This is a genomic window from Pseudomonas sp. FG47, from assembly GCF_057809115.1.
The window spans coordinates 1-56067 of record NZ_JBMDJI010000018.1; the positions used below are offsets into that span (position 1 = coordinate 1).

Consider the following 56067-nt stretch of genomic DNA (forward strand, 5'->3'; position numbering starts at 1 on the left):
GAGCGCTGGATTGTGATTCCAGTTGTCGTGGGTTCGATTCCCATCGTCCACCCCATATTTTCGAAGGCGCCCGCATCGCGAGATCGGGCGCCTTTGTCGTTTCCGGGGTTTGCCGCTACTGGTGGCCTTGCCCAGAAAGCTGATAAATTTCAGCCGGTTGAATGCCCGCGCAGGAGTGGCGCAGATGATTGCAAAAGAAGCGCGCCAGGCCCTGGCGCTGCAACGGTTCGCCGAGCAGAACCCGCAACTGCTCGAGGAAATTCGCGAGCTCGATGAGCGCGAGCAGGCCCAGCAGATTGCGTGGGCGTTCGAGGACGCCGCCGATGAGTTGGGTATGCAGCCTTGGGAATATGCGCTGCAGTTGATTGCCGAATCGCCGGAGCAGCTGCAGGCCATGCGTCTGGAGACCCATCGCGAGGTGGCCGAGGCGCTGGGGTTGGAGTGGGAGGAGTATTGCCAGTTCAATGATATAGAGCTGGAGTGAGGTTGGGGGCGCTTGTGGGGGTGGGCGATAGTTTTGTGGCGCCTGCGCGTGCCGTCTTTTATCTCGCTCCCCCTTGAAATTCCAAACAAAATTCCCATATCCCGGCCAATCGCTGTTTGTTTGACAAGGTTTTACAACCGCGCGGCGTTCAAAGCGCCGCGCGGGCCTGACTGAAACTGGCTCGACGCCCCGGAGCGCGGGCCTTTCAAGGAAATCGACCGGCATGCTCGGCCGGCAATCTGGGTGGGGTGACTTCTGTGGCTTGAGTCACTAGAATGCTTGCCCTTGATTCTGGAGTCGGGCTATCGCCGGCTAACGTCTGTGCAACGAGGAATATCCATGCAAGTTTCTGTTGAAAACACTTCCGCTCTCGAGCGCCGCATGACCATCGCCGTTCCGGCCGAGCGCGTCGAGAACGAAGTCAACAAGCGTCTGCAGCAGACTGCCAAGCGCGCCAAGGTCGCGGGCTTCCGCCCGGGCAAGGTGCCGATGAGCGTGATCCGCCAGCGTTTCGAAGCCGATGCCCGTCAAGAGGCCTTCGGTGATCTGGTTCAGGCCTCCTTCTACGAAGCTATCGTCGAGCAGAAACTGAACCCGGCTGGCGCCCCTGCCGTCGAGCCTAAGTCGTTCGAAAAGGGCAAGGACCTTGAGTTCGTCGCCATCTTCGAAGTCTTCCCAGAGTTCACCGTTGCCGGTTTCGATTCGATCGCCGTCGAGCGCCTGAGCGCCGAAGTGGCTGACGCCGACCTGGACAACATGCTGGAAGTCCTGCGCAAACAGAACACCCGCTTCGAGGCCGTCGAGCGTGCCGCTGCCAACGACGACCAGGTCAACATCGACTTCGTCGGCAAGATCGACGGTGAAGCCTTCGCCGGTGGTTCGGCCAAGGGCACCCAACTGGTGCTGGGCTCTGGCCGCATGATCCCGGGCTTCGAAGAAGGCCTGGTCGGCGCCAAGGCCGGTGAAGAGCGCGTGGTCAACGTGACCTTCCCAGAGGACTACCAGAACCTCGACCTGGCCGGCAAGGCCGCCGAGTTCACCATCACCGTCAACAGCGTGTCGGCCCCTGTGCTGCCAGAGCTGAACGAAGCCTTCTTCGCCCAGTTCGGCATCAAGGAATCGACCCTGGAAGGTTTCCGCGCCGAAGTTCGCAAGAACATGGAGCGTGAACTGCGCCAGGCCATCAAGACCAAGGTCAAGAACCAGGTCATGGACGGTCTGCTGGCCGCCAACCCGATCGAAGTACCAAAGGCCCTGCTGGAGAACGAAGTCAACCGTCTGCGCGTGCAGGCCGTTCAGCAGTTCGGTGGCAACATCAAGCCAGACCAGCTGCCAGCCGAGCTGTTCGAAGAGCAGGCCAAGCGTCGCGTGGTCCTGGGCCTGATCGTCGCCGAAGTGGTCAAGCAGTTCGAGCTCAAGCCTGATGAGGCCGAAGTTCGCAAAATGATCGAGGAAATGGCTTCGGCCTACCAGGAGCCTGAGCAGGTTGTGGCCTGGTACTACAAGAACGACCAGCAACTGAACGAAGTTCGTTCGGTTGTACTGGAAGAACAAGTTGTAGATACTGTCCTGCAGAAAGCGACTGTGACCGACAAATCGGTCTCGTACGAAGAAGCCGTCAAGCCCGCGCAGGCAGCTGCCGACGCTGAGTAACAGGCTACTCTCGTAGGAAACCCCCACAAGCCAGCCTTCGCGCTGGCTTGTGTGTATTCAAGCCATGACTATTTGGGAGCGAGTGCAGGACATGTCCCGCAATTCTTATATTCAGCAAAGCTCTGACATCCAGGCCGCTGGTGGCCTGGTCCCGATGGTTATCGAGCAGTCCGCCCGTGGCGAACGTGCCTACGACATCTATTCGCGCCTCCTCAAGGAGCGCGTGATCTTCCTGGTCGGCCCGGTAGAAGACTACATGGCCAACCTGGTGGTGGCGCAGCTCTTGTTCCTTGAAGCGGAAAACCCGGACAAGGATATCCATCTGTACATCAACTCCCCGGGCGGCTCGGTAACTGCTGGCATGTCGATCTACGACACCATGCAGTTCATCAAGCCGGACGTCTCGACCATCTGCATCGGCCAGGCCTGCAGCATGGGCGCCTTCCTGCTCGCGGCAGGCGCCGCCGGCAAGCGCCACTGCCTGCCGAATTCGCGGGTGATGATCCACCAGCCGCTGGGCGGCTTCCAGGGTCAGGCTACCGATATCGAGATTCACGCCCAGGAAATCCTCAACATCAAGGCGCGCCTGAATGAGCTGTTGGCCCACCACACCGGCCAGGACCTCGAGACCATCAAGCGCGACACCGAGCGTGACAACTTCATGAGCGCTGCGCGCGCGGCCGAGTACGGCCTGATCGACTCGGTCTACGACAAGCGGCAACTGGCATCCTGAAGCAATGCGCCAGAGCGGGCGGGCGCGGTATGCGCCCACCCGCGGACTTGAAAAAGCCAGCGATTGCCTTCATCTTGTGTTTCAAGCCTACCGGATTGGATCGATCGAATGACTGACACCCGTAACGGCGAGGACAGCGGCAAATTGCTCTATTGCTCCTTCTGCGGCAAAAGCCAGCACGAAGTGCGCAAGTTGATTGCCGGCCCCTCGGTATTTATCTGCGACGAGTGCGTCGACCTGTGCAACGACATCATCCGTGAGGAGGTGCAGGAAGCCCAGGCCGAGAGCAGCGCGCACAAACTACCCTCGCCGAAAGAAATCAGCGGTATCCTGGACCAGTACGTCATTGGTCAGGAACGCGCCAAGAAGGTGCTATCCGTAGCGGTGTACAACCACTACAAGCGCCTGAACCAGCGTGACAAGAAGGGCGACGAAGTCGAACTGGGCAAGAGCAACATCCTGCTGATCGGGCCGACTGGCTCGGGCAAGACCCTGCTCGCCGAGACACTCGCGCGCCTGTTGAACGTGCCGTTCACCATTGCCGACGCCACTACCCTGACCGAAGCCGGTTATGTGGGTGAGGACGTCGAGAACATCATTCAGAAACTGCTGCAGAAGTGCGACTACGACGTGGAAAAGGCCCAGATGGGCATTGTCTACATCGACGAGATCGACAAGATCTCGCGTAAGTCGGACAACCCGTCCATCACCCGTGACGTCTCGGGCGAGGGCGTGCAGCAGGCGTTGCTCAAGCTGATCGAGGGCACCGTGGCCTCGGTACCGCCGCAGGGCGGTCGCAAGCACCCGCAACAGGAGTTCCTGCAGGTCGATACCCGCAATATCCTGTTCATCTGCGGTGGCGCGTTCTCTGGCCTGGAAAAGGTCATCCAGAACCGTTCCACCAAGGGCGGCATCGGCTTCAGTGCCGAGGTGCGCAGCAAGGAAGAAGGCAAGAAAGTCGGCGAGTCGCTGCGTGAGGTCGAGCCGGACGATCTGGTCAAGTTCGGCCTGATTCCGGAATTCGTCGGCCGCCTGCCGGTGCTGGCGACCCTGGACGAGCTGGACGAGGCTGCATTGATGCAGATCCTCACCGAGCCGAAGAACGCCTTGACCAAGCAATACGCCAAGCTGTTCGAGATGGAAAGCGTCGACCTCGAGTTCCGCAGCGATGCGCTCAAGGCCGTTGCCCGCAAGGCCCTGGAGCGCAAAACCGGCGCCCGTGGCCTGCGTTCGATCCTCGAGGGCGTGTTGCTCGACACCATGTATGAGATTCCTTCGCAGAAGGAAGTCAGCAAGGTGGTCATCGACGAGAGCGTCATCGAAGGCACCTCGCAGCCGCTGTTGATCTACGAGAACAGCGAGCCGCAAGCCAAGGCTGCCCCTGACGCCTGATCGGGCAAGGGTAGCGTGATGAAAAGGGGCCTTCGGGCCCCTTTTTGCATTTCATGGACTCGGCGCTTGTAATTTGCCGGGGCTGCCCCCACATTAGCCCCAAGCACCATTTCCAAAGGTTTCCGGCCACAAGGCCGCTGTAGAGGCGAAATCATGAAGACCACCCTCGACTTGCCTCTTCTGCCATTGCGTGACGTTGTCGTCTACCCGCACATGGTCATCCCGCTGTTCGTGGGGCGTGAGAAGTCCATCGAAGCCCTCGAGGCCGCGATGACGGGCGAAAAGCAGATCCTCCTGCTGGCCCAGAAGAATCCCGCCGATGACGATCCGGGCGAAGACGCCCTGTATCGCGTAGGCACTGTCGCCACTGTCCTGCAATTGCTCAAGCTGCCCGATGGCACCGTCAAGGTGCTGGTCGAAGGCGAGCAGCGCGGTGCGGTCGAGCGCTTCAACGAAGTCGACGGTCATATCCGTGCCGAAGTCAGCCTGATCGACGAAACCGAGACCGCCGAGCGCGAGTCCGAGGTGTTCGTGCGCACCTTGCTGTCCCAGTTCGAACAGTACGTACAACTGGGCAAGAAAGTCCCAACCGAAGTTTTGTCCTCGCTCAACAGCATCGAGGAGCCCGGGCGCCTGGTCGACACCATGGCCGCGCACATGGCGCTGAAAATCGAGCAAAAGCAGGAAATCCTAGAAATCGTCGACCTGGCGGCACGCGTCGAGCACGTGCTGGCGTTGCTGGATGCCGAAATCGACCTGCTGCAGGTGGAAAAGCGCATCCGTGGCCGGGTCAAGAAGCAGATGGAGCGCAGCCAGCGCGAGTACTACCTGAATGAGCAGATGAAGGCCATTCAGAAAGAGCTTGGCGATGGCGACGAAGGCCATAATGAAATCGAGGAGCTGAAAAAGCGCATCGATGCCGCCGGGTTGCCTAAGGATGCCCTGGCCAAGGCCCAGGCCGAGCTGAACAAGCTCAAGCAGATGTCGCCGATGTCGGCTGAAGCCACCGTGGTGCGTTCGTACCTGGATTGGCTCGTCCAGGTGCCGTGGAAGGCCCAGAGCAAGGTGCGCCTGGACCTGGCCAAGGCCGAGGAGATTCTCGATGCGGACCACTACGGCCTGGAGGAGGTCAAGGAGCGCATCCTTGAATACCTCGCCGTGCAGAAGCGGGTGAAGAAAATTCGCGGTCCGGTGCTGTGCCTGGTCGGCCCGCCTGGCGTGGGCAAGACCTCGCTGGCTGAGTCGATCGCCGCCGCCACCAACCGCAAGTTCGTGCGCATGGCCCTCGGCGGCGTGCGTGACGAGGCCGAGATTCGCGGCCATCGGCGTACCTACATCGGTTCGATGCCGGGACGTCTGATTCAGAAGATGACCAAGGTTGGCGTACGAAATCCGCTCTTCTTGCTCGATGAAATCGACAAGATGGGCAGCGACATGCGCGGCGACCCGGCCTCGGCGTTGCTTGAGGTGCTCGACCCCGAGCAGAACCACAACTTCAACGACCACTACCTGGAAGTCGATTACGACCTCTCGGACGTGATGTTCCTGTGCACCTCGAACTCGATGAACATCCCGCCGGCGCTGCTGGACCGGATGGAAGTCATCCGCCTGCCGGGCTACACCGAGGACGAAAAGATCAACATCGCGGTCAAGTACCTGGTGCCCAAGCAGGTCAAGGCTAACGGTCTGAAGAAGGACGAGCTGGAGGTCGACGTGTCGGCCATCCGCGACATCATTCGTTACTACACCCGCGAAGCCGGCGTGCGTGGCCTGGAGCGGCAGATCGCCAAGGTCTGCCGCAAGGTGGTCAAGGAGCACACCGGGCACAAGCAGGTGAAGGTCAAGGTCAGCGGCGAGCAGCTCGAGCACCTGCTGGGCGTGCGCAAGTTCCGCTACGGCCTGGCCGAGCAGCAGGACCAGATCGGTCAGGTCACGGGCCTGGCCTGGACCCAGGTGGGCGGCGAACTGCTGACCATCGAGGCCGTGGTCATCCCCGGCAAGGGTCAGTTGATCAAGACTGGCTCGCTCGGCGATGTCATGGTCGAGTCGATCACGGCCGCGCAAACCGTTGTGCGCAGCCGTGCCCGTAGCCTGGGGATCGCCGCGGATTTCCACGAGAAGCACGACGTTCACATCCACATGCCCGAAGGTGCCACGCCCAAGGATGGCCCGAGCGCGGGTATTGGCATGTGCACCGCGCTGGTCTCGGCATTGACCCAGATCCCGGTGCGCGCCGATGTGGCGATGACCGGCGAGATCACCTTGCGAGGTCAGGTCTTGGCCATTGGTGGCCTCAAGGAAAAATTGCTGGCGGCACACCGTGGCGGAATCAAGACGGTGATCATTCCTGAAGAGAACGTTCGCGATCTCAAGGAGATTCCGGAAAATATAAAGCAGGATCTGCAGATCAAACCGGTCAAATGGATTGACGAAGTCCTCCAAATTGCGCTGCAATACGCCCCGGAGCCCTTGCCAGATGTGGCTCCGGAGATTGTCGCGAAAGATGAAAAGCGCGACGGCGATGCTAAGGAAAGAATCAGCACGCATTAGTACGTATTTCGCTGGGGGGCTTTGGTTGACAGCATTTTCTGCCCCTTGCTATAAAGCGGCACGCCAGTGTCAACAGGCCACCCAGCGCTCGTTTCATAAGCTTTTCATTACATACTTAGAAACAAACTCAATAGAGAAATAAGGGGACTTAGAGTGAACAAGTCGGAACTGATTGACGCTATCGCCGCATCTGCTGATATCCCGAAAGCTGTAGCCGGCCGTGCGCTGGACGCAGTCATCGAATCCGTCACCGGCGCCCTGAAGCAAGGTGACGATGTGGTACTGGTTGGCTTCGGTACCTTCTCGGTCAAGGAGCGCGCTGAGCGCACCGGCCGCAACCCGCAAACCGGCAAGGCGATCAAGATCGCCGCCGCCAAGGTTCCAGGCTTCAAGGCTGGCAAAGGCCTGAAAGACGCCGTCAACTAAGTCGTCTTTCAGCCGGTCCGGGCATGCCTGGGCCGACCGCGTGACGGCGGGTCGCAAACGTTCCCGCTGGCACGCTCGCTTCGAGAAGGCGCATCCACTGGATGCGCCTTTCTTCTATCAGGACTCTACCCACGCTCCGCGGTTGTCGACGCAGTGGTACAACCGTTTCTGGGGGACGCATGCTGCAGAATATCAGGGACAATTCACAAGGTTGGATTGCCAAGACCATCATCGGCCTCATCGTCGTACTGATGGCGTTGACCGGCTTCGAGGCCATTTTCCAGGCCGCCAGCCATAGCCAGGACGCCGCCAAGGTGAACGGCCAGACCATCAGCCAGAACGAGCTGAGCCAGGCCGTGGACATGCAGCGCCGCCAGCTGATGCAACAGCTGGGCAAGGATTTCGACCCTGCGTTGCTGGACGAAAAGATGCTGCGCGAAGCCGCGCTCAAAGGGCTGATCGATCGCAAGCTGCTGTTGCAGGGTGCCGAAGACGCCAAGTTCGCTTTCTCCGAGGCCGCGCTGGACCAGTTGATCCTGCAGACGCCAGAATTCCAGGTCGATGGCAAGTTCAGCGCCGAGCGCTTCGACGCTGTCATCCGCCAGATGGGTTACGGGCGCATGCAGTTCCGCGAGATGCTCGCCCAGGAAATGCTCATCGGCCAGCTGCGCACCGGCTTGGCCGGCAGCAGCTTCGTCACCGACAAGCAGGTCGAGGCATTCGCCCGCCTGGAGAAGCAGACCCGTGACTTCGCCGCCCTGACCTTCAAGGCCGATCCGGCCGCGGTCAAGGTGAGCGATGACGAGGTCAAGGCCCACTACGACCAGCACGCCAAGGAATTCATGACCCCCGACCAGGTGGTCATCGACTACATCGAGCTGAAGAAGTCGGCCTTCTTCGACCAGGTCAAGGTCAACGAGGACGAGCTCAAGGCGCTGTACGAGAAGGAAATCGCCAACCTCGGTGAGCAGCGCCATGCCGCGCACATCCTGATCGAGGTCAACGACAAGACTACCGATGCCCAGGCCAAGGCCCGCATCGAGGAGGTCCAGCAGCGCCTGGCCAAGGGTGAAAACTTCGCCAAGCTGGCCAAGGAGTTCTCCCAGGACCCAGGCTCGGCCAGCACCGGTGGTGACCTGGGCTTCGCTGGCCCTGGCGTGTACGACCCGGCCTTCGAGGAGGCACTGTACAAGCTGAACAAGGACCAGGTGTCCACCCCGGTGCGTACCGAATACGGCTATCACCTGATCAAGCTGCTGGGCGTCGAGGCACCGGACGTGCCGAGTTTCGCCAGCCTCAAGGACAAGCTGACCCACGAGCTGAAGACCCAGCAGGTGGAGCAGCGCTTCGTCGAGGCCACCAAGCAGCTCGAGGACGCCGCCTTCGAAGCTTCCGACCTGGCCCAGCCGGCCCAGGACCTGAACCTGAAGGTCCAGACTTCCACGGCCTTCGGTCGTGAAGGTGGCGAAGGCATCACCGCCAACCGCGCGGTGATCCAGGCCGCGTTCAGCGAGGAAGTGCTGGAAGAGGGCGCCAACAGCAACGGCATCGAGCTGGATCCGGAGACCGTGGTGGTCCTGCGCGTCAAGGAGCACCGCAAGCCCGAGCAACTGCCGCTGGAGGCCGTGGCCAAGAATATCAGCGCGCACTTGGCCAAGGAGAAGGCGACCGCCGAGCTCAAGGCCAAGGCCGACACGTTGATCGCCGGGCTGCGTGATGGCTCGATCAAGGCCGCCAGCCAGAACTGGAAGATTCAGGAAGCGGCTACCCGCGGTCAGGACGGCATCGATCCGATCGAACTGCAGGCCGTGTTCCGTCTGGGCAAGCCTGAGTCCAAGGACAAGCCGGTCTATGGCAGCGCGGTCCTGGGTGATGGCAGCCTGGTGGTTCTGCAGCTCAAGGGCGTCAACGAAGGCGCCGCGGCCACCGATGAGGAAAAGGCGCAGATCCGCCGCTACCTCGCTTCGCGCGCCGGCTCCCAGGACTTCGCGGCGTACCGCAAGCAACTGGAAGGCAGCGCCGACATCACTCGCTACTGAGTGTTGTCGCGATGACGAAACAGGCCGCTTACGCGGCCTGTTTCGTTTCTGATGCTCAAGACCTAGCGCTTAACCCTCCCCTGTAGGAGCGGCCTACCGCCGAACCCCCTCGTGATTGTCCAGTGTATCGCGCGCGATCTCCCGGCCCAGGGCAATCAGCTCCGGCGCCTTGTAGAACTCGAAGAACCGGCACACCCGCTTGGGCACGTTGATCAACACATCCGGTGGATACCCGGCGATCTTGTACTGCGCCAGCGACGTCTGCATCACCTCGAAGCTCTGGTTGATCAGGTCGAGCAACGACGCCGGGCCCACGTTGTCGACAATGAACGAGCCCGTGGCCGACTTGGGGGCGCCTTCGCTTTGCGGCGCCGCTGCCGGTTGCTGGCCTTCCGGGTCGGCGCCCTCACCCAGCCAGGGGTTGGCTGGGGCGACGATCTCCTGCTCAAGACGCATCAACTGTTCGGCCGGCTTGCGCCGAAACGGCAGGCGCGAGCCCAGTGAGCTGATCAGCGCATCGAACCGCATCTTGAACGCCGCCGGGCGCTCGATCACCGGCAACTGGTATTGCTTCTGGTTGGTGGCATTGAGGTTGACCGCGATGATCAGGTCGCAGTGGCTAGACACCACGGGCACGATCGGCAGCGGGTTGAGGATGCCACCGTCGACCAGCATGCGGTTGCCTTGCACCACTGGGGTGAACAAGCTGGGAATCGCCGCCGAGGCGCGCATCGCCTGGTGCAGGCAGCCTTCCTGGAACCAGATTTCCTGCTGGTTGGTGAGGTCGGCGGCGACCGCCGTGTAAGGGATGCGCAGTTGCTCGATGTTTATTTCGCCAACTATCTTGCGGATCTGCCCGAATACCTTGTCGCCGCGAATGGCGCCCAGGCGGAAGCTGACATCCACCAGGCGCAGCACGTCGAGATAATCCAGGCTCTCGATCCAGCTGCGGTACTCGTCGAGCTTGCCGGCGGCGTAAATGCCGCCGATCACCGCGCCCATGGAGCAGCCGGCGATACAGGCGATATCGTAGCCGCGCCGCTCGATTTCCTCGATCACGCCAATATGCGCGTACCCCCGAGCGCCGCCGGAACCCAGCACCAATGCCACGCGTTTGCCCATGAGTCATTTCTCCCAGCCAGTGCAACGATGGTCCAACAATGCACCCATTGGCGCCTGTGCTTCAATGTAGTCCGCGCTGGGCTACGCTGAGCAGGGCACTTTTCGTTTGCTTTGCCGTCGAACGGCCACCTTAGTTTCTCTCCCCCTCGAGGTATTACCGATGAAAGTCTGGATCACCCTTCCACTGCTGGTGCTGGTCCTGGCCGGTTGCGCAGGCAAGACAGCCTACCGCGACAGCTGCGCCACCCAGCTCGACGCCGCCTGGAAGGAACTGGACCTGGCCAAGGCCGAAGGCTTTGCCGGCACCGTGAGCTATTCCAAGGCACTGTCGCTGTTGACCGGCGCCAAGACACAGCAGCAGTTCGAGGGCTTCGAAGGCTGTACCCACAAGGCCGAGAAGGCGCGTTTCTATATTCGTGAGTCACGCGCTGGGCGCTGATCAGGGAGTGCCCCATGTCCGCGATGCTCGATCATGTGGTTGCCCAGGTGCTTAGGCTGCAGGTGGGCTTGCTGGCCTGCCGTGAGCGCCTCGGCGCTGATACCGACAGCGAGGCGCTGCACGCGCTGCGCACCACGTTGAGGCGGTTGCGCAGTTTGCTGCGACCCTTGCGCGGTCTGCCGGGCGTCGAGCAACTGGAGGGGGCCGCGCAGGCGTTGGGCCGCTTGACCACACCGTTGCGTGACCGCGAGGTGCTGGCGGCGCAACTGATCGGGCGCGGCCATATGCAGGCCGGTGAGCGCCGTCAGGCGGGCAGGGCGGGGACCTTTGCCGGTGTTGCCGCCAGCCCCGAGCTTGCGCGGGTGCTGGCAATTATCGATGCCTTTGCGCTGTTCCTGCGTGCCGCCGACCGTGAGGGTTTGGCGCGACGCTTGGCCAAACGTATCGATAAGCGCCTGGAAAAGCAGTGGCGCAAGCTGGGCAAGACCCTCGACGACCCGGCGCACGACCGCCATCGCCTGCGCCTGCTGATCAAGCGGGTGCGTTATGGCGACGAAGCCTACCCGCAGCTCGACCATGCGCGGCGCAAGCTTCAACGCTTGCTGAAGAAGGCCCAGGGCGACCTGGGCGATTGGCATGACCGCGTGCAATGGTTGCTGCAGGTGCGCGAGCACAGTGACCTGGCAGGCTGCAAGGTGGCCTGGGAGCATGAGCTGCAGGCTGCCGCAGGCAAGGCTGACGTCACCCTCGAGGCCTTGCGCAAGGCTGTGGCACGCCGTTAGTTCCGGTAAATGACCGATATGCGGGCTGCCGCTGGCGTCTTCGCTGGTTAAGATCGGGCTTTTCCCGCAGGAGCCCAGGCACATGAATTTTACCGAATTGTTGGCGGCGGCACGCGAGCATCCCGAAGCGCTCAGTGTGCCGGCTACATGGGCCCAGGGGCGCGCGGTGTTCGGCGGCCTGATGGCGGCGCTGGTGCATGAGGCGATGCGCCAGAAGCTGGCGGATGACCGGCCGGTGCGTTCCCTGGCCATCACCTTCGTCGGCCCGGCGGCGCCGGATGTGCCGATCAGCCTGGAGGTGGAAGTGCTGCGCGCGGGCAAGGCGGTCAGTACCTTGCTGGGACGCGCGGTGCAGGATGGCCAGGTGGTGACCCTGGTGCAGGGCAGTTTCGGTGCCGGTCGTCCTTCCGTGGTGGCGGTCGACGCGCCAGCCGCGATGCCTATGAAACCGCTGCAGGAAGCGGCACCGGAGCTGCCCTTCATCAAGGGCATTACGCCGGAGTTCATGCAGCACGTGGCGTTTCGCTGGGCGGTGGGCGGGCTGCCGTTCAGTGGCAACGACTCACGGCATATGGGCGGTTGGGTACGCCTGCGTGATATCGCCGAGGAGCCGGTCGGGGTGGCGCACCTGCTGGCGCTGGTCGATGCCTGGCCGCCCAGCCTGCTGCCGTATCTCAAGCAGCCCGCGGCCGGCAGCACGCTGACCTGGACGATCGAGTTCGTGCAGCCCACGCCGCAGCTGTCGACCCTCGACTGGTGCCGCTATGTGGTCGAGACCGAGTATGCCCGTGATGGCTATGGGCATGCGGCCGCTGCGTTGTGGACGGCGGAAGGGGAGTTGCTGGCGTTGAGCCGGCAGACGGTGACCGTGTTCGCCTGAGCCATCTTCATCAAGTCAATCGCGGGGCTTGTGCCGCTCACGCCAGGCCCGCCACCAGGCGCCGCTCAGCACGAAGCGCGGGAAGGTGATGAACTGCTCGGTGAGCAGGCGCTGCACGGCATCCTTGCGGTTGGCGAAGGGTTCCGGTTGCTCGGCCTCCAGGCGATGCCCCTGGCGCTGCAAGCCCAACCCCGCGAGCAAGGCGATGACGCCGACGGCGATCTGCGACAGGTCCAGGCCCCATACCCCCGACAGCACCAGCAGCACCCCCAGGATGAACAGCGGCACGGCGATCAGGTGCAGCACCAGGTTGGCGGGGTGGCGGTGGTTGTGGCGGTAGCCGCGCCATTGCCAGGCGGGCAGGTTGGGCAGTCGTTTGCTCATGGACAGTTCCTCGCAGTCATGTCCAAAGCTTAGTGCGGCCCCCGGGAGGGGGCCAATCGAGGCTGGCTATGGTCGCCATAGCCGCGCCGAACTCAGAGTTTGAGTTGGCCAATAGCTTTGTTCAGCTCGCCGGCCAGGGTCGCCAGCTCGTTGCTGGTGGTGGCCGAGCCGACGGTCTGCTGCACGGTTTCTTCGGTGACGTCACGGATGCTCACCACGGCGCGGTTCATCTCTTCGGCCACCTGGCTCTGCTGCTCGGCGGCGACGGCGATCTGCGTATTGCTTTCGCGCATCTGCGCCACCGCGCTGGTGATCTCGGCCAGGGCCTCGTGGGCCTCGCGCGCCTGCTTGACGCAATCATCGGCCTTGTACGAGCTTTCCTGCATGAAGTCCACCGCGTCGCGGGTACCAGCCTGCAGGTCGGCGACCATGGTGGTGATCTCGTCGGTGGAGGTCTGCACGCGTTTGGCCAGGTTACGCACTTCGTCGGCGACCACGGCGAAGCCGCGGCCCAGGTCACCGGCGCGTGCGGCCTCGATGGCGGCGTTGAGGGCCAGCAGGTTGGTCTGTTCGGCAATGCTGTGGATCACCCCGACCACACCGTTGATCTTCTGGCTGTCGTCGGCCAGCTGGCGAATCATCTCGGCGGTCTGCTGCACGCCGCTGGACAGCCCAGCGATGGAATCCTGAACCCGGCTGACCACGGCCTGGCCACTGCCGGCGAGGGTGTCGGCGGTTTGCGACAGGTCGCGGGTGGCGCCGGCATGCTCGGCGATATGGTGCACGGTGGCGGTCATTTCATTGATGGCGGTGGCGGCCTGGTCGGTCTCGCTCTGCTGGCCGATCATGCCATGGCGCACCTCGTCCATGCTGCCGGCCAGGCGCGCCGCGCCGGAGTCGAGCTGGGCGGCGGTGCGGGCCACGGTGCTGACCACTCGGTGGTAGGTGGTCTGCATGGCGTTGAATGCGCCGGCCATCTGTCCGACTTCGTCGCCGCAGGCCAGTGGTACCCGGGCCGACAGGTCGCCGGTTTTCTCCACGTGCAGCATCACGTCCTTCAGCGTGTTGAGCTGGCTGAGCAAGAATCGGATCAGCAATTGCGAGGCGCAGAGCATGGCCAGCATGAGTACCAATACGCACACCGCGTAGTTGCTGAACCGGTCGAAGTATACCTGGCGCAGGCTCGGCGACTGGGCGACGACGGCCAAGTGGGTGTCACCGTGGTTGAACACCTGGGCGCCGTGTAGCGGGTTGTTGCCGAGCACCCAGGCGTCGCTCAGCTCCACCCAGCCCTGGGCGTCACGCAGGGCCTCGAGGGGTTCGCCGGCAAACTGTGGGGTCTGGCCGCTGCGCCAGCTGATCAGATTGGCCTGGGCAGGCAGGGCTTGGCCTGCGGGCCAAGCGGCAAGCAGCACAGCCTGGGCCTGGGCTTGCGCCTGGGCGCCTGCGGCACGGGCCTGTTGCTCCAGGTACACGGCGTAGAGCACCAGCATCAGGGTGGTGACGAAGGCCACCGCGTTGACGGCCCAGAACTTGTACTTCAGGGAAACATTGCTAAGCCAGGCACCCATGGTAGGTCTTCTCTGAATTGGCGGAAACATTATTGGCAAGGTGCCATCATTGTGCCTGCCTGGGCCAGGGAGTGCCTTGATATGTGTCAAGAAACGTCAGGCAGACCGAAGAACGCGCGGGCGCAGGCGCTGGTGTGGTCGGCGGTGCGCGCCGGCGTCTCGCCACGGTGCAGGGCCACCTCGCGCAGCACCTCCGGGAGGAAGGCCGGTTCGTTGCGGCCATTTTTGGGCTTGGGGCGCAGACTGCGTGGCAGCAGGTAGGGGGCGTCGCTTTCGAGCATCAGGCGGCCTTCGGGGATGTTGCCGACCAGCGGGTGCAAGTGGGTGCCGCGGCGCTCGTCGCAGATCCAGCCGGTGATGCCGATGTGCAGGTCCAGGTCGAGGTAGGCGAATAGCGCCTGGCGCTCGCCTGTGAAGCAATGCACCACGGCGGCAGGCAACTGGTCGCGGTAGGCCTTGAGGATCGCCAGCAGGCGTTCGCTGGCCTCGCGTTCGTGGAGAAACACTGGCAGGCCCAGTTCGGCGGCCAATGCCAATTGCGCCTCCAGGGCCTTTTCCTGCAGGGGGCGGGGCGAGAAGTCGCGGTTGAAGTCCAGCCCACATTCGCCCACGGCCTTGACTCGGGGCTGGTTGAGCAAGTCGCGTAGCTGGCGTTCGCTGTCGGCGCTCCAGTGGCTGGCGTCGTGGGGGTGTACGCCGGCGGTGCTGAACAGACGCAGGCCGGGTTCGTCCAGGCGCTGGCACACTTCCAGGGCCTCGGCGCTGACATCCAGGCTGGTGCCGGTGAGGACCATCTGCGCCACGCCGGCCTGCACGGCGCGCTCGACGACGGCCGCTTGCTGGCCGTGGAAACTGCTGTTGGTCAGGTTGACGCCGATATCGATCAGTTGCATGGTGCTACCTCGGGCCGCGGGGCGGCCAGCATAGCAAAAACTGGGAAATCGCGAAAAACCCAAGAACTTCAAACGTTTGCCGTGGTCTTTTGCCGTCATTTGTCACGGATCGATCATTGCACATGGTGCCTGCCAACCGCCCTCGGACGCCTTCCTCGATGCTGCGAACCCTGCTGACGATCCTGATGTTGTCCGGCCTGGCGTTGGCCGCGCCGGCCCATGCTGGCGAGGCCGGGCCGCAACAGCATGTTGCAGCCAGCAATGCCCGCGACCTGGCGCAGATCCGCGCCAGCAAGGTGCTGCGGGTGCTGGTCAACCAGAGCCGCAACAGCTCCGGCGAGGTCAAGGGCGAGCCCGTGGGCGTCGAGTACTACCGCTTGCGTGCCCTGGAGCACTACCTCAACGCCCGGGTCGCCGATGGTCAGGAGATCTACTTGAAGATCATTCCGCGGGCCAAGGAGCAATTGCTCGGCGCTTTGCAGCGTGGCGAGGGCGACCTCGCCGCGCCCGGCGAGCTGCTGGACCCCAGCGTGGTGCGCGGTGTCGACGCCAGCGCGCCGGTGGTCGATCAGGTGCCGTTGCAGTTGGTAGGACGCAAGGGTGAACGTAGCTACAGCCGGGTCGAGCAACTGTCCGGGCGCACCATCGCCCTGACCAGTGCCAGCGCCGCGGGGCCGGCGATTCAGGTGATCAACCAGCAGTTGGCATTGCGCAAGCGTGCGCCGATCAAGGTCGAGTGGGTCGATCCGACGCTGGCGGTGGAGGATGTACTGGAGATGGTCCAGGCCGGCATCTATCCGTTGACCGTGGTCGAGCGGCCGATCGCCCAGCGCTGGGCACGGGTGATGCCGAAGCTGCGGGTGGACAGCAAGCTGCAACTGGCTCGGCCCGATGCCATGCGCTGGTATGTGCGCAAGGATGCGCCAATGTTCCAGGCCGCGGTGGACCGCTTCCTCGCCGGGTACCGCGCGCCTGACAACCAGGACGCCGCCTTCGAGCGCATCTACCGACGCCAGTACCGAGTGCACAATCCTCTGGCGCGCAAGGATCGCCAGCGCCTCGAATCGCTGCGCCCGGTGCTGCAAAAGCATGGCGGTGACCAGCAGTTCGACTGGTTGAACCTGGCGGCGCTGGCGTTCAAGGAATCCACCCTCGATCCCAAGGCGCGCGGCAGCGGCGGCGCCCATGGCCTGATGCAGATCACCCCGTCGGCGGCGCAGCGGGTCGGGGTGAGCAATACCGCCACGGTCGATGGCAATGTTCAGGCCAGCGCCCGCTACCTGGCGATGCTGCGCCGTAAGTTCTTCGCCAGCCCGCAGCTCAACGAGCGCGAACGCATGGCGTTCATCCTGGCGGCCTACAACCTCGGCCCCGAGCGGGTCCAGGCCATGCGCGCCGAGGCCCGTCGCCGTGGGCTCAACGGCAACCAGTGGTTCTTCCAGACCGAGCGCGTCGCCATGGAACAGGTGGGCATGGGGCCGGTGAACTTCGTCAATAGCGTCAACAAGTACTACCTCGCGTTCAACCGCGAGCGGGCTTCTCTGGAGCGGGTGGCCAAGCGCTGATTTAATCTAGTTTATCGATTTGTTTGACAGAATAATTGCGATTTTACTATTCGATAAATTGATTAAGATGGCGCTCATCCAACACACACCTGCTCACACCCAAGGAAGCAAAAGATCATGAACAACTCCCTCAAAGCCCTGTTCGCCACCCGCGCCGGTTATGGCCTGAGCGTCGTACGCATCCTGGTCGGCGTCATCTTCATGGCCCACGGCGCGCAAAAACTGTTCGGCCTGTTCGGTGGCTATGGCCTGGAAGGCACCGGCCAGTGGATGGAAAGCATCGGCCTGGCGCCGGGCTACCTGATGGCCTTGCTGTCCGGCAGCGCCGAGTTCTTCGGCGGCCTGGCCCTGGTGATCGGCCTGCTGGCTCGCCCGGCGGCGCTGGCGCTGGCGGTGACCCTGGTGGTGGCGATCTTCTCGGTGCACATCAACAACGGGCTGTTCATGTCCAACAATGGCTACGAGTTCGCCCTGGCGCTGCTGGCCGGTAGTGTCGCGGTGCTGATCGAAGGTGCCGGTCGCTTCTCTCTCGACCGCCTGATTGCCCGCTGACAGGGCTGCAAGCCGCAAGCCACTCGCTTTCAGCTTGGGGCTTGCAGCTTGCGGCTAATCTGCTCTAGCATACCGACTGCGCCGATTTAAACAGCTACTTGCGGGGCGCAGGAGAAGCCCCTCTCGCGGCACTCTCCGAAATACCGCTAAAGCGCTGGTTCGGTGACGCCTCCCACCGCTGCCCAGCGGGATCAGCGAGGCGGAGAGAGACTCCATGAGTTGCCCACGTACCAGTGTCTGCTTGACCCCCCTGGCCAAGAACCAGGCTTCCCGAACCCCGCGCATTCTGCTCGGCGGCCAGCATCAACCCACGCTTTTGCGCAACCTCGACGGCTTCTCCCGACGCAAGGGTCAGGCCTGTGCCTTCCTGATCCAGTTCGCCGATGGCTGTGAACGGCTCGGCCAGTACGCCAACGACCGTTTCGACCTCGCCGTGATCCAGGCCCCCGAGGCCGAGGATGCCGCCGAAGTCATCGGCCAGCTGACTCGTATCGCCCGTCAGGGTCTGATCACCCGGCGTTGAGCCCGTGTCGCGGCAGATCGTTTTTCGTTAAGCTCGGTCATTCGCAGGGCGTTCGGCGCCCATCGAGGCACTGAGGAGACAGGCGTTGAGCACCAATATCATCACCACGGCAGGTCACCTGGCCCTGAAGCAGGAGCTTGACCATCTGTGGCGGGTCTATCGCCCGGAGATCACCCAGAAAGTCACTTGGGCGGCCTCGCTGGGTGATCGCAGCGAGAATGCCGACTACCAGTACAACAAGAAGCTGCTGCGCGAGATCGACCGTCGTGTGCGCTACCTGCGCAAGCGCCTGGAAGACGTCAAGGTGGTCGAGTATTCGCCGCAGCAGGAAGGCAAGGTGTTCTTCGGCGCCTGGGTAGAGATCGAGAACGACGACGGCGAGCAGTTGACGTTTCGCATCGTCGGTTACGACGAGATCCACGGGCGCAACGACTATATTTCCATCGATTCGCCCATGGCCCGGGCGCTGCTGAAAAAGGTGGAGGGCGACGAGGTGGTGGTGCACACGCCTACAGGCGAGGCCACCTGGTATGTCAACAGCATTTCCTACGAGCCCAAGGCGGGCTGATGTCATCGTGGGTACACCTGCTCCCACATCGGCGTGGCTGGTGCCAGGCACCGGCCACGCCTGATTCGTCAGCAATGCTGGCTCCTACACGTCGAGGCGGGCCTCCAGTGTTGTGTGGGCTTGCCTCAACCTTCGCGCAACACCGACAACGGGCTGGCATTCAGGGCCCGCCGCGTCCCCATCACCCCAGCCCCACCGACCAGTGCCGCGCCGGCCACTGGCAACATCAGCAACCACGGATGTGGCGCCCAGTGCAGGTCGAACGCATAGCGGTATAACGCCCAGGTGATCAGCTCGCAGCCCAGCGCCGCCAGCAATCCGCTCACTGCGCCCAGCAGGCCGAACTCGATGCGCCGCGCCTTGACCAACAGCGGCCGTGCCGCCCCTAGCGCACGCAGCAGGGCGCCCTGGCGAATGCGTTCGTCGAGCGTCGCCTGCAGGCCGGCGAACAGCACCGCCATCCCGGCCGCCAGCACGAACAGCAGCACGTATTCCACCGCCAGCGTCACCTGGGCGAGGATGCTGCGCAACTGCCCGAGCAAGGCATCCACCTGCAAGATGGTCACCGCCGGGAAGGCCCGCGACAGCGCCACCACTTCCTGGTCGTGGCCCGGCGCCAGGTAGAAACTGGTCAGGTAGGTGGCGGGTAGCCCCTGCAGGGTGCCGGGCTGGAAGATCATGTAGAAGTTTGGCTGGAAGCTGTCCCAGTGCACCGTGCGCAGGCTGCTGACCCGCGCCTGGCGCTGCTGGCCGCCGATGTCGAAGGTCAGCAGGTCACCCAACTGCAGTTTCAGGCTCTGGGCCAGCTCGGCCTCCACCGATACGCCGGGCATGCCGTCGGCAGTGGGTGCCTGTTGCCACCAGTCGCCCGCGCTCAAGACATTGCCCTGGGGCAGCTCGGCAGCCCAGGTCAGGCTGAGGTCGCGCTGCACGGCGCGTTCACCGGTCGATTCCTTGCTGACCAGCTGGCGCACCGGCTGCTCGTTGATATGGGTGAGGCGGCCGGGGATCACCGGGTACAGCGGTGCCGAGGTTGCGTTGATACGCGCCAGGCGTTCGGCGAACGGCTGGCGATCGTCGGCCAGGATATTCAGCGCGAAGTGGTTGGGCGCGTCCTTGGGTAGCTGCGCCTGCCAGGTGTCGAGCAACTCGGCGCGCAGCAGGGCGACCAGGCCCATGGCCAGGAGAATCAGGCCGAAGGCCAGGGCCTGACCTGCGGCGGCCAGGGGGTGACGCAGCAACTGCCCCAAGCCCAGGCGCCAGGCTAATGGCGCGCCGGCGAGCAAGCGGCGCAGGCTGCGCAAGCCAAGCAGCAACAGGCCGCCGAGCAGCAGCGCGGCGAGCAGGCCGCCACCGAGCAGGGCGAAAGTCAGCAGCAGGTCCAGGCTCAGTCGCCACATGATCAGGCCCAGGGCGAGCAGGGCGGCGCCATACACCAACCAGCTGCTGGGTGGCGGCGGCAGCAGGTCGCGGCGCAGCACCCGCAGCGGCGGCACCCGGCCCAAGGCGGCCAGCGGTGGCAAGGCGAAGCCGGCCAGTGCCACCAAGCCGGTACCAATACCGGCCAGCGCCGGGGCGAGGCTGCCCGGCGGCACCTGGCTGGGGAGCAGGCCGGCAAGCAGCTGGAACAAGCCCAACTGTGCCAGCCAGCCGAGCAGGGCGCCCGCCAGGGCCGCCACCATGCCCAGCATGGCCAGTTGCAGGCTGTACAGGCCCAGGGCCTGGTGACGGGACAGCCCCAAACAACGTAGCAATGCGCTGGCGTCCAGGCGGCGGGCGGCATAGCGGCTGGCCGACAGGGCCACGGCGACCCCCGCCAGCAGCACGGCCACCAGGCTGGCCATGTTCAGGTAGCGCTCGGCCTTGCCCAGGGCGCCGCCAATCTGGCGGTTGCCGTCACGGGTATCGAGCAGGCGCTGGTTGGCGGCCAGGGTGTTTTGCGTGCTTTGCCGGTACTGGGCCAAGGCGTCGATATCGCCGCGCCACAAGTCGCGGTAGCTGACCCGGCTGCCGGGCTGGATGACCCCCGTGGCCTGCAGGTCGGTGAGATTCATCAGCACCCGGGGCGTCAGGCTGTAGAAGTTGCCGGCGCGGTCCGGCTCGTAGGTGAGCACCCGGCTCATGCGCAGGGTTTTCATCCCGACCTCGATGCTGTCACCGATGCTCAGGCCCAGCGCCGCCAGCAGGCGGGACTCGACCCAGGCTTCGCCAGGGGCCGGACCGCCGCCGGGGCGTTCCTCGCCATAAGGCGCCGTCGCACTGCGCAGTTGCCCGCGCAGTGGGTAGGCCGAGTCGGCGGCCTTGATGCTCGACAGCTGGATACCGCCGTCGCCGCCGACCACGCTGGTGAACTCGACCACTCGCGCATGGCGCAGGCCCAGGGCCGTGCCGCTGGCGACCTGCTGTTCGCTGGCCGGAGCGCTGCCTTGCAGCACCAGGTCGGCGCCGAGGAATTCGCTGGCGCGCAACTGCATGGCGTCATTGAGGCGGGCGCCGAAGTAGCCGATGGCAGTGCTGGCCGCCACCGCCACCAGCAAGGCGAAGAACAGCACGCGCACCTCGCTGGCACGGGCATCGCGCAGCAACTGGCGCAGCGACAGGGCACACAGGCCCCAGAAGGATAGGCGGGTCATCAGGGCTCCAGCGGCGCCACCAGGCGGCCGGCATCCAGGCGGATCTGGCGCCGGCAGCGCTTGGCCAGGCGTTCATCGTGGGTCACCAGCACCAGGGTGGTGCCGCGCTCCTGGTTGAGTTCGAACAAGAGGTCGCTGATGCGCTCGCCGGTGTGGCTGTCGAGGTTGCCGGTGGGCTCGTCGGCGAACAGCACTGCCGGTTGCGCGGCGAACGCCCGGGCAATCGCCACGCGTTGCTGCTCGCCGCCGGAAAGCTGGCGTGGCGTATGGCTCAGGCGCTTGCCCAGGCCGACCCGCTCGAGCAGGTCGCGGGCGTGCTCGCGGGCATCGCGGCGGCCGTCCAGTTCCAGCGGCAGCATGACGTTCTCCAGGGCATTGAGGCTGTCGAGCAACTGGAACGACTGGAACACGAAACCGACATGCTCGGCGCGCACCCGCGCGCGTTGGTCTTCATCCAGCGGGCCAAGGTCATGGCCGGCCAGCAGCACCTGGCCGGCGCTGGGGCGGTCGAGGCCGGCGAGCAGGCCGAGCAGGGTCGACTTGCCGGAGCCGGAGGCGCCGACGATGGCCAGGCTGTCGCCCTGGGCCAGGTCGAGCGACAGGGCGTGGAGGATGGTCAGGTCGCCTTCCGCGCTGGGGACCACTTTGCTAAGGTTCTGCGCAACGAGAATGCTGGGGCCCATGGAGAATCCGATGCGAATGTGGTGGTTGAGTGCCGGCCTGGCCCTGTGTTGCCTGGCCCAGGGCGCGGCGGCGGGAACATTGCTGGTCGTCGGCGATAGTATCAGCGCCGGTTTTGGCCTGGATACCCGCCAGGGTTGGGTCAGCCTGTTGCAGCAGCAGTTGAAAAAGGAGGGTTTCGACGACCAGGTGGTCAATGCCTCGATCAGTGGCGACACCAGCGCAGGCGGCCAGGCGCGGCTGCCGGCGCTGCTTGCGGCGCACAAACCGGACCTGGTGGTGCTGGAGCTTGGCGGCAACGATGGCCTGCGTGGGCAGCCGCCACAACAATTGCAACAGAATCTTGCCGCGATGATCGACCAGTCCCGCCAGGCCGGGGCCAAGGTGCTGCTGCTGGGCATGCGCTTGCCACCCAATTACGGCGCGCGCTACACCACGGCGTTCGCCCGGGTCTATGAACAGTTGGCGGTCGATAAGCAGGTGCCGCTGGTGCCGTTCTTCCTCGAAGGCGTAGGTGGAGTACCGACGTTGATGCAGGCCGATGGCATCCATCCGGCGGCCAGCGCCCAGCAACGGCTGCTGGAAAATGCCTGGCCGGCGATAAAACCCTTGCTGTGACGCTTTTATCGGGGGCTGCTTTCGGCTAATGTTGCGCCCCCCGTTTCGAGTGCCCCCGATGCCGCGCCCCGCCTGGTCCCTGTATGCCTATCAATTGATCGAGCCCGATGAGCAGCTCGACCTGTTTGCCTGCCAGGAAGTTCGCATTCATCTTGCCGCCCGCCAACTCGAACTGGGCGTGCCCGTCGATCGCACCCTGTGCGGCGGCCTGCTGCCGGCGCAGCCGCGCTGGTCTGGGGTGGAGCGGGCGATCTACCGCGACGAGCGCCTGTGCCCGCTGTGTCGGGCGATTCTCGATGCCCAGCGTCGTGGCATGCGTCCGGTGTGGCCGGAACTCTGAGTGCCTTTCATCATCTGAAACGCTTGCCGCTGGCCGATGCCTCCCGCTTGTATCGGCGCGGGTGTACAATCGATTCCCTTGACTGACCTTTCGAAGGATTTACCGGATGTTGCCGCGCTTTCCTGCCTTCACCCGTAGCCTCTCGCTGGCCGCCCTGTTGGCCGCCGGCCCCGCTGTTGCGCTGGAACTGCCGTTGCCGCCACCCGGTGAGGACGTGGTCGGCCAGGTCCAGGTGATCAAGGCCAAGTACGAAGACACCTTTGCCGACATCGGCACCGCCAACGACCTCGGCTACCTCGAGATGATCGCCGCCAACCCGGGGGTCGATCCCTGGTTGCCGGGCGCCGGCACCGAGATCATCCTGCCGACCCGCTACATCCTGCCGCCAGGGCCGCGCGACGGCGTGGTCATCAACCTGGCCGAGTACCGCCTGTACTACTACCCGAAAGGCCAGGGCGTGGTGTACACCTTCCCGCTGGGAATTGGCCGTGAAGGCTGGGGTTCGCCGATCGCCAACACCAAGATCACCGCCAAGACGCCGAACCCGACTTGGACCCCGCCAGCCTCGATCCGCGCCGAGCATGCCGCCGACGGCGACATCCTGCCGAGCGTGGTGCCGGCCGGCCCGGACAACCCGCTGGGGCCGTTCAAGTTCACCCTGGGCGTGCCGGGCTACCTGATTCACGGTTCCAACAAGAAGTTCGGCATCGGCATGCGCACCAGTCACGGCTGCTTCCGCATGCTCAATAACAACGTGCTGGAACTGTCGAAGATGGTGCCGGTCGGTACACCCGTGCGCATCATCAACGAGCCTTACAAGTTCGGTATCAGTGGTGGCAAGGTATACCTCGAGGCGCATACGCCGCTGGACGACCATGGCAACCCGTCGGTGGTCGACAAGCACACCGCGGTGATCAATGCCTTGCTCAAGCGTGAAGACCTGGCCAACAACTTGCGTATGAACTGGGACATGGTACGCGATGTAGTTGCCGCCGAAGATGGCATGCCGGTGGAAATCGCCGTGCCGGTGGCGGGGGGCAGTGCGCCGATGGTGTCGAGCATTCCGCCCGAACTGCAGTAAGCGATTCGCTACTTGTCCAAGGCCCGCCTCAGCGCGGGCCTTTTCGTTTGTACGGACCGGCCTTTGCGCGGGCAATAAAAAAGCCGACCCACAAGTGGGTCGGCTCCATAACAATCCGTGAGGATTATTACTTGCGGCTGGCTTTGTCCAGCATACGCAGAGCACGCTCGTTGGCTTCGTCAGCGGTCTGCTGAGCCTTCTGAGCAGCTGCCAGAGCGTCGTCAGCTTTGCGGTAGGCTTCGTCTGCACGGGCCTGGGCGCGAGCTGCTGCGTCTTCGGTAGCAGTCAGGCGAGCTTCGGTTTCTTTGGATACGCTGCTGCAACCGGTAGCCAGAACTGCGGCCAGAGCCAGAGCAGAGAATTTCAGAACGTTGTTCATCGTGTTCCCCTTCAAGGACTTTCTATTAAAGAGCCATCTCTCGGAAAAGAGAAACTGGCCGGCGTACATAGTACCCATTACTTGTAGTAAGTAAACTGACTGAGCGCAAGAACTGCAAAAAAAATGCTGCAAGACGGGGGCGGCGACGGGGTTTGTAAAGAAAGTGTGAAAAAAACCGGCAGGGCGCGCAAGCTTCTGTAGTACGGGAACTTTTTGTTGAACTAAGGGTGACTTTATTGGTCGTTCAGCGTCTTAGACCAAAGAACATTCAGCAGCTCTTGCAACGCCGAGGCGGGGTCGGTAAACCGCCATCGCGGCTTTTTCACCCAGGTTGCTTGAGCAATCACGCCAGTGGCGCCTACTATTTGGAGGTGCCGCAGGGTGGCAGAACGATAGAGGTCGGGCTGCTGTCCAAGGGGCTAGGGTGGCGTGGAGGCTGCTGCGCCGAGTAACCACAGGGCAAGGGTCTGTCGAGAAGACCTGCGAGGAGTAGTGATGAGCGACACGCTGACCATCCACCATGACCAGGCCGGTCATCAGTTCGAGACCACCGTGGACGGTCACCGGGCTTACCTGACGTACATGGACCTGGGCAAGCAGACGCTGGACATCTACCGCACCTTCGTGCCCAACGCCCTGCGTGGCCGCGGGATCGCTGCCGCACTGACCGAGAAGGCTCTGGAGTACGCTGACCAGATGGGCTACACGGTGATTCCGTCGTGTTCCTATGTGGAGCGCTACATGGAGCGCCAGCAGCGCCACTCGAGCAAGGCCTGAACGGGCCGCGCACATGAAAACGCCGGGCAATGCCCGGCGTTTTCGTTTGCGCAAGTGTCAGCCACGCTGGCGCTTGGGCAGCACGTCCTTGAGTTTGGCGTGCATGCTGCGCAGGGTTTTTTCGGTAGCCGCCCAGTCGATGCAGGCGTCGGTCACCGAGACCCCGTACTGCAGTTCGTCGAGGTTCTTCGGAATGGCCTGGCAGCCCCAGTTCAGGTGGCTTTCGACCATCAGGCCGATGATCGACTGGTTGCCTTCGAGGATCTGGTTGGCCACGTTCTCCATGACCAGCGGCTGCAGGGCCGGGTCCTTGTTGGAGTTGGCGTGGCTGCAGTCGACCATGATGTTGGGCTTGATCTTGGCCTTGGCCAGGTCCTGTTCGCACAGGGCGACGCTGACCGAGTCATAGTTGGGCTTGCCGTTGCCGCCGCGCAGTACCACGTGGCCGTAGGCGTTGCCCTTGGTGGTGACGATCGACACGCCGCCTTCCTGGTTGATGCCGAGGAAGCGGTGCGGCTTGGACACCGACTGCAGGGCGTTGATCGCCACGGTCAGGCCGCCGTCGGTGCCGTTCTTGAAACCGACCGCCGAGGACAGGCCCGAGGCCATCTCGCGGTGGGTCTGCGATTCGGTGGTGCGCGCGCCAATGGCCGACCAGCTGATCAGGTCCTGCAGGTACTGCGGGGAGATCGGGTCGAGGGCCTCGGTGGCGGTGGGCAGGCCTTTCTCGGCCAGGTCCAGCAGCAACTGGCGGCCGATGTGCAGGCCATCCTGGATCTTGAACGAGTCATCCAGGTACGGGTCGTTGATCAGGCCTTTCCAGCCGACAGTGGTACGCGGCTTCTCGAAATACACGCGCATGACCAGGTACAGGGTGTCGGAAACCTCCTCGGCCAACACCTTCAGGCGCTCGGCGTACTCGTGGGCAGCCTTGATGTCGTGGATCGAGCAGGGGCCGACCACCACGAACAGGCGGTGATCCTTGCCGTCGAGAATGTTGCGCACCACTTCGCGGCCGGCAGTCACGGTCTGCAGGGCCTTGGCGCTGAGGGGGATTTCCTTCTTGAGCTGATCAGGGGTGATCAAAGTCTCGTTGGAGGCAACGTTAAGGTCATCGATCGGTAAATCAGCCATCGTGTTACTCGTCAGGTCACGGGTGCCGGCCGCCAGCAATCCCCGTGCGGCCCAGCAGCAGAATGTTCGCAGCGGGGAGGGCCGAACCTTAGCGCGTTAGCGGGGGGCGCGACAATGGGCTTGGGCACGTCGACACGGGGTTTTTGCCTGCCAGGGTCGCGGGCTCGCCGATGGGCGTGCTAAAAAACCGCCAGATAACAACAGCTCACGGCAGGAGTATGGCATGTACCCAGGCACACCTCGCATCGGCATTATCGGCAGCGGCGCCATTGGTGGCTTCTATGGACTGATGCTGGCCCGAGCCGGCTTCGACGTGCATTTCCTGTTGCGTGGCGAGTACGGCGTGGTCCGTGAGCAGGGCCTGAGCCTCGACAGTGCGGTGCATGGTCCTGTGCATCGGCGGGTGCAGGCCTATGCCAGCGCCGCCGACATGCCGCCTTGCGACTGGTTGCTGGTCGGCGCCAAGGCCACCAGCAATGCCGAGCTGGCGCCGTTGATCGTGCAGGCGGCCGCGCCGCAAGCGCGGGTGGTGCTATTGCAGAACGGCCTGGGGGTCGAGGAGCAGTTGCGCCCGGCGCTGCCAAGGGGGCTGCACCTGCTGGGCGGCTTGTGCTTCATCTGTGTCAACCGCGAAGGCCCCGGGATGATCCGCCACCAAGCCTTGGGCACAGTCAACCTCGGTTATCACAGCGGCCCGGCCGAGGACGGCGGCGCGGCGCTGGTCGAGGAGGGGGCCGGGTTGTTCCGCGCCGCTGGCATCGACTCCCAGGCGATGGCCAATCTCGACCAGGCGCGCTGGCAGAAGCTGGTGTGGAACGTGCCCTACAACGGCCTTTCGGTGCTGCTGCAGGCCAGCACCACACCTTTGATGGGCGATGCCGACAGCCGTGCGCTGATCCAGGCGTTGATGGCCGAAGTGGTGGCGGGCGCCAAGGCCTGTGGCCGTGAGCTGCCGGCGGGTTACGCCGAGCACCTGTTCCGCGTCACCGAGAAGATGCCGGACTACTGGCCGAGCATGTACCACGACCATGCCTTGCAGCGGCCACTGGAGCTGCAGGCGATCTACGCCGAACCCTTGGCCCGCGCACGCGCGGCGGGGTGTGAGTTGCCGCGCATGGAGGCGTTGCACCAGGCACTGGCGTTTCTCGACCGGCGTAACCGGCAGGCCTGAAAGCCGCGGCGGCTGTGCGCCGGACGGCCAGGCGACGGCCCATGGCGCTGCTAAGCTCAAGCTTGCTCTGCCGAAGCGGCAGTCGAGGAGGTCGAATGATCCGTTCCATGCTGTTCGCTACAGACCTCGGTGTTTACGCGCCCTTCGTCATGCAGCACGCCTTGGCCCTGGCGCGGACCTTCAACGCGGAGCTGTATGTGATTCATGCCGTGGAGCCCATGGGCCAGTTCGCCGAGTCCTTGCTGCAGAGCTACCTCGATGAGCAGACCCTCGATACATTGCACAGTGAAGGCGTGACGACGGTCATGGCCAATATCGAGCAGCGGGTATTGGAGAACTTTCGCGAGGAACTGGGCGAGGTCGCCGACCTGGCGCTGATCCGCGCGGTACGGGTGCGTCAAGGCGACCCGGCGCAGGTGATCCTCGAGCAGGCCCAACGCCTGGCGGTCGACCTGCTGATCTTCGGCAGCCACAGCGCTGGGGCAGGGGTGGACGTGCCGATCGGTCGCACGGCGGTGCGGCTGCTGCAGCTGTCGCCGGTGCCGGTGTACATGGTGCCGTTGGCTCAGCATCTTGGGCGTAGGAAGGTGTGAGTCTGGCGGTAGGGCTTTTCCTGCGGACGTAACAAAATAGTTCTAGATTTATTTCTCTAGCCACTAATATAGTTATAACTCGTCGCTGCCGGCGCGCCGGTGACCTACCGTCTTTGAGGGATATCTATGAAGCTTCAGCAACTGCGCTACATCTGGGAAGTGGCGCACCATGACCTCAACGTTTCCGCGACGGCGCAGAGCCTGTACACCTCCCAACCTGGGATCAGCAAGCAGATTCGCCTGCTCGAGGACGAGCTGGGTGTCGAGGTGTTCGCTCGTAGCGGCAAGCACCTGACCCGCGTCACCCCGGCCGGCGAGCGCATCATCAATACTGCCGGCGAGATCCTGCGCAAGGTCGAAAGCATCAAGCAGATCGCCCAGGAATTCTCCAACGAGAAAAAGGGCACCTTGTCGATCGCCACCACCCACACCCAGGCGCGCTACGCGTTGCCGCCGGTGATCAGCAGCTTCATCAAGCAATACCCGGAAGTCGCCCTGCACATGCATCAGGGCTCGCCGATGCAGATCGCCGAGATGGCCGCCGATGGCACGGTCGATTTCGCCATCGCCACCGAGGCGCTGGAGCTGTTCGGTGACCTGATCATGATGCCTTGCTACAAGTGGAATCGCTGCGTGGTGGTGCCCCAGGGCCATCCGCTGACCAAGCTGCCGAAGCTGACCCTGGAGGCAGTGGCCGAGTACCCGATCGTCACCTATGTATTCGGCTTCACTGGCCGTTCCAAACTCGACGAGGCGTTCAGCCACCGTGGCCTGACGCCGAAGGTGGTGTTCACCGCCGCCGACGCGGACGTGATCAAGACCTATGTGCGCCTGGGCCTGGGCGTGGGTATCGTGGCCAAGATGGCGGTAGACCCGAAACTCGACAGCGACCTGGTGTGCCTGGATGCCAGTGAGCTGTTCGAAGCCAGCATCACCAAGATCGGCTTTCGTCGTGGCACTTTCCTGCGTGGCTTCATGTGCGACTTCATCGAGAAGTTCGCCCCGCACCTGACCCGTGAGGTGATGGCCAAGGCCATCCAGTGCCATAACAAGCAGGAGCTCGAAGAGCTGTTCGAGGGTGTCGAGCTGCCGGTGCACTGATCTGTAAAAGTTGGGGCCGCTTTGCGGCCCCTGCTATTTCAAGCCTTGCTGATCAGGTTGCCCGCGTGCAACCCGCATTCCTTCTGGGTCGACTCTTCCCACCACCAACGTCCTTCGCGCTCATGCTGGTTCGGCAACACCGGCCGGGTGCACGGCTCGCAACCAATGCTGATGAAACCGCGCTCGTGCAGGCTGTTGTAGGGCAGCTCGAGCATGCGGATGTAGCCCCAGACTTCCTCGCTGGTCATCTGCGCCAACGGGTTGAACTTGTACAGGGGACGTTCGGGAGTTGAGAAGGCGCTGTCGATCTCCAGGGCCGCCACCTGGCTGCGGGTGCCGGGGCTCTGGTCGCGGCGCTGGCCGGTGGCCCAGGCGCTGACGGTGGCCAGCTTGCGGCGCAGCGGCTCGATCTTGCGGATGCCGCAGCACTCGCCGTGGCCGTCCTTGTAGAAGCTGAACAGGCCCTTTTCCTTGACGAACGGGTCGAGCTTGTCGCGATCCGGGCTGAGGATCTCGATCGGCAGGTTGTACTGCTCACGCACCTGGTCGATGAAACGGTAGGTTTCAGGGTGCAGGCGCCCGGTATCGAGGCTGAATACTTTTACCTGCTTGTTAAGCTTCCAGGCCATGTCCACCAGCACCACGTCCTCGGCGCCACTGAAGGAAATCCACAGGTCGTCGCCGAAGTGCTCGAAGGCGAGCTTGAGGATCTCCTGCGGGGACTTGCTGGCGTAGGTCGCGGCCAGGGCGGCGACGTCGAAGGGTTGGCTCATCAGGCGGTTTCCATCGGGTGAGTGGCGCTGTGCGCTCGTAGTGATCAGATGGTAACAAAAAATGGCGGGGCAGACGCCTGGCGCTCGCGGGGCAAGCCCGCTTCCACGGAGTTCTACAAGGCTTGCAGTGTTTCCATCAGCACGCGCACCTTGGCGATCGATTCTTCGTATTCGGCCTGCCAATCCGAATCGGCCACCACCGCGCCACCTCCCCAGCAACTGACCTGGCCGTCCTTGACCAGCAGGCTGCGAATGGCGATGGAGCTGTCCATCTCGCCGCGCACATCGACATACAGTAGCGAGCCGCAGTACAGCGCCCTGCGGGCCGGCTCCAGCTCGTCGATGATCTGCATGGCGCGGATCTTCGGCGCGCCGGTGATCGAGCCGCCGGGGAAGCTGCCGGCGATCAGGTCCAGGGCGTCCTTGCCGGCGGCCAGCTGGCCGACCACGCTACTGACCAGGTGATGGACGTTGGGGTAGCTCTCCAGGCTGAACAGCTCCGGCACCTTCACCGAGCCGGTCTGGCAGGTACGGCCGATATCGTTGCGCAGCAGGTCGACGATCATCAGGTTTTCCGAGCGGTCCTTGGGGCTGGCCAGCAGCTCGGCGGCGTTGCGGGCGTCCTCGGCCGGGTCGGCGGCGCGTGGGCGGGTGCCCTTGATCGGGCGGGTCTCAACCTCGCCCTGGCTGACACGGATGAAACGCTCGGGCGAAAAGCTCAGCAGCGCCGTGCCTTCATCCAGCTGCTGGTAGCCGGAGAACGGCGTCGGGCAGGCGGCGCGCAGGGCCTGGTAGGCGCGCCATGGGTCACCCTGGCAGGGGGCGCGGAAGCGCTGGGTGAGGTTGATCTGGTAGCAGTCACCGGCCTGGATGTAGCGCTGCACCTGGTCGAACGCCGCCCGGTACTGCTCGGGACGAAGATCGCCGGTCATGGGCGCTAGCAGGTGGAAGTCACCGCTACCGCCCAGGGAGGCGGCCTCGAACAACGCGATGAGCCGTTGCCGCTCGCCCTCAGGCAGGTACGGGTGGAACACCAGCTGGCTGCTGCACAGCCGATGGTCGGACACCAGTGCCCAGGCATACAGCCCCAGCCGGGCGTCGGGCAGGCCGAGGTCGTCGACCGCTTGCGTCGGCAATTGCTCCAGGCGCCGGCCAAAGTCGTAGCTCAGGTAGCCGATCAGGCCGCCGGCGAAGGGCAGCTCGATGCCCTCGGGCAGTTGCGCTGCCCCAAGGTCCACCAGTGCCTGGCGCAGGCGTTGCAGGTAGTCGCGACCGTCTTCGTCGGGGTGTGCCTGCAACTGCTGCAGTGGCCAGGCGCTGAGCAGGTCATAGCGGCCGCGCTCGGCACTGGGGCGGGCGCTGTCGAGCAGGATCGCGCCGGGCGCGCGGCGCAGGCGTTCGAAGTAGAAGGCGGGGTCGGGCTGGTAGGGCAGGGGGTGCAGCGTACAGGTCGGCATCAGAGTGGACGGCGATGAACAAGCGAGGAGGGCGATTGTAGACCTGTGTAGGAAATGCGCCTAGCGCTGGCAACGACATTCACGATCCAGATTTGCGCAATCCCCCTGTAGGATCGGCCTTGTGTCGCGAAAGGCCGCTCCTACAGGGATTGCGCAGGGCCTGGGCTATAGCGGATTGACGTGCCCGAACAAGCCCTGCGAGACCTTCACGCGTTGCTCGGCATCCTCGCTGCGGCCTTCCTTGGCCAGCATCTCCAGGTGCGCCTCGATGGCGTGGGTGCGTTGCGTGAGCCCGCAGTCGTTGGCAATCTGGATGTTCAGGCCGGGGCGGGCGTTCAGCTCGAGGATCAGCGGGCCCTTGTCCTGGTCCAGCACCATGTCCACGCCGATGTAGCCCAGGCCGCACAGCTCGTAGCAGCTGGCGGCAAGCTTCATGAAGCCGTCCCAGTTCGGCAGTTGCACGCCGTCCACCGCGTTGGTGGTGTCCGGGTGCTTGCTGATGATCTTGTTCAGCCAGGTGCCGCGCAGGGTCAGGCCGGTGGCCAGGTCCACGCCGACGCCGATGGCGCCCTGGTGCAGGTTGGCCTTGCCGCCGGACTGGCGGGTTGGCAGGCGCAGCATGGCCATCACCGGGTAGCCCATCAGCACGATGATGCGGATGTCCGGCACGCCTTCGTAGCTGATGCTCTTGAAGATCTGGTCCGGAGTGACCCGGTACTCGATCAGCGCGCGGTCGCGGTGCCCGCCCAGCGAATACAGGCCGGTAAGGATGCTGGAGATCTGGTGCTCGATCTCCTCGTGGCTGATGATCTTGCCCGAAACCGTGCGGTAGCGATCTTCGAAGCGGTCGGCGATGACCAGGATGCCGTCACCGCCGGCGCCTTGGGCCGGCTTGATGACGAAGTCGTTGCGCCCGCCGATGATCTGGTCGAGCTTGTCGATCTGCTTCTCGGTCTCGATGATGCCGTACATCTCCGGCACATGGATGCCGGCCGCCAGGGCGCGCTCCTTGGTGATGATCTTGTCGTCGACGATCGGGTACAAATGGCGCTTGTTGTACTTCAGCACGTAGTCCGCGTTGCGCCGGTTGATACCCATGATGCCCCGGGCTTCCAGGGCCTTCCAGGTCTTGATCAGTCCGAACATCAGGCGTCAGCCTTCACGAAAGCCTTGAAGCGAACGAGCTCGGTCAGGCGGTAGCCGCGGTAGCGACCCATCGCCAGCATGAAGCCCACCAGGATCAGCAGTACCGCTGGGAAGGTGAAGACGAAGTACACCGCCTCGGGCACGGTCATCAGCAGGTGCGCGATGGACGCGGCGAACAGGGTGCCGATGGCCACTTTCATGGCATGGCCGCCACCACGTTCTTCCCAGGTGATCGACAGGCGTTCGATGGTCATGGTCAGGATCACCATCGGGAACAGCGCCACCGACAGCCCGCGCTCCAGGCCCAGCTTGTGGCTGAACAAGCTGATGGCGGCGATCAGCACCACGACGAAGGTCAGCACCACCGACAGGCGCGGCAGCATCTGCAGCTTGAGGTGTTCCAGGTACGAGCGCAGCGACAGGCCGAGCGCGGTGATCACCGTGAACAGGATGATGCCGAAGCCCAGTTGCGTCTCGCGGAAGGCCAGGGCGATCAGCACCGGGGTGAAGGTACCCAGGGTCTGGATACCGATCAGGTTGCGCAGCACCAGGATCACCAGTACGCCGATCGGGATCATCACCATGATCATGAAGGTCTGCTGGGTCTGCAGCGGCAGGCCGTACAGCGAGTACTCGAGGAAGTCGGCGTCGGTGTTCTCGTCGGTCAGCTTGGCCAGGCGGATGGCGTTCATCTCGCTGTTGTTCATGCTGAAGGTGACGGTGGCCTTCTTGCCGCCATCGACGCTGATCAGGTTGTCGTCGCCGGTCCACCACAGCAGGCGGTCGCTGGGCAGGCCCTGCTCGCCGGTCTCCGGGTTGAAGTACAGCCAGTCGTTACCGTTGAAGCTGCGCAGCCACAGCTCCGGGTTTTGCGGGGTGTCGGCGACCAGGCGGATGGTGTGGACCTTTTCCATCGGCACGTGGGCGATGGACAGCAGCAGGTCGATGACCTGGGCTTTCTTCATCGGCGAGTTGTCGCCGGCCAGCAGCAGCTTGGCGTTGTCGTCGTTGAGGTTGTTGACCCGCTTGATGGTTTCGCTGACGAAGGTCTCGACGTCGGCCGAATGCTGGCGGATCGGTGCCATCAACGCCTCGGCGGCGATTTTCTCCGGGCCTTCGACGGCCAGGCTGTCGCGGAAGGTCGGGCCCTTGATCTTGGCCTTTTCGCTGCTGTAGCGCTTGGTCAGCACCAGGCGGTAGTAGAGGGTCTGGTTGCCGCTGGCGCGGCGGGCCGACCAGGTGACCTTGCGGTTGCCGTCGGCGCGGTTGACGCTGACCCCGTAGTTGTTGGAGATGAAGCTCTCGTTGAGGCTGACGTAGTCACGGTTCAGCGGCGGCACGAACATCTGCACCTTGACCGGGTCCTTGGCGCTGGCGACGAACTCGACCTTGGCGTCGATGTTCCACAGGTCGTCGGTTTCGTCTTCAGTCACCGGGATGCCGAGGAAGAAGATCTGATAGGCCGTGACCGCGATGCCCAGCAGCACCAGGACGGTGATCAGGACTTTCAGGTGGAGGGTAAGAGAGCGCATCGGAATTACTCTGCTTTGGGAGCTTCGGTGGCACAGGCAGGTTTGCCGGCCGCGTATTTAAGGCTTGGGTCGACCAGCGCACCGAAGTGCTTGAGGGCCTCGGAACCGATCAGCAGCGGGAACTGGAAGGCGCTGCGGTCGGTGAGGTTGACCTCGATGGTGCGTTGCGTCTGGCCCATGCAGATCTCGAGTTCGATCACCGGACGAGCAGTGTAGGCCTTGCCGGATTCGGCGTCATAGTCCCCGGCGCGGCGCTTGATCTTGCTGACACGGGCCAGGGGGCGTTCGATGGGGTGCTGGTGCGCGGCGTCGATGGCCAGGTAGAAACGCACCCAGCTCTCGCCATTGCGCTTGAAACGCTTGATGTCGCGGGCGCTGAGCGAGGCGGTCTTGGCGCCGGTGTCGAGCTTGGCCGCCACTTCCAGGTCCAGGCCGCCGAGGCGGGCGTATTCGTTCAGGCCGTAAACGGTCTTGTCTGCCGCAGGCGCGAGTGCCGGCAGCAGGGTCAGGCAGAGCAGCAATGAAGCGGGTATGAGTCTCATAATCCTGGCGCGGTGCTGTGCGGGGTTCAGGGCAAGGCGACTGGCCAAGCGTCCTCAAGAGGTCTGTCGACACCATGAAATGATGACAGACACAGTGTCCATGCTCCCGAAGGAGCGCGGCATTCTATCACGCCGGTGCCTTGACGCCAGCGCGCCCGCGATCAGACCGCAAGGGTGCGGGTGAAGTTCGTTATTAGACGATTGTCGACAATATTCTTTTTGTCTTTGACTGTGCGTCTCTATTTAGCTAGTTTTGCCGTCATTGATTTTGAAGGTGTCGACAATCATGCTGGATACAGCCCAAGCCACGTTGCTCCCCCAGGACGAGACCGAGACCCTCTCGGAGCACGTCTTCCGCTGCATCCAGGCCGCCATCGTCAAGGGCGAGATCGCGCCGGGCAGCAAGATCTCCGAGCCGGAGCTGGCGCGTACCTATGGCATCAGCCGTGGCCCGCTGCGCGAGGCGATCCACCGCCTGGAAGGCCAGCGCCTGCTGGTGCGCGTGCCCCATGTCGGCGCGCGGGTGGTTTCGCTGAGTCATGTCGAACTGATCGAGCTGTACGAAATCCGTGAATCGCTTGAAGGCATGGCCTGTCGCCTGGCCGCCGAGCGCATGAGCCAGGCCGCCATCGACGAGCTGCGCCAGGTGCTCGACACCCACGAGCGCGACGCCGCGTTCCAGGCCGGGCAGGGCTACTACCAGCAGGAAGGCGACTACGACTTCCACTACCGAATCATCCAGGGCAGTGGCAACCAGACCCTGTACAAGATGCTCTGCGGCGAGTTGTACCAGCTGGTGCGCATGTACCGCATTCAGTTCTCCACCACGCCCAACCGTCCGCGCCAGGCCTTTGCCGAGCATCACCGCATCCTCGACGCCATCGAAGCCCGCGACGGCGAACTCGCAGAACTCCTGATGCGCCGCCACATCGGCGCGTCCAAGCGCAATATCGAGCGCCACTACCAGGGCGCCGACAACAATAGCCCACGAGGTGAGTCATGACAGTCAAGAGCACCCCCGGCCAGCGTTTCCGTGACGCGGTTGCCGCCGAACACCCGTTGCAGGTGGTCGGGACCATCAACGCCAACCACGCCCTGCTGGCCAAGCGCGCCGGCTTCAAGGCCATCTACCTGTCCGGCGGCGGGGTCGCCGCTGGTTCCCTGGGCTTGCCGGACTTGGGCATCAGCGGCCTGGACGACGTGCTCACCGACGTGCGGCGGATCACCGACGTGTGCGACCTGCCGCTGCTGGTGGATGTCGACACCGGTTTCGGCGCCTCGGCGTTCAACGTCGCGCGCACCGTGCGTTCGATGAGCAAGTTCGGCGCCGCGGCCATTCATATCGAAGACCAGGTCGGCGCCAAGCGCTGCGGTCACCGGCCGAACAAGGAGATCGTCTCGCAGCAGGAGATGGTCGACCGGATCAAGGCTGCCGTCGATGCCCGCACTGACGACAGCTTCGTGATCATGGCGCGCACCGACGCCCTGGCCGTCGAGGGCCTGAACGCTGCCCTGGACCGCGCCGCCGCCTGCATCGAGGCCGGCGCCGACATGATCTTCCCAGAAGCGATCACCGAGCTTTCGATGTACAAGATCTTCGCCGACCGGGTGAGGGCGCCGATCCTGGCCAATATCACCGAGTTCGGCGCCACGCCGCTGTACACCACTGAAGAGCTGGCCTCGGTGGATGTGTCGCTGGTGCTCTACCCGCTGTCGGCGTTCCGCGCCATGAACAAGGCCGCCGAGAACGTCTACACCGCGCTGCGCCGCGATGGCACGCAGAAGCACGTGATCGACACCATGCAGACCCGCATGGAGCTCTACGACGCCATCGGCTACCACGCTTTCGAGCAGAGCCTCGATGCGTTGTTTGCGCAAAAAAAAGGTTGAGGCCGTGATGACCCATCGCGGGGCCAGCCCGCTCCCACGTTCCCTGTAGGAGCCGGCTTGCCGGCGATAGGGGCACAACAGGCACCCCCGAATTAGCCAGAAAGACCTCGATAACAAATTCAAGAAAGGAGCAACACCATGGCCGAAGCAAAAGTACTCAGTGGCGCTGGCCTGCGTGGCCAGGTGGCCGGGCAGACCGCACTTTCCACCGTCGGCCAGGCCGGCGCCGGCCTGACCTACCGCGGCTATGACGTGCGCGACCTGGCCGCAGGCGCCGAGTTCGAGGAAGTGGCCTACCTGCTGCTCTACGGCGAACTGCCGAGCAAGGCCGAGCTGGCCGACTACAAGCGCAAGCTCAAGGGCCTGCGCGACCTGCCGCAAGCGCTGAAAGAAGTGCTCGAGCGCATCCCGCGCGATGCACACCCAATGGACGTGATGCGCACCGGTTGCTCGGTACTCGGCACCCTGGAGCCGGAGTTGACCTTCGACGCCCAGCGCGACAAGACCGACCGCCTGCTGGCGCTGTTCCCGGCGGTGATGTGCTACTGGTACCGCTACACCCACCACGGCGTACGTATCGACTGCAGCAGCGACGAAGACACCCTCGGCGGCCACTTCTTGCACCTGCTGCATGGCAAGAAGCCGAGCGAGCTGCACGTCAAGGTGATGAACGTCTCGCTGATCCTCTACGCCGAGCACGAATTCAACGCCTCGACCTTCACCGCCCGGGTCTGCGCTTCGACGCTGTCCGACCTGTACTCCTGCGTGACCGCCGCCATCGGCTCGCTGCGCGGCCCGTTGCATGGTGGTGCCAACGAGGCGGCCATGGAGCTGATCGAGCGCTTCCAGAGCCCGCAGGAAGCCACTGCCGAGCTGCTGCGCATGCTCGAGCGCAAGGACAAGATCATGGGCTTCGGCCATGCGATCTACAAAGAGTCCGACCCGCGCAACGAGGTGATCAAGGGCTGGGCCAAGCAGTTGGCCGACGAGGTGGGCGACAAGGTGCTGTACCCGGTCTCCGAAGCCATCGACAAGACCATGTGGGAGCAGAAGCGCCTGTTCCCCAATGCCGACTTCTACCATGCCTCGGCGTATCACTTCATGGGCATCCCGACCAAGCTGTTCACCCCGATCTTCGTCTGCTCGCGCCTGACCGGCTGGGCCGCGCACGTGTTCGAGCAGCGCGCCAACAACCGCATCATCCGCCCGAGCGCCGAGTACGTCGGCGTCGAGCAGCGCCAGTTCGTGCCGATCGAGCAGCGCTGAGCCAGCCCGCGATCCCTGTAGGAGCCAGCCTTGCTGGCGAACCCTGGCGACGCCGGGGCTGGGGGTGCTTCGCACCCCATCGCCAGCAAGGTTGGCTCCTGCAGGAAGCAGGGCGGCCGCAACAGCACCGACCTTACCGTGATTGAGTCCCTGTGCCATGAATACAGAATTCCGCAAGCCCCTGCCAGGCACCGCCCTGGACTACTTCGACGCCCGTGCCGCGGTCGAGGCGATCAAGCCCGGCGCATACGACGGCCTGCCGTATACTTCCCGCGTGCTCGCCGAGAACCTGGTGCGCCGCTGCGATCCGGCTACCCTCGATGCATCGCTCGAGCAACTGATCGAGCGCAAGCGCGACCTCGATTTCCCCTGGTTCCCGGCCCGCGTGGTGTGCCACGACATCCTTGGCCAGACCGCCCTGGTCGACCTCGCCGGGCTGCGCGACGCCATCGCCGACAAAGGCGGCGACCCGGCCGCAGTTAATCCGGTGGTGCCGGTGCAACTGATCGTCGACCATTCGCTGGCCGTGGAATGCGGTGGTTTCGACCCGCAGGCGTTCGACAAGAACCGCGCCATCGAAGATCGCCGCAACGAAGACCGTTTCCACTTCATCAACTGGACCAAACAGGCGTTCAAGAACGTCGACGTGATCCAGCCGGGCAACGGCATCATGCACCAGATCAACCTGGAGAAGATGTCGCCGGTGATCCATAGCGACCGCGGCGTGGCCTACCCCGACACCTGCGTCGGCACCGACAGCCATACACCACATGTCGACGCCCTGGGCGTGATCGCCATCGGTGTCGGTGGCCTGGAGGCCGAAAACGTCATGCTCGGCCGCGCCTCGTGGATGCGCCTGCCAGAGATCGTCGGCGTCGAGCTGACCGGGCGCCTGGCGCCGAACATCACCGCTACCGACTTGGTACTGGCCCTGACCGAGTTCCTGCGCAAACAGAAGGTGGTTGGCGCCTACCTCGAATTCCACGGTGCTGGCGCCAGCGCGCTGACCCTTGGCGACCGTGCCACCATCTCCAACATGGCCCCGGAATACGGTGCCACCGCGGCGATGTTCGCCATCGACCAACAGACCATCGACTACCTCAAGCTGACCGGCCGCGACGACCAGCAGGTGCAGTTGGTGGAAACCTACGCCAAGGTCGCCGGTTTGTGGGCCGACAGCCTGGCCAAGGCCGAGTATGAGCGCACCCTGAGCTTCGATCTGTCGAGCGTGGTGCGCAACATGGCTGGCCCGTCCAACCCGCATGCGCGCGTGGCCACCAGCGACCTGGCGGCCAAGGGCATCGCCGGGCAATGGCAAGAAGTGCCGGGGCAGATGCCGGATGGCGCGGTGATCATTGCCGCCATCACCAGTTGCACCAACACCAGCAACCCGCGCAACGTGATCGCCGCTGGCCTTATCGCACGTAACGCCAACAAGCTTGGCCTGGTACGCAAGCCCTGGGTCAAGTCGTCGCTCGCGCCGGGCTCCAAGGCGGTACAGCTGTACCTGAAGGAAGCCGGCCTTGAGCAGGAGCTGGAGCAACTGGGCTTCGGCATCGTCGCCTTCGCCTGCACCACCTGCAACGGCATGTCCGGCGCTCTCGACCCGGTGATCCAGCAGGAGATCATCGATCGCGACCTGTACGCCACCGCCGTGCTGTCGGGCAACCGCAACTTCGACGGGCGTATCCACCCCTACGCCAAGCAGGCGTTCCTCGCGTCGCCGCCACTGGTGGTGGCCTACGCCATCGCCGGTACCATCCGCTTCGACATCGAGAAGGACGTGCTGGGCGTGGTCGACGGCAAGGAAATCCGCCTCAAGGACATCTGGCCGAGCGATGAAGAGATCGACGCGGTGGTGCGCGCCTCGGTCAAGCCCGAGCAGTTCCGCCAGGTGTACATCCCGATGTTCGCCATCGAGGAGGATCGTGGGCCGAAGGTCGCGCCGCTGTACGACTGGCGTCCGATGAGCACCTACATCCGCCGCCCGCCGTACTGGGAGGGCGCCCTGGCCGGTGAGCGTACCCTGCGCGGCATGCGCCCGCTGGCGGTGCTGCCAGACAACATCACCACCGACCACCTGTCGCCGTCCAACGCCATCCTGCTCGATAGCGCCGCCGGTGAATACCTGGCGAAGATGGGCCTGCCGGAGGAGGACTTCAACTCCTACGCCACCCACCGTGGCGACCACCTGACCGCGCAGCGCGCCACTTTCGCCAACCCCAAGCTGTTCAACGAGATGGTGCGCAAGGACGACGGCAGCGTGCAGCAGGGTTCGCTGGCGCGCATCGAGCCGGAAGGCAAGGTGACGCGCATGTGGGAGGCGATCGAAACCTACATGCAGCGCAAGCAGCCGCTGATCATCGTCGCCGGTGCCGACTACGGTCAGGGTTCGTCCCGTGACTGGGCGGCCAAGGGCGTGCGTCTGGCCGGGGTCGAGGCGATCGTCGCCGAGGGTTTCGAGCGTATCCACCGGACCAACCTGGTGGGCATGGGCGTGCTGCCGCTGGAGTTCAAGCCGGGCACCGACCGCAACACCCTGGGCCTGGACGGCAGCGAGACCTATGACGTGCTCGGCGAGCGCAGGCCGCGTGCGACCCTGACCCTGGTGGTCACGCGGCGCGACGGCGAGCGTGTCGAGGTGCCGGTGACCTGCCGCCTGGATACCGCCGAAGAGGTGTCGATCTATGAGGCCGGTGGGGTGTTGCAGCGCTTTGCCCAGGACTTCCTCGAAGCGACCGGTTGAGCATGTAACGGGGGCCGCTTTGCGGCCCTTTCGCGACACAAGGCCGCTCCTACAGGCGACCGCGACCTCCTGTAGGAGCGGCCTTGTGTCGCGAAAGGGCTGCAAAGCAGCCCCAGGGATGTTCGCCGAAACGAAAAGATCAGGAATCACAACAATGGCACACGTACCTCAAATCAAAATCCCCGCCACCTACATCCGTGGCGGCACCAGCAAAGGCGTGTTCTTCCGCCTGCAAGACCTGCCCGAGCGCGCCCAGGTCCCAGGCCCGGCCCGCGACGCCCTGCTGCTGCGGGTGATCGGCAGCCCCGACCCGTATGGCAAGCAGATCGACGGCATGGGTGGCGCCACCTCCAGTACCAGCAAGACGGTGATCCTGTCCAGGAGCATCAAGGCCGACCACGACGTCGACTACCTATTTGGCCAGGTCTCGATCGACACTGCTTTCGTCGACTGGAGCGGCAACTGCGGCAACCTGTCCGCCGCCGTGGGTTCGTTCGCCATCGCCAGTGGCTTGGTCGATGCGGCGCGCGTTCCGCACAACGGTATTGCCACCGTGCGCATCTGGCAGGCCAATATCGGCAAGACCATCATCGCCCATGTGCCGGTCACCGACGGCCAGGTGCAGGAAACCGGCGACTTCGAGCTCGACGGCGTGACCTTCCCGGCCGCCGAGGTGCAGTTGGAGTTCCTCGACCCGGCTGCCGACGAAGACGGTGAGGGCGGGGCGATGTTCCCCACGGGCAACCTGGTCGACGACCTCGAGGTGCCGGGTGTCGGTACCTTCAAGGCCACCCTGATCAACGCCGGTATCCCGACCATTTTCGTCAACGCCGCTGATATCGGCTATACCGGTGCCGAACTGCAGGACGCCATCAATGGTGATAGCGCAGCCTTGCGGCGCTTCGAGACCATTCGTGCCCACGGAGCGGTGCGCATGGGGCTGATCGAGCACGTCGACCAGGCCGCCGGGCGCCAGCATACGCCCAAGGTGGCGTTTGTCGCGGCGCCGATGACCTACACTGCGTCCAGTGGCAAGACGGTCCAGGCCGAAGAGGTCGACCTGCTGGTGCGCGCACTGTCCATGGGCAAGCTGCACCACGCGATGATGGGTACCGCCGCAGTGGCCATTGGCACCGCAGCGGCGATCCCCGGCACGCTGGTCAATCTGGCCGCTGGTGGCGGTGCGCGTAGCGCCGTGCGCTTCGGACACCCGTCCGGCACTTTGCGGGTGGGAGCCGAGGCGCGCCAGGTGGACGGGCAGTGGACCGTGACCAAGGCAATCATGAGCCGAAGCGCTCGAGTGCTGATGGAGGGCTGGGTACGCGTGCCTGGCGATAGTTTCTAAGGCATCAACAGCGTTCGGTTTTCGTTGGTTGGGGCCGCTCCGCGGCCCTTTCGCGGCACAAGGCCGCTCCTACAGAGGATTGCGTCCCCCTGTAGGAGCGGCCTTGTGTCGCGAAAGGGCTGCAGCGCAGCCCCGGCACTCTTGAAGGGAGCTGTATATGAGCGCAAACGTAGACCTCAACGCCCGCCCAGACTACGACCAGGTCCTGCAGGCCCTCGCCGACTACGTGCTCGGCTATCGCGTCGAGTCCGCCGAAGCCCTGGACACCGCCCGCAACTGCCTGATCGACACCCTCGGCTGCGGTCTGCTGGCCCTGCGTTTCCCCGAGTGCACCAAGCACCTCGGCCCGCTGGTCGAGGGCACCATCGTCCCCCATGGCGCCCGGGTGCCCGGCACCAGTTACCGCCTCGACCCGGTCAAGGCAGCCTGGGACATCGGCTGCATCGTCCGCTGGCTGGACTACAACGACACCTGGCTCGCCGCCGAGTGGGGCCACCCCTCGGACAACCTCGGTGGCATCCTGGCCGTTACCGATCACCTGTCGCAGAAGCGCGTGGCCAATGGCGAGGCGCCCCTGGCCATGCGCGAGGTGCTCGATGCCATGGTCATGGCCCACGAGATTCAGGGCGTGCTGGCACTGGAGAACTCGTTCAACCGGGTCGGCCTGGACCATGTGCTGCTGGTCAAGGTCGCCTCCACGGCGGTCTGCGCCAGGCTCATGGGCGCCAATCGCGAGCAGCTGTTGTCGGCGTTGTCCCACGCCTTCGTCGATGGCCAGGCCCTGCGTACCTACCGCCATGCGCCCAACGCCGGATCGCGCAAGTCATGGGCGGCGGGGGATGCTTCCAGTCGCGGCGTGCGCCTGGCCGATATCGCTCTGCGTGGCGAGATGGGGGTGCCGGGTGCGCTGACCGCCAGGCAGTGGGGCTTCTACGATGTGTCGTTCAGCCATGCCAACAAGGACCTGGCGCTCAAGCCCGAAGGCCAGCGCCAATTGCGCCTGGCGCAACCGTTCGGCAGCTATGTCATGGAAAACGTGCTGTTCAAGATCAGCTTCCCCGCCGAATTCCATGCCCAGACCGCTTGCGAGGCGGCGGTGATCCTGCACCCGCAGGTGCGCAATCGCCTGCACGAAATCGACCGTATCGTCATCACCACCCATGAGTCGGCGATTCGCATCATCTCCAAGGAAGGGCCGCTGGCCAACGCCGCCGACCGCGACCATTGCTTGCAGTACATGACTGCTGTGCCGCTGATCTTCGGCGACCTAGTGGCCGAGCACTACGAAGATGCCTTCCATGCCGCGCACCCGAGCATCGACCGCCTGCGCGAAAAGATGGTGATCGTCGAGGAGCCACGTTTCAGTCGTGAGTACCTGGAGGCGGACAAGCGCTCTATCGCCAATGCTGTGCAGGTGTTCTTCAAGGACGGCACGCACACGCCGCAAGTGGTGGTGGAGTACCCGATCGGGCATCGGCGGCGGCGGGAGGAGGGGATGCCGTTGCTGGAGGCGAAGTTCAGGGAGAATTTGGCGACGCGATTTGCGCGGCAGCGCTGTGAGGAGATCGTGGCGTTATGCAAGGACCAGGCGAGGCTGGAGGCCATGCCCGTGCACAGGTTTGTCGATCTGTTCGTGATCTGAAAAGCTTCGCCGGCAAGCCGGCTCCTACAGGTGGGCGTAGGAGCCGGCTTGCTGGCGAACGGGGCGGAACGAAAAAGCCCCGGTATCGCTACCGGGGCTCTCTTCTACAACGTACTGCTCAGCTTACGCCTGAACCACCGGGATCTTGGCGTTGGCCGCGGCTTCGCGGAACTCGGCGATCTGGTCGAAGCTCAGGTAGCGGTAGACGTCGGCAGCCATGCTGTCGATGTCCTTGGCGTACTGCATGTACTCTTCAACGGTCGGCAGCTTGCCGATGATCGAAGCGACAGCAGCCAGCTCGGCCGAGGCCAGGTACACGTTGGTGGCGTCGCCCAGACGGTTCGGGAAGTTACGGGTCGAGGTGGAGACCACGGTCGAGCCGGTCTGCACACGTGCCTGGTTACCCATGCACAGCGAGCAGCCTGGCATTTCCATGCGCGCGCCAGCCTTGCCGTAGATGCCGTAGTAGCCTTCCTCGGTCAGCTGGTGGGCGTCCATCTTGGTTGGCGGGGCCAGCCACAGACGGGTCGGGATACCGCCCTTGACCTTGTCCAGCAGCTTGCCGGCGGCGCGGAAGTGACCAATGTTGGTCATGCACGAACCGATGAACACTTCGTCGATCTTCTCGCCCTGTACCGAAGACAGCAGGCGGGCGTCGTCCGGGTCGTTCGGCGCGCAGAGCACAGGCTCCTTGACGTCGGCCAGGTCGATTTCGATGATTTCGGCGTATTCGGCGTCGGCGTCGGCCGACAGCAGCTCAGGCTTGGCCAGCCAGGCTTCCATGGCCTGGGCGCGGCGCTCCAGGGTGCGGGCATCGCCGTAGCCTTCGCCGATCATCCAGCGCAGCAGGGTGATGTTGGACTGCAGGTATTCGGCGATGGCCTTTTCCGGCAGCTTGATGGTGCAACCGGCGGCGGAGCGTTCGGCCGAGGCGTCGGACAGCTCGAAGGCTTGCTCGACGGTCAGGTCGTTGAGGCCTTCGATCTCCAGGATGCGGCCGGAGAAGGCGTTTTTCTTGCCTTTCTTCTCGACGGTCAGCAGGCCTTTCTGGATGGCGTAGTAAGGGATGGCATGGACCAGGTCACGCAGGGTGATGCCAGGTTGCAGTTTGCCCTTGAAGCGCACCAGGATCGACTCTGGCATGTCCAGCGGCATGACGCCGGTGGCGGCGGCGAAGGCCACCAGGCCCGAGCCGGCCGGGAACGAGATGCCGATCGGGAAGCGGGTGTGCGAGTCGCCACCGGTACCGACGGTGTCAGGCATCAGCATGCGGTTCAGCCAGCTGTGGATGATGCCGTCGCCTGGGCGCAGCGACACGCCGCCACGGGTGCGGATGAAGTCTGGCAGGGTGTGGTGGGTGGTGACGTCGATCGGCTTTGGATAAGCCGCGGTGTGGCAGAACGACTGCATTACGAGGTCGGCGGAGAAGCCCAGGCACGCCAGGTCTTTCAGCTCGTCGCGGGTCATCGGGCCAGTGGTGTCCTGGGAGCCGACGGTGGTCATCTTCGGCTCGCAGTAGGCACCTGGGCGCACGCCCTGGCCTTCCGGCAGGCCGCAGGCGCGGCCAACCATCTTCTGTGCCAGGGTGAAGCCCTTGGTCGAAGCGGCTGGTTGCTCTGGCTTCTTGAACAGGTCCGATGGGGCCAGGCCCAGCTCGGCACGGGCTTTCTCGGTCAGGCCACGGCCGACGATCAGCGGGATACGACCGCCAGCGCGGACTTCGTCCAGCAGCACTTCGGTCTTCAGCTCGAAGCTGGTGACCAGTTCGTCGCTGTCGTGGCGGCGCACTTCACCTTTGAACGGGTAGACGTCGATGACGTCGCCCATGGCCAGGTTGGTGCAGTCGAACTCGATCGGCAGGGCGCCGGCGTCTTCCATGGTGTTGTAGAAGATCGGGGCGATCTTGGTGCCGAAGCAGAAACCACCGGCGCGCTTGTTCGGCACGTAGGGGATGTCGTCGCCGAAGAACCACAGCACCGAGTTGGTGGCCGATTTACGCGAGGAACCGGTACCGACCACGTCACCGACGTAGGCGACCGGGTGGCCCTTGGCCTTGACCGCTTCGATCTGCGCCAGCGGGCCGACCGAGCCAGGCTGCGAAGGCTCGATGCCGTCACGGGCCATCTTCAGCATGGCCAGGGCGTGCAGCGGGATGTCAGGACGCGACCAGGCGTCCGGGGCAGGGGACAGGTCGTCGGTGTTGGTTTCGCCAGGCACCTTGAACACGGTCAGGGTGTACTTGTCGGCGATCGCCGGACGGCTGGTGAACCACTCGCCGGCAGCCCAGGATTCCAGCACGGCCTTGGCGTGGGCATTGCCCGCCTTGGCTTTTTCGGCCACGTCGTGGAAGGCATCGAACATCAGCAGGGTGTGCTTGAGCTGTTCGGCCGCGACGGCGCCGAGTTCGGCGTCATCCAGCAGCGCGACCAGCGTTTCGATGTTGTAGCCGCCCTGCATGGTACCCAGCAGCTCGGTGGCGTGCTTGCGGTCGATCAGCGGCGACTTGGCTTCACCCTTGGCGATAGCGGACAGGAAAGCGGCCTTGACGTAGGCGGCTTCGTCGACCCCTGGCGGAACGCGGTTGGTGATCAGGTCTACGAGGAAGGCTTCTTCGCCGGCCGGCGGGTTTTTCAGCAGCTCGACCAGGCCTGCAGTTTGTTCGGCGTTCAGCGGCTGGGGCACGATACCCAGAGCGGCACGCTCTTCGATGTGTTTGCGGTAGGCTTCAAGCACAGTTATTACCCTCATCAGTGGTCCCTAAAGGGAGTCCGGGACGCTCATCCAGCATTCCATGCACCCATGCGCGGTGACGACTTTTTGAGTCGCCCAGCCAGGGTCGCAGAGAATCCTTACAGAAGCTGCTTTCAAAGTTTTACGCCTGCAGAACGGGAGCTGATGAGGGCTGGCGCGGGCATGCGAGGGGTGCATGGCCCGGGCCAACGCCGTTCTGCCGGATCAACTGTGCTCGTGACGCTTTGAAAACAGCTTCCAACGGACATGGTTGCCTTGAAAAGGCGGTGTGATTCTACGGCAAAAAAAAGCCGAAGGTAAGGCGCCGATCATGACTTTAACGGGTGACCCTGGTTAGACAAAGGGCTAACATGACCCGGTGTTCCCCCGCCAAGCCGTTGTTTTTCCATGTCCAACCAGTCCATCAAGACCCCTTGCGTCGGCCTTTGCTCTACGGTTTACGGAGACCTGGTGTGCCGTGGCTGCAAGCGCTTCCACCACGAAGTGATCCACTGGAACGGTTACGACGATGAACAGAAGCGCGCGGTCTGGCTGCGCCTGGAACAACTGCTGGTGCAGGTGATGATGGCCAAGCTGGAAGTGTTCGACAAAAGCCTGTTGCGCCAGCAGTTGGAGCAGCGCTCGATCCGCTTCGTCGCGCACCAGTCTGAGTATTGCTGGGCCTACCAGTTGATCGCCCGTGGGGCGCGGATGATCCGCGATCTGGAGGCCTACGGGATGGCGCTGCTGCCGGAGTTTCGCGACTGGGAGCTGCCACAGTTGCGCGATGCCATCGATCGCGAGTTCTTCCTGCTGTCCGAGGCGCATTACCAGCGCTATATCGCCCCGCGCTTTCTCGTCGATGTGTCGCGCGAGTAGCCGTTCCATCTGAAAACCACCTTCGCGCCATGGCAAGGTCCCCTGATATTCATTCAAGGGGTTAGCGATGCCGCTTTTTTACCGTTATGACGCCAGTGGTTCTTTCCTTGCCAGGATGTGGTGGCAAGAGGATGAAGTCACGGTCGAGTCAGGACACTGGGACGAAAAGGCGCCGGGGATTCTCCCGGTGTGGGTGCGCTTCGACGGCCACGATGGGCAGGACACCTATATGCGCGCCGAGCCCCTCGCCGTGCAAGGAGAAAAGGGCGTCTTGTTCGACCTTTTCTGGTTTGGTCTTTACGAGGGACGTGGGTTTGGCGGCGGTTACTACTACCAGATAAGGCCTGCGGCGAGACGTGTCGATGCGCCGCCGAGGATCATGAACTATGCCATGGATGCCGATTACGCCGGCTACCTGGCGATGTACGTCAGTGCATCCGAGGCGGGCAAACGCACGATTATCGCGGCCAGTGATTTGTGGCGTCTTGAGGGGCTAACCCCGACGCGCTTGAAAATTGAAAATATGCGTCACAATTTGAAGCTTACGAATTTCGACGATTCACCGGTCAGGCGCTACAAGCAGTTCGGGGTGCCCTATTTGAACAGCCATGGCGGGCAGGCCGGGCGCGTGACATTGGAAGTCGTGAAGTACCCCTTCCCATGACCAGCGCCCTGAGTCAGGCGCACTTGGCTCTGTACGAAAAGCCTTGATACTCGTTCATGCTGCGTTGAAAACAGCCTCGCCTGACCTTCGTCTCAAGACTTTTCATACAGAGCCTAGTCGCCGGTGTACTCGCAACCACTGGTACAGGTTTCGTGGATACGTACCTTGGACAGCTCCGGCAACAGCGGCTTGACCTGGTCCCAGATCCATTTGGCGATCACTTCGCTGGTGGGGTTTTCCAGGCCGGGAATATCGTTCAGGTAATTGTGGTCCAACTGCTCGTAGATGGGCTTGAAGATCGCCTTGATCTCGGAGAAGTCGCGAATCCAACCGGTGTGCGGGTCGAGCGGGCCGGTCAGGTGCAGCGCGACCTTGAACGAGTGGCCATGCAGGCGGCCGCACTTGTGGCCGGCCGGGACGTGGGGCAGGCGGTGGGCGGATTCGAATGTAAATTCCTTGAAGATTTCCACGCTGGTCTTAACTCTGTGTGAATCGATAATGCGCGCAGTCTACCAGCATGACCGCTACAAGGCTTGCAACCGTTCGTGCAGCCGCCCGGTGGCGATCAGTTCCAGCAGTTCGTCGCCCAGGCGCTGGCTTTCGGCGATGGCCTTGTACCAGTAGCGCTTGCGTGCCGGCGCATCGCCCATGAAGCGCTTGAAGTCGTTGCGGTCCGGCAGCTTGCCGTAGGGCAGGGCGGCCAGGTACTGCGGCGACGGGGTCATCAGCAGCACGTTCTGCAGGCGCGTGGCGTCACCCTTGCGCCAGGGCAGGGCCTTGTCGAACCAGCCGGGCACCACCTTGTCGGTGAAGTGCGGGTACAGCACCAGGTCGTCGCCCTTGTAGGGCAGGTCGAGGTGGTAGTCGAGCAGGCCGCCGTCGCGGTAGGTGCCGGTACCTGCGCCGGGAATGTCGCGCACGCCTTCCATGACCATCGGGATCGAGCCCGAGGCGAGCAGGGCATGGCGCAGGTTGGCTGGGGCCAGTGGCAGGCAGCGCGAGGGGAAGTCGCTGAGGGCATCCAGCGGCGGCGAGGTGCGCGGGTCATGCAGGATCACCCGCTCGAAATGCCGGGCCAGGCGCGCGCGGCCCAGCAGGTTGCTGGCGATCACCGCGCCCAGGCCCAGGCCCAGGCGGCCACGGTGGTCGTGGGCGAGCTGGCCGTGGCTTTTCACTACCAGGATGTTCAGGCGGTAGTGCGCGTTGGCGAGGATCTGCCCGTCGCGGCCTTGCAGCAGTTCGTCGAGCATGCGCTGGCAGCTCTGGCTGATCTGCCGGGCGGTCACGCCCTTGGCGAAGTCCTGTTCGGTATATAGCTCGCCGAGGCGGCGGATGCCGGCCACCGGGTCGTCGAGGCAGGCGCTGGCGAAGCGCCAGGCGCCGATCGAGGCGCCGATCAGCGCGCGCGGGCGCGGCGCGGTGGGCAGCCATTCACCGAACAGGGCCAGGTCCAGGCCCTGGATCCCCAGTGGCTTGGGGCCACCGGCTGCGCCGGGTAGAACGCCGACATCCTCGGCCCGCAGACCGCGCTCGCGGATCTGGTGCAAGGCCCGCTGGCCGGCCTTGAAGGTCAGGGCGGGGTACTTGATGTGAATGGCGCTCATGGCGGGGCCTCGGGTCGGGAGGCGGGCAGTATAGAGCGTATCGCGGGGCTGGACGTACACATCCCCCTGTAGGAGCGGCCTTGTGTCGCGAAAGGGCCGCAAAGCGGCCCCGGCGATCTTTGCAAAAACGCTGAAATCCCGGGGGCTGCTGCGCAGCCCTTTCGCGACACAAGGCCGCTCCTGCAAGGGATTGCGTACGGGCCTGCATGAGCTGCGCTATCATGCGGCCAGCTGTTTTCAGGTTGAGTTAAGGACCGGTGGTTAATCTTAACCCCGTAGACAAATTGCACATCTCGCTGGAGAGAACCTCATGAAAACTTTGACTGCCCTGTTCACCGCCGCCGCCCTCGCTTTCGGTGCCAATGCCGCCTTCGCCAAGGACGTGCAGCCCGACGAAGTGGTCAAGCTGGTGAACGCCAAGACCATCAAGTCCCTGGACGAACTCAAGGCCGCCGCCGTGGCCAAGCACCCGGGCGCCACCGTGACCGGCTCGGAGCTTGAAAACGAATACGGTCGCTACATCTACAAGGTCGAACTGCGTGACGCACAGAACGTCGAGTGGGACGTGGACCTGGACGCCAAGACCGGTGAAGTCCTGAAGGACGAGCGAGACAACTGATGCCCGATCTGCCGCGAACGGCGCGCTGCCTGGCCCTGGCCCTGATGGCCGTCAGTTCGCTCGCCGCCGCCCGTGACCTGGATCAGGATGAGGCCCTGGAGCTTCGGCAGCAGGGCGTCATCCTGCCGCTGGAGCAACTGCACGATGCCGCCCTGGGGCGTTACCCCGGGGCGCGCCTGCTGGAGGCGGAGCTGGAAGAAAAGCACGGCCGCTACGAATACGAGGTCGAGCTGCTGACCCCGGCCGGCGTGGTCCGCGAAATCAAGTACGATGCCCGAACCGGCGCCCTGCTCAAGGACGAGGAAGACGACTGAATGCGCCTGCTGCTTGTCGAAGACAACGTGCCCCTGGTCGATGAACTGACCGCCGCCCTGCAACGCCAGGGTTATGCCGTGGACTGGTTGGCCGATGGCCGTGACGCGGTGTACCAGGGCCAGAGCGAACCCTACGACCTGATCATCCTCGACCTCGGCCTGCCAGGCTTGCCCGGCCTCGAGGTGCTGGCGCAGTGGCGCGCGGCGAGCCTGGCCACCCCGGTGCTGATCCTCACCGCGCGCGGTTCCTGGGCCGAGCGCATCGAAGGCCTCAAGGCCGGCGCCGACGATTACCTGACCAAGCCATTCCACCCCGAGGAGCTGCAACTGCGCATCCAGGCCCTGCTGCGCCGGGCCAAGGGCCTGGCCAACCAGCCGACGCTGGAGGCCGCCGGGTTGCACCTGGACGAAGCGCGCCAGTGCGTGAGCCGCGACGGTGCCGACGTGCAACTGACCGCCGCCGAGTTTCGCCTGCTGCGCTATTTCATGCTGCACCCGGGGCAAGTGCTATCCAAGAGCCATTTGGCCGAGCACCTGTATGACGGCGAGACCGAGCGCGACTCCAATGTGCTCGAGGTGCACGTCAACCACTTGCGCCGCAAGCTCGGGCGCAGCGTGATCGAGACCCGCCGTGGCCAGGGCTACGTCTACGCCGGGAACGTCGCGTGAAGTCGATCCAGGCGCGCTTGAGCCTGGGCCTGGTGGCCGTGCTGGTGCTGGTCGGCGTGGGTCTGGCGCAGGTGAGTCTGTGGTTGTTCGAGGCGGGCTTGCAGCGCTACCTGGAAAATGGCCTGCGCAAAGAGAGCGAGAACCTGCTGGTGGCGCTGGTACGCGGGCCTTCCGGCCTGCAGTTGGATGAGCGTCGGTTGTCGGCGGCCTACCAGCAGCCGTTCTCGGGATATTACTTTCGCATCGACTTTGACCAAGGTACCTGGCGCTCCCGCTCGCTGTGGGACCTGGACATGCCCAAACCAGCCCGCCCGGGGCTGGACGATGGCCATGAACTCGGCCCCAAAGGCCAGCAATTGCTGGCCTACCGCGGCGATTACCGGCGCCTGGGGCAGGATATTTCCATCAGCGTGGCCCAGGACTACTCGCCGGTGCGCGAGGTTTTCCGACGCATGCAGCAGATCGGCCTGGGCATGGGCGCGCTCGCGCTGTTGCTGGTGCTGGTGTTGCAGCGTTTCACCGTGACCCGCTCGTTGCGTCCGCTCGAGCGCGCGCGGCAACAGATCGCCCAGTTGCAACAGGGCCAGCGTTCGCAACTGGATGCCGAAGTGCCCAGCGAGCTGCAACCGCTGGTGGACCAGATCAACCACCTGCTGGCCCACACCGAAGACAGCCTGCGCCGTTCGCGCACCGCCCTGGGCAACCTGGGGCACGCGCTGAAGACGCCGCTGGCGGTGTTGCTCAGCCTTGCCGCCAGCGAGCGTTTGCAAGCGTTGCCGCAGGTGCGCGAGCAGATGCGCGAGCAGTTGCAGCAGATCCAGCAGCGCCTGGCTCGCGAACTCAACCGTGCGCGCCTGGCAGGGGACGCGTTGCCCGGCGCGCAGTTCGATTGCGACGCCGAATTGCCCGGGCTGTTGTCGACCCTGGGCATGATCCATGGCGAAGGTCTGTCGCTCGAGCGCGACGTGCCGCCCGGGCTGTTGCTGCCGTGGGACCGCGAGGACCTGCTGGAGCTGCTCGGCAACCTGTTGGACAACGCCTGCAAATGGGCCGACAGCGAGGTGCGCCTAGGCATCGCGCCGACCACCGAGGGTTTCCAGCTGTGGGTCGATGACGATGGCCCTGGGATTGCCCAGGACCTGCGCCAGCAAGTGCTGGAGCGGGGCGCGCGGCTGGACGAGCAGGTCGATGGGCATGGCCTGGGGCTGGGGATCGTGCGCGATATCGTCGAAGCCTGGGGCGGGCGTATCGCCTTGCTCGACAGCACCCTCGGCGGCTTGCGGGTGAGCATCGAGCTGCCGCGCAAGGGGCGTTGATCCTATCGCGGGGCAAGCCGCTGGCACGCAGCTCGCGCGCTATCGGCAGCAGATCAACCATGCAAAAAAATTGCAGTACAGCCGCAGTTTTTTGAATTGGCCCATTGCCGAGCGACTCGGCACAATCGCCCCTCACGAAACCGCTTGGTTTCCATCTCTCCATGGACGGAGCCCCTTGCGCTATTGCCTTGGCAATACAGGGCCCAGGCTGGTAACGCTGGGCTTTCTTTTTCAACCAGAACAACACGATCCGATCTCCCGATGTCTGCCTCGCGTCCCGAAAACCGTCTGCACCGCCTGCTCCCGGCGCCCCTGAACATCCCACCCCGAGAATGGCTGCGCGCAGGCCTTGGCGCGTTGCTCGGCCTGTTCCTCGCCGGTTACCTGTGCAGCCTGCTGTATGGGCCGTCGGTCGCCTTGCACCTGCTCGGGCCGCTGGCGGCCTCGGCGGTGCTGGTGTTCGCCGTGCACTCAGGGCCGCTGGCGCAGCCCTGGCCAGTACTGGGCAGCTACGCCCTGGCCGGCGCCGTGGGCCTGGCCATGCGCCATGGCTTCGGCGACGGCCTGTGGGTCGCCGCCGCCGCGCTGGGCATCGCAATCCTGGCGATGTGCTTGCTGCGCTGCCTGCACCCGCCGGGTGGCGGCGTGGCGGTCAGCGCGGTACTGGCCGATCCGGGGCTGGTGGCGCTGGGTGACCACCTGCTCGAGCCGGTGCTGCTCAATGCCTTGATCCTGGTCGCGGTGGCGGTGCTCTACAACCGCCTGACCGGCGTGCGCTACCCCAAGGGCACGGCCCCGCGCAAGGACCTGCACCACACCCACGACCCGTTGCCCGGCGAGCGGGTCGGGATCAACGCCGAGGATCTGGACCAGGCCCTTGCAGAGATCGGTGAGTTCGTCGACGTGACCCGCGACGAGTTGGAGCGGATCATCCTGGCGACCGAGCAACATGCCTTGCAACGCAGCCTGGGCGGCATCACCGCTAGCGCGGTGATGTCTCGCGATGTGCAATCGGCGACGCCGCGCACCACCCTCGAACAGGCCTGGAAGATGCTCGCCAGTCATCACCTGAAGACCTTGCCCGTGCTCGATGGCGGGCGCCTGGTGGGGATCGTCAGCCTCAGCGACCTGGTTGGCCCGGCGATGGCCCGTGGCCGGTTCAGCTGGCGCGGCTTGTGGCGGCGCAAGGTGGTGCGCCTGGAGCAGGTGATGAGCCGCCGAGTGGTCAGCGTCGGCAGCCAGCACCCACTGGAGCGCCTGCTGCCGCTGCTCAGCGAGCAGGGGCTGCACTGCCTGCCGGTGCTCGACGCTGACCAGTTGGTGGGGGTTATCACCCAGACCGACCTGATCGCCGGGCTCAAGCGGCACTTGCTCAATGCCGCGACGCAGGGCTCAGATCAGCGGGTCCCAGCGTTGTGACCAGTCGCTGTCGCCGGCTGCCACCAGCCGGCGCAGCACCGTGAAGGCCTGTTGCAGGGCCTCGCTGTCGCGCTTGCGCGGGTAGACCAGGAAGGTCGGGTAGGTGAACTCCGGCGCCTGTGGTACCCGCTCGAACACCCCGCTTTGCAAGTAGGCTTGCACCACCCGGGTACGGAAGTAGCCGCTGCCACCCTGGTCGAGTATGAACTGCAAGGCCAGCGGCCCGAGGTTGAAACTCAGCGCCGGGCGTGACAGGTCGGGCAGGGCGGCATCGTGCTGGCGGCGGAATGCTTCGCCCCAGTCGATGTAGATGTACGGCTCGGGGGCGTCGATGCGGCGCACGCGGATCAGTTTTTCCTCCATCAACTGCTCAACCTGCAAGCCTGGGCCGTAGGTCGGCTGGTAAACCAGCGCAGCGTCCAGCAGGCCCATCTCGACCTTGCGCAGCAGCGACTCGCCATCGCTCACCTCGCTGCGGATCGCGTGGCTGGGCAGTTCATGGTGCAGGGCGCTGACCCAGTCGAGCATCATCGGGTTGCCCAGGCTCACCTCACCGCCCACATGCAGTACCTGCTGGCAGCCCTGGGGCAGTGGCAGGTCGCGGCGCGCCGCTTCCCAGGTTTGTACCAGTTGGTTGGCGTAGGTGACGAAGGCCTCGCCGTCGCTGGTCAGGCTGGCGCCGTTGCGGCTGCGCACGAACAGTTGGCAGCCGAGTTGCTGCTCCAGGCGCTGGACCCGCGCGGTGATGGCTGTCTGCGACACGAACAGGCGCTCGGCGGCGGCGACCAGGCTGCCGCAACGCACGATTTCCAGGAAGGTTCGGGCCTGATCGATGTCCATGGTGACGCTCTGTGGCTGGAGGGGTGGCCTATTCTAGAGGCTTTGCACCCTAATGGGGCGAACACCGGCGTAGCTGGTGCCAGCCGCCGCAGCGGCTACAGCGAACCTGCGGTTATCTCGGCAAAGGACGGGCGTGCCAGCACTTGCGCTTGCTGGCAAACCCTGGCCAGCTCGCGCAGACCCTGGTCGTCCTGTTCGCAGCAGCCCAGCAACTCTTCCACGAGGATGCCGAAGGCGCGTACTTCCAAGCGCTCCAATGCCCTGGCAGCGGGCGGATGGAACGATGCCGCGCCGAAATCCCCCAACAGGCATTGGCCGTCTTCATCGAACAGGATGTTATGGGCATACAAGTCACCATGATTGAGGCCACGCCCATGCAGGTGGGCGCACACCGAGGCGATGCCGGCCACCAGGCGGCGGACTGTTGGCAAGGCCAAGCGCCGAGCCTCGGGGTAGCGGTCGCGGGTGCAGCTGTCCAGGCTAGGCGGGCCGGCGAGATTCGACCAATGCCCATCGATCAGCGCCATGACCAGCGCCGGCAGGCCTTGAGGATGATCGTCGATACGTCCGGCCAGGCGCACCAGTTGCGGATGCTCGCCGGCAGCGATGCTGGCGCTCATTTCCGCCAGCGGCGAGCCGTCGCTGGTCATCGCGCCCTTGTACAGCTTGACTGCCACCGGCGCTGTCTGGCCTGACCAGTGCGCCCGGTGGATCAGCCCCGAGGCACCGCGGCCGAGTTCCTGTTCCAGGCGGATGTCGCGCCAGTGCAGCGTGGGGCAGTGGCCATCGGTAGCTGGCGCGACAAAACCCTGGGGCAGCGGGTTGTCGGCGTAGGCCAGCCAGGCCAGGCGCGGCAGGTGCAACAGCCAGTCGGGCAGGGCTGTCAGGCGGTTGCTGGCGATGCGCAGCAGTTCCAGGCGCTCGCAGCGCGCCAGGCTGCTGGGCAGCGCCGTCAGTCGGTTGCCGGCGAGCATCAGCTTTTGCAGTTGGGCGCAGTCGCCGAGGGCGTCGGGCAGTTGCTCCAGGGCGTTGTCGGTCAGCACCAGCGAGCGCAGGCTCGCCGGCAGGGCCTGGCCATCGACCTGGGTGATGCGGTTGCTCTTGAACCCCACGGTCTCCAGCAGCGGGCAACGGCCGATGCTCAGTGGCAGGTGGGTGAAGGCGTTCTCCGAGCAGAACAGCACCTTGAGCCGGTGCAACCGGTGCAGGTCCTCGGGCAGGTCGGTGAGGGCGTTGCCGGTGAGGTCGAGCACTTCCAGGCTGTCGGCCAGCTCGAAGATCTCGTGGGGGAAGTGCGTCAGGTCTTGGCGCAGGTCAAGGCGGGTGATGCCGCGCAGGCGGCCGGCGCGCAGGTCGTCGAGGGTAGGCATGGAGCGGCTCTTGAGTCGGGGCTGACTATTCTAGAGCGTTAGTCCCTGCAAATCTGCATATGGGTTGCGACTTAAGTCCGATGGCGAGGGCGCAGGGCCGGTCCATACTCCAGGCTCGCCCTTCAATAACAACAAGTACCGGGTTGCGAACCAATGACCTATCAGCACAGCTACGCCCATTCCATTGCCGATCCCGCGGCCTTCTGGCAGGCCCAGGCCGAACAGCTGGCCTGGCAGCGC

At 64.3% G+C, this 56067-nt stretch carries 53 protein-coding genes (1 of these 53 only partly in view); 35 read left to right on the forward strand and 18 right to left on the reverse strand.

Features of this window, described 5'->3' with window-relative positions:
* The first annotated feature begins 184 nt into the window (after window positions 1-184).
* The 7 genes from ACODS5_RS14870 (at window position 185) to ACODS5_RS14900 (ending at window position 9277) form a co-directional block, all read left to right on the forward strand.
* Entirely contained in the window at window positions 185-484 is a 300-nt protein-coding gene (locus ACODS5_RS14870; RefSeq protein ID WP_134690161.1) for a DUF6388 family protein, read from the forward strand.
* Between the two features lie 339 nt (window positions 485-823).
* Window positions 824-2137, forward strand: coding sequence for a trigger factor (gene tig / locus ACODS5_RS14875; RefSeq protein WP_134690162.1), 1314 nt, complete (start codon window positions 824-826; stop codon window positions 2135-2137).
* A gap of 91 nt (window positions 2138-2228) precedes the next feature.
* Entirely contained in the window at window positions 2229-2870 is a 642-nt protein-coding gene (gene clpP, locus ACODS5_RS14880; protein WP_043213484.1) for an ATP-dependent Clp endopeptidase proteolytic subunit ClpP, read from the forward strand.
* A 108-nt stretch (window positions 2871-2978) separates the two neighbouring features.
* The gene (gene clpX, locus ACODS5_RS14885; RefSeq protein ID WP_134690163.1) at window positions 2979-4262 is read left to right on the forward strand and encodes an ATP-dependent Clp protease ATP-binding subunit ClpX; all 1284 of its coding nucleotides are present in this window, start codon (window positions 2979-2981) and stop codon (window positions 4260-4262) included.
* Between the two features lie 153 nt (window positions 4263-4415).
* Window positions 4416-6812, forward strand: a complete 2397-nt coding sequence (lon, locus tag ACODS5_RS14890) for an endopeptidase La (RefSeq protein ID WP_489109023.1) — start codon at window positions 4416-4418, stop codon at window positions 6810-6812.
* 153 nt (window positions 6813-6965) lie between these two features.
* Window positions 6966-7238, forward strand: a complete 273-nt coding sequence (hupB, locus tag ACODS5_RS14895) for a nucleoid-associated protein HU-beta (RefSeq protein WP_011533117.1) — start codon at window positions 6966-6968, stop codon at window positions 7236-7238.
* 179 nt (window positions 7239-7417) lie between these two features.
* Window positions 7418-9277, forward strand: a complete 1860-nt coding sequence (locus ACODS5_RS14900) for a SurA N-terminal domain-containing protein (RefSeq protein WP_489109024.1) — start codon at window positions 7418-7420, stop codon at window positions 9275-9277.
* 93 nt (window positions 9278-9370) lie between these two features.
* Here the strand turns inward: ACODS5_RS14900 and ACODS5_RS14905 are convergent, their stop codons facing one another.
* On the reverse strand, window positions 9371-10399 hold the full coding sequence (locus tag ACODS5_RS14905) for a patatin-like phospholipase family protein (RefSeq protein ID WP_134690166.1): 1029 nt from the start codon (window positions 10397-10399) through the stop codon (window positions 9371-9373).
* A 160-nt stretch (window positions 10400-10559) separates the two neighbouring features.
* Between ACODS5_RS14905 and ACODS5_RS14910 the strand changes: the two genes are divergently transcribed.
* From ACODS5_RS14910 to ACODS5_RS14920, 3 genes are all read left to right on the forward strand, one after another.
* Complete coding sequence (locus ACODS5_RS14910; RefSeq protein WP_134690167.1) at window positions 10560-10838, forward strand: hypothetical protein; 279 nt, start codon at window positions 10560-10562, stop codon at window positions 10836-10838.
* A 14-nt stretch (window positions 10839-10852) separates the two neighbouring features.
* Window positions 10853-11620 (forward strand): CHAD domain-containing protein, encoded by a 768-nt coding sequence (locus ACODS5_RS14915; protein ID WP_134690168.1) that lies wholly within the window; start codon window positions 10853-10855, stop codon window positions 11618-11620.
* Window positions 11621-11702: 82 nt separating this feature from the next.
* A complete protein-coding gene (locus ACODS5_RS14920) occupies window positions 11703-12500 on the forward strand; it encodes an acyl-CoA thioesterase (protein WP_489109025.1) in 798 nt (265 codons plus the stop codon).
* Window positions 12501-12515: 15 nt separating this feature from the next.
* On the opposite strand, the gene ACODS5_RS14925 is transcribed toward ACODS5_RS14920, so the two are convergent.
* From ACODS5_RS14925 to ACODS5_RS14935, 3 genes are all read right to left on the reverse strand, one after another.
* On the reverse strand, window positions 12516-12884 hold the full coding sequence (locus ACODS5_RS14925; RefSeq protein WP_134690170.1) for an Mpo1-like protein: 369 nt from the start codon (window positions 12882-12884) through the stop codon (window positions 12516-12518).
* A 92-nt stretch (window positions 12885-12976) separates the two neighbouring features.
* On the reverse strand, window positions 12977-14455 hold the full coding sequence (locus ACODS5_RS14930) for a methyl-accepting chemotaxis protein (protein WP_489109026.1): 1479 nt from the start codon (window positions 14453-14455) through the stop codon (window positions 12977-12979).
* An 86-nt stretch (window positions 14456-14541) separates the two neighbouring features.
* A complete protein-coding gene (locus tag ACODS5_RS14935) occupies window positions 14542-15348 on the reverse strand; it encodes a TatD family hydrolase (RefSeq protein WP_134690172.1) in 807 nt (268 codons plus the stop codon).
* A 158-nt stretch (window positions 15349-15506) separates the two neighbouring features.
* Between ACODS5_RS14935 and ACODS5_RS14940 the strand changes: the two genes are divergently transcribed.
* From ACODS5_RS14940 to greB, 4 genes are all read left to right on the forward strand, one after another.
* Window positions 15507-16913 (forward strand): MltF family protein, encoded by a 1407-nt coding sequence (locus tag ACODS5_RS14940; protein WP_489109027.1) that lies wholly within the window; start codon window positions 15507-15509, stop codon window positions 16911-16913.
* Between the two features lie 117 nt (window positions 16914-17030).
* Window positions 17031-17465: a DoxX family protein gene (locus ACODS5_RS14945; RefSeq protein WP_134690174.1), complete on the forward strand. Its 435-nt coding sequence runs from the start codon at window positions 17031-17033 to the stop codon at window positions 17463-17465.
* 214 nt (window positions 17466-17679) lie between these two features.
* Complete coding sequence (locus ACODS5_RS14950; protein ID WP_134690175.1) at window positions 17680-17988, forward strand: hypothetical protein; 309 nt, start codon at window positions 17680-17682, stop codon at window positions 17986-17988.
* Window positions 17989-18073: 85 nt separating this feature from the next.
* Window positions 18074-18556, forward strand: a complete 483-nt coding sequence (gene greB / locus ACODS5_RS14955; protein ID WP_134690176.1) for a transcription elongation factor GreB — start codon at window positions 18074-18076, stop codon at window positions 18554-18556.
* A 125-nt stretch (window positions 18557-18681) separates the two neighbouring features.
* Here the strand turns inward: greB and ACODS5_RS14960 are convergent, their stop codons facing one another.
* Window positions 18682-21189 (reverse strand): ABC transporter permease, encoded by a 2508-nt coding sequence (locus ACODS5_RS14960; protein ID WP_489109028.1) that lies wholly within the window; start codon window positions 21187-21189, stop codon window positions 18682-18684.
* Window positions 21189-21872 carry an ABC transporter ATP-binding protein gene (locus tag ACODS5_RS14965; RefSeq protein ID WP_134690178.1) on the reverse strand — a complete coding sequence of 228 codons (684 nt, stop codon included), beginning with the start codon at window positions 21870-21872 and terminating at the stop codon, window positions 21189-21191. Before ACODS5_RS14965 ends, ACODS5_RS14960 begins: the two co-directional genes overlap by 1 nt.
* Before the next feature lie 10 nt (window positions 21873-21882).
* Here ACODS5_RS14965 and ACODS5_RS14970 point away from each other — a divergent pair, with 10 nt between their 5' ends.
* From ACODS5_RS14970 to ACODS5_RS14980, 3 genes are all read left to right on the forward strand, one after another.
* A complete protein-coding gene (locus ACODS5_RS14970) occupies window positions 21883-22488 on the forward strand; it encodes an arylesterase (RefSeq protein ID WP_167659442.1) in 606 nt (201 codons plus the stop codon).
* 58 nt (window positions 22489-22546) lie between these two features.
* Entirely contained in the window at window positions 22547-22828 is a 282-nt protein-coding gene (locus ACODS5_RS14975; protein WP_028692618.1) for a hypothetical protein, read from the forward strand.
* Window positions 22829-22934: 106 nt separating this feature from the next.
* Window positions 22935-23909 carry a L,D-transpeptidase family protein gene (locus ACODS5_RS14980; RefSeq protein WP_134690180.1) on the forward strand — a complete coding sequence of 325 codons (975 nt, stop codon included), beginning with the start codon at window positions 22935-22937 and terminating at the stop codon, window positions 23907-23909.
* A 127-nt stretch (window positions 23910-24036) separates the two neighbouring features.
* Here ACODS5_RS14980 and oprI read toward each other — a convergent pair whose 3' ends face one another.
* Window positions 24037-24288, reverse strand: coding sequence for an outer membrane lipoprotei OprI (gene oprI / locus ACODS5_RS14985; protein ID WP_003259780.1), 252 nt, complete (start codon window positions 24286-24288; stop codon window positions 24037-24039).
* A gap of 495 nt (window positions 24289-24783) precedes the next feature.
* Between oprI and ACODS5_RS14990 the strand changes: the two genes are divergently transcribed.
* Window positions 24784-25065, forward strand: a complete 282-nt coding sequence (locus tag ACODS5_RS14990; RefSeq protein WP_134690181.1) for a GNAT family N-acetyltransferase — start codon at window positions 24784-24786, stop codon at window positions 25063-25065.
* Between the two features lie 57 nt (window positions 25066-25122).
* On the opposite strand, the gene ACODS5_RS14995 is transcribed toward ACODS5_RS14990, so the two are convergent.
* Window positions 25123-26199 carry a 3-deoxy-7-phosphoheptulonate synthase gene (locus tag ACODS5_RS14995; RefSeq protein ID WP_011533136.1) on the reverse strand — a complete coding sequence of 359 codons (1077 nt, stop codon included), beginning with the start codon at window positions 26197-26199 and terminating at the stop codon, window positions 25123-25125.
* Between the two features lie 223 nt (window positions 26200-26422).
* Here ACODS5_RS14995 and ACODS5_RS15000 point away from each other — a divergent pair, with 223 nt between their 5' ends.
* The 3 genes from ACODS5_RS15000 to cysB all read left to right on the forward strand — a co-directional run bounded on the left by ACODS5_RS15000 (window position 26423) and on the right by cysB (window position 29064).
* Window positions 26423-27370, forward strand: a complete 948-nt coding sequence (locus tag ACODS5_RS15000; RefSeq protein WP_489109029.1) for a putative 2-dehydropantoate 2-reductase — start codon at window positions 26423-26425, stop codon at window positions 27368-27370.
* 95 nt (window positions 27371-27465) lie between these two features.
* Entirely contained in the window at window positions 27466-27963 is a 498-nt protein-coding gene (locus tag ACODS5_RS15005) for a universal stress protein (protein WP_134690183.1), read from the forward strand.
* A gap of 126 nt (window positions 27964-28089) precedes the next feature.
* On the forward strand, window positions 28090-29064 hold the full coding sequence (gene cysB / locus ACODS5_RS15010) for an HTH-type transcriptional regulator CysB (RefSeq protein ID WP_134690184.1): 975 nt from the start codon (window positions 28090-28092) through the stop codon (window positions 29062-29064).
* Window positions 29065-29102: 38 nt separating this feature from the next.
* Here the strand turns inward: cysB and ACODS5_RS15015 are convergent, their stop codons facing one another.
* From ACODS5_RS15015 to rloA, 5 genes are all read right to left on the reverse strand, one after another.
* The gene (locus ACODS5_RS15015) at window positions 29103-29837 is read right to left on the reverse strand and encodes a phosphoadenylyl-sulfate reductase (RefSeq protein ID WP_046854908.1); all 735 of its coding nucleotides are present in this window, start codon (window positions 29835-29837) and stop codon (window positions 29103-29105) included.
* Between the two features lie 113 nt (window positions 29838-29950).
* Window positions 29951-31294 carry an aminodeoxychorismate synthase component I gene (gene pabB / locus ACODS5_RS15020; protein ID WP_489109030.1) on the reverse strand — a complete coding sequence of 448 codons (1344 nt, stop codon included), beginning with the start codon at window positions 31292-31294 and terminating at the stop codon, window positions 29951-29953.
* A 165-nt stretch (window positions 31295-31459) separates the two neighbouring features.
* On the reverse strand, window positions 31460-32440 hold the full coding sequence (locus ACODS5_RS15025; protein WP_134690187.1) for an alpha-L-glutamate ligase-like protein: 981 nt from the start codon (window positions 32438-32440) through the stop codon (window positions 31460-31462).
* Entirely contained in the window at window positions 32440-33972 is a 1533-nt protein-coding gene (gene rloB / locus ACODS5_RS15030; protein WP_134690188.1) for an osmotic stress tolerance membrane protein RloB, read from the reverse strand. The genes ACODS5_RS15025 and rloB overlap by 1 nt, the downstream gene beginning before the upstream one ends.
* A gap of 5 nt (window positions 33973-33977) precedes the next feature.
* Window positions 33978-34514, reverse strand: a complete 537-nt coding sequence (rloA, locus tag ACODS5_RS15035; protein WP_134690189.1) for a retropepsin-like aspartic peptidase RloA — start codon at window positions 34512-34514, stop codon at window positions 33978-33980.
* Between the two features lie 286 nt (window positions 34515-34800).
* Here rloA and ACODS5_RS15040 point away from each other — a divergent pair, with 286 nt between their 5' ends.
* The 6 genes from ACODS5_RS15040 (at window position 34801) to prpD (ending at window position 43403) form a co-directional block, all read left to right on the forward strand.
* Window positions 34801-35517, forward strand: a complete 717-nt coding sequence (locus ACODS5_RS15040) for a GntR family transcriptional regulator (RefSeq protein WP_134690190.1) — start codon at window positions 34801-34803, stop codon at window positions 35515-35517.
* Complete coding sequence (gene prpB, locus ACODS5_RS15045; protein WP_134690191.1) at window positions 35514-36404, forward strand: methylisocitrate lyase; 891 nt, start codon at window positions 35514-35516, stop codon at window positions 36402-36404. The genes ACODS5_RS15040 and prpB overlap by 4 nt, the downstream gene beginning before the upstream one ends.
* A gap of 138 nt (window positions 36405-36542) precedes the next feature.
* A complete protein-coding gene (prpC, locus tag ACODS5_RS15050; RefSeq protein WP_046854911.1) occupies window positions 36543-37670 on the forward strand; it encodes a bifunctional 2-methylcitrate synthase/citrate synthase in 1128 nt (375 codons plus the stop codon).
* A gap of 157 nt (window positions 37671-37827) precedes the next feature.
* Window positions 37828-40416: a Fe/S-dependent 2-methylisocitrate dehydratase AcnD gene (gene acnD / locus ACODS5_RS15055; protein WP_134690192.1), complete on the forward strand. Its 2589-nt coding sequence runs from the start codon at window positions 37828-37830 to the stop codon at window positions 40414-40416.
* A gap of 154 nt (window positions 40417-40570) precedes the next feature.
* A complete protein-coding gene (gene prpF / locus ACODS5_RS15060) occupies window positions 40571-41761 on the forward strand; it encodes a 2-methylaconitate cis-trans isomerase PrpF (RefSeq protein ID WP_489109031.1) in 1191 nt (396 codons plus the stop codon).
* A 157-nt stretch (window positions 41762-41918) separates the two neighbouring features.
* Window positions 41919-43403, forward strand: coding sequence for a 2-methylcitrate dehydratase (prpD, locus tag ACODS5_RS15065; protein WP_134690194.1), 1485 nt, complete (start codon window positions 41919-41921; stop codon window positions 43401-43403).
* Window positions 43404-43526: 123 nt separating this feature from the next.
* Here the strand turns inward: prpD and acnB are convergent, their stop codons facing one another.
* Window positions 43527-46136 (reverse strand): bifunctional aconitate hydratase 2/2-methylisocitrate dehydratase, encoded by a 2610-nt coding sequence (gene acnB / locus ACODS5_RS15070; protein WP_134690241.1) that lies wholly within the window; start codon window positions 46134-46136, stop codon window positions 43527-43529.
* A gap of 405 nt (window positions 46137-46541) precedes the next feature.
* On the opposite strand from acnB, the gene ACODS5_RS15075 reads away from it, so the two are divergent.
* Window positions 46542-47012, forward strand: a complete 471-nt coding sequence (locus tag ACODS5_RS15075) for a DUF1289 domain-containing protein (RefSeq protein WP_489109032.1) — start codon at window positions 46542-46544, stop codon at window positions 47010-47012.
* A gap of 67 nt (window positions 47013-47079) precedes the next feature.
* Window positions 47080-47676: a hypothetical protein gene (locus ACODS5_RS15080; protein WP_489109033.1), complete on the forward strand. Its 597-nt coding sequence runs from the start codon at window positions 47080-47082 to the stop codon at window positions 47674-47676.
* A gap of 113 nt (window positions 47677-47789) precedes the next feature.
* On the opposite strand, the gene queD is transcribed toward ACODS5_RS15080, so the two are convergent.
* Complete coding sequence (gene queD, locus ACODS5_RS15085; RefSeq protein WP_134690197.1) at window positions 47790-48146, reverse strand: 6-carboxytetrahydropterin synthase QueD; 357 nt, start codon at window positions 48144-48146, stop codon at window positions 47790-47792.
* 54 nt (window positions 48147-48200) lie between these two features.
* Complete coding sequence (locus ACODS5_RS15090; protein ID WP_134690198.1) at window positions 48201-49280, reverse strand: patatin-like phospholipase domain-containing protein; 1080 nt, start codon at window positions 49278-49280, stop codon at window positions 48201-48203.
* A 310-nt stretch (window positions 49281-49590) separates the two neighbouring features.
* On the opposite strand from ACODS5_RS15090, the gene ACODS5_RS15095 reads away from it, so the two are divergent.
* From ACODS5_RS15095 to ACODS5_RS15115, 5 genes are all read left to right on the forward strand, one after another.
* Complete coding sequence (locus tag ACODS5_RS15095) at window positions 49591-49899, forward strand: PepSY domain-containing protein (RefSeq protein ID WP_489109034.1); 309 nt, start codon at window positions 49591-49593, stop codon at window positions 49897-49899.
* Window positions 49899-50213: a PepSY domain-containing protein gene (locus ACODS5_RS15100; RefSeq protein WP_489109035.1), complete on the forward strand. Its 315-nt coding sequence runs from the start codon at window positions 49899-49901 to the stop codon at window positions 50211-50213. Before ACODS5_RS15095 ends, ACODS5_RS15100 begins: the two co-directional genes overlap by 1 nt.
* Window positions 50214-50882 carry a response regulator transcription factor gene (locus tag ACODS5_RS15105; protein ID WP_134690201.1) on the forward strand — a complete coding sequence of 223 codons (669 nt, stop codon included), beginning with the start codon at window positions 50214-50216 and terminating at the stop codon, window positions 50880-50882.
* Window positions 50879-52198 (forward strand): sensor histidine kinase, encoded by a 1320-nt coding sequence (locus tag ACODS5_RS15110; RefSeq protein WP_489109036.1) that lies wholly within the window; start codon window positions 50879-50881, stop codon window positions 52196-52198. Before ACODS5_RS15105 ends, ACODS5_RS15110 begins: the two co-directional genes overlap by 4 nt.
* Before the next feature lie 261 nt (window positions 52199-52459).
* Window positions 52460-53617 (forward strand): HPP family protein, encoded by a 1158-nt coding sequence (locus ACODS5_RS15115; protein WP_134690203.1) that lies wholly within the window; start codon window positions 52460-52462, stop codon window positions 53615-53617.
* On the opposite strand, the gene ACODS5_RS15120 is transcribed toward ACODS5_RS15115, so the two are convergent.
* Window positions 53591-54457, reverse strand: coding sequence for a LysR family transcriptional regulator (locus ACODS5_RS15120; protein WP_134690204.1), 867 nt, complete (start codon window positions 54455-54457; stop codon window positions 53591-53593). The genes ACODS5_RS15115 and ACODS5_RS15120 overlap by 27 nt on opposite strands.
* Before the next feature lie 95 nt (window positions 54458-54552).
* Window positions 54553-55827 carry a leucine-rich repeat-containing protein kinase family protein gene (locus ACODS5_RS15125; protein WP_489109037.1) on the reverse strand — a complete coding sequence of 425 codons (1275 nt, stop codon included), beginning with the start codon at window positions 55825-55827 and terminating at the stop codon, window positions 54553-54555.
* Window positions 55828-55980: 153 nt separating this feature from the next.
* On the opposite strand from ACODS5_RS15125, the gene ACODS5_RS15130 reads away from it, so the two are divergent.
* A protein-coding gene (locus ACODS5_RS15130; protein WP_489109038.1) for a propionyl-CoA synthetase crosses the window boundary here: on the forward strand, window positions 55981-56067 show its beginning. Its footprint extends 1803 nt past the window's final position; only the first 87 of its 1890 coding nucleotides appear in the window; it begins with the start codon at window positions 55981-55983; its stop codon lies off the right edge, out of view.

What these genes read in the sequence shown, in the direction of transcription:
- ACODS5_RS14870 (WP_134690161.1), top strand. Translation starts at nt 185, where the DNA reads ATGATTGCAAAAGAAGCGCGCCAGGCCCTGGCGCTGCAACGGTTCGCC.
- tig (WP_134690162.1), top strand. Translation starts at nt 824, where the DNA reads ATGCAAGTTTCTGTTGAAAACACTTCCGCTCTCGAGCGCCGCATGACC.
- clpP (WP_043213484.1), top strand. Translation starts at nt 2,229, where the DNA reads ATGTCCCGCAATTCTTATATTCAGCAAAGCTCTGACATCCAGGCCGCT.
- clpX (WP_134690163.1), top strand. Translation starts at nt 2,979, where the DNA reads ATGACTGACACCCGTAACGGCGAGGACAGCGGCAAATTGCTCTATTGC.
- lon (WP_489109023.1), top strand. Translation starts at nt 4,416, where the DNA reads ATGAAGACCACCCTCGACTTGCCTCTTCTGCCATTGCGTGACGTTGTC.
- ACODS5_RS14900 (WP_489109024.1), top strand. Translation starts at nt 7,418, where the DNA reads ATGCTGCAGAATATCAGGGACAATTCACAAGGTTGGATTGCCAAGACC.
- ACODS5_RS14905 (WP_134690166.1), bottom strand. Translation starts at nt 10,399, where the DNA reads ATGGGCAAACGCGTGGCATTGGTGCTGGGTTCCGGCGGCGCTCGGGGG.
- ACODS5_RS14910 (WP_134690167.1), top strand. Translation starts at nt 10,560, where the DNA reads ATGAAAGTCTGGATCACCCTTCCACTGCTGGTGCTGGTCCTGGCCGGT.
- ACODS5_RS14915 (WP_134690168.1), top strand. Translation starts at nt 10,853, where the DNA reads ATGTCCGCGATGCTCGATCATGTGGTTGCCCAGGTGCTTAGGCTGCAG.
- ACODS5_RS14920 (WP_489109025.1), top strand. Translation starts at nt 11,703, where the DNA reads ATGAATTTTACCGAATTGTTGGCGGCGGCACGCGAGCATCCCGAAGCG.
- ACODS5_RS14925 (WP_134690170.1), bottom strand. Translation starts at nt 12,884, where the DNA reads ATGAGCAAACGACTGCCCAACCTGCCCGCCTGGCAATGGCGCGGCTAC.
- ACODS5_RS14930 (WP_489109026.1), bottom strand. Translation starts at nt 14,455, where the DNA reads ATGGGTGCCTGGCTTAGCAATGTTTCCCTGAAGTACAAGTTCTGGGCC.
- ACODS5_RS14935 (WP_134690172.1), bottom strand. Translation starts at nt 15,348, where the DNA reads ATGCAACTGATCGATATCGGCGTCAACCTGACCAACAGCAGTTTCCAC.
- ACODS5_RS14940 (WP_489109027.1), top strand. Translation starts at nt 15,507, where the DNA reads ATGCTGCGAACCCTGCTGACGATCCTGATGTTGTCCGGCCTGGCGTTG.
- ACODS5_RS14945 (WP_134690174.1), top strand. Translation starts at nt 17,031, where the DNA reads ATGAACAACTCCCTCAAAGCCCTGTTCGCCACCCGCGCCGGTTATGGC.
- ACODS5_RS14950 (WP_134690175.1), top strand. Translation starts at nt 17,680, where the DNA reads ATGAGTTGCCCACGTACCAGTGTCTGCTTGACCCCCCTGGCCAAGAAC.
- ACODS5_RS14960 (WP_489109028.1), bottom strand. Translation starts at nt 21,189, where the DNA reads ATGACCCGCCTATCCTTCTGGGGCCTGTGTGCCCTGTCGCTGCGCCAG.
- ACODS5_RS14965 (WP_134690178.1), bottom strand. Translation starts at nt 21,872, where the DNA reads ATGGGCCCCAGCATTCTCGTTGCGCAGAACCTTAGCAAAGTGGTCCCC.
- ACODS5_RS14970 (WP_167659442.1), top strand. Translation starts at nt 21,883, where the DNA reads ATGCGAATGTGGTGGTTGAGTGCCGGCCTGGCCCTGTGTTGCCTGGCC.
- ACODS5_RS14975 (WP_028692618.1), top strand. Translation starts at nt 22,547, where the DNA reads ATGCCGCGCCCCGCCTGGTCCCTGTATGCCTATCAATTGATCGAGCCC.
- ACODS5_RS14980 (WP_134690180.1), top strand. Translation starts at nt 22,935, where the DNA reads ATGTTGCCGCGCTTTCCTGCCTTCACCCGTAGCCTCTCGCTGGCCGCC.
- oprI (WP_003259780.1), bottom strand. Translation starts at nt 24,288, where the DNA reads ATGAACAACGTTCTGAAATTCTCTGCTCTGGCTCTGGCCGCAGTTCTG.
- ACODS5_RS14990 (WP_134690181.1), top strand. Translation starts at nt 24,784, where the DNA reads ATGAGCGACACGCTGACCATCCACCATGACCAGGCCGGTCATCAGTTC.
- ACODS5_RS14995 (WP_011533136.1), bottom strand. Translation starts at nt 26,199, where the DNA reads ATGGCTGATTTACCGATCGATGACCTTAACGTTGCCTCCAACGAGACT.
- ACODS5_RS15000 (WP_489109029.1), top strand. Translation starts at nt 26,423, where the DNA reads ATGTACCCAGGCACACCTCGCATCGGCATTATCGGCAGCGGCGCCATT.
- ACODS5_RS15005 (WP_134690183.1), top strand. Translation starts at nt 27,466, where the DNA reads ATGATCCGTTCCATGCTGTTCGCTACAGACCTCGGTGTTTACGCGCCC.
- cysB (WP_134690184.1), top strand. Translation starts at nt 28,090, where the DNA reads ATGAAGCTTCAGCAACTGCGCTACATCTGGGAAGTGGCGCACCATGAC.
- ACODS5_RS15015 (WP_046854908.1), bottom strand. Translation starts at nt 29,837, where the DNA reads ATGAGCCAACCCTTCGACGTCGCCGCCCTGGCCGCGACCTACGCCAGC.
- pabB (WP_489109030.1), bottom strand. Translation starts at nt 31,294, where the DNA reads ATGCCGACCTGTACGCTGCACCCCCTGCCCTACCAGCCCGACCCCGCC.
- ACODS5_RS15025 (WP_134690187.1), bottom strand. Translation starts at nt 32,440, where the DNA reads ATGTTCGGACTGATCAAGACCTGGAAGGCCCTGGAAGCCCGGGGCATC.
- rloB (WP_134690188.1), bottom strand. Translation starts at nt 33,972, where the DNA reads ATGCGCTCTCTTACCCTCCACCTGAAAGTCCTGATCACCGTCCTGGTG.
- rloA (WP_134690189.1), bottom strand. Translation starts at nt 34,514, where the DNA reads ATGAGACTCATACCCGCTTCATTGCTGCTCTGCCTGACCCTGCTGCCG.
- ACODS5_RS15040 (WP_134690190.1), top strand. Translation starts at nt 34,801, where the DNA reads ATGCTGGATACAGCCCAAGCCACGTTGCTCCCCCAGGACGAGACCGAG.
- prpB (WP_134690191.1), top strand. Translation starts at nt 35,514, where the DNA reads ATGACAGTCAAGAGCACCCCCGGCCAGCGTTTCCGTGACGCGGTTGCC.
- prpC (WP_046854911.1), top strand. Translation starts at nt 36,543, where the DNA reads ATGGCCGAAGCAAAAGTACTCAGTGGCGCTGGCCTGCGTGGCCAGGTG.
- acnD (WP_134690192.1), top strand. Translation starts at nt 37,828, where the DNA reads ATGAATACAGAATTCCGCAAGCCCCTGCCAGGCACCGCCCTGGACTAC.
- prpF (WP_489109031.1), top strand. Translation starts at nt 40,571, where the DNA reads ATGGCACACGTACCTCAAATCAAAATCCCCGCCACCTACATCCGTGGC.
- prpD (WP_134690194.1), top strand. Translation starts at nt 41,919, where the DNA reads ATGAGCGCAAACGTAGACCTCAACGCCCGCCCAGACTACGACCAGGTC.
- ACODS5_RS15075 (WP_489109032.1), top strand. Translation starts at nt 46,542, where the DNA reads ATGTCCAACCAGTCCATCAAGACCCCTTGCGTCGGCCTTTGCTCTACG.
- ACODS5_RS15080 (WP_489109033.1), top strand. Translation starts at nt 47,080, where the DNA reads ATGCCGCTTTTTTACCGTTATGACGCCAGTGGTTCTTTCCTTGCCAGG.
- ACODS5_RS15090 (WP_134690198.1), bottom strand. Translation starts at nt 49,280, where the DNA reads ATGAGCGCCATTCACATCAAGTACCCCGCCCTGACCTTCAAGGCCGGC.
- ACODS5_RS15095 (WP_489109034.1), top strand. Translation starts at nt 49,591, where the DNA reads ATGAAAACTTTGACTGCCCTGTTCACCGCCGCCGCCCTCGCTTTCGGT.
- ACODS5_RS15100 (WP_489109035.1), top strand. Translation starts at nt 49,899, where the DNA reads ATGCCCGATCTGCCGCGAACGGCGCGCTGCCTGGCCCTGGCCCTGATG.
- ACODS5_RS15105 (WP_134690201.1), top strand. Translation starts at nt 50,214, where the DNA reads ATGCGCCTGCTGCTTGTCGAAGACAACGTGCCCCTGGTCGATGAACTG.
- ACODS5_RS15115 (WP_134690203.1), top strand. Translation starts at nt 52,460, where the DNA reads ATGTCTGCCTCGCGTCCCGAAAACCGTCTGCACCGCCTGCTCCCGGCG.
- ACODS5_RS15120 (WP_134690204.1), bottom strand. Translation starts at nt 54,457, where the DNA reads ATGGACATCGATCAGGCCCGAACCTTCCTGGAAATCGTGCGTTGCGGC.
- ACODS5_RS15125 (WP_489109037.1), bottom strand. Translation starts at nt 55,827, where the DNA reads ATGCCTACCCTCGACGACCTGCGCGCCGGCCGCCTGCGCGGCATCACC.